The 57,671-nt window shown below is 41.2% G+C and carries 43 protein-coding genes (2 of these 43 only partly in view); 19 read left to right on the top strand and 24 right to left on the bottom strand.

Features of this window, described 5'->3' with window-relative positions:
* The 4 genes from RYH73_RS01835 to RYH73_RS01850 all read left to right on the top strand — a co-directional run.
* Positions 1-458 carry the 3' portion of a DUF4256 domain-containing protein gene (locus tag RYH73_RS01835; protein WP_335311549.1) on the top strand. It extends 109 nt beyond the left edge of the window, so only the last 458 of its 567 coding nucleotides appear in the window; its start codon lies beyond the left edge, outside the window; its stop codon occupies positions 456-458.
* Between the two features lie 10 nt (positions 459-468).
* Positions 469-1,125 (top strand): hypothetical protein, encoded by a 657-nt coding sequence (locus tag RYH73_RS01840; protein WP_335311550.1) that lies wholly within the window; start codon positions 469-471, stop codon positions 1,123-1,125.
* Positions 1,126-1,265: 140 nt separating this feature from the next.
* Positions 1,266-2,528, top strand: coding sequence for a DNA cytosine methyltransferase (locus RYH73_RS01845; protein WP_335311551.1), 1,263 nt, complete (start codon positions 1,266-1,268; stop codon positions 2,526-2,528).
* The gene (locus tag RYH73_RS01850) at positions 2,509-3,591 is read left to right on the top strand and encodes an HpaII family restriction endonuclease (RefSeq protein WP_335311552.1); all 1,083 of its coding nucleotides are present in this window, start codon (positions 2,509-2,511) and stop codon (positions 3,589-3,591) included. Before RYH73_RS01845 ends, RYH73_RS01850 begins: the two co-directional genes overlap by 20 nt.
* Positions 3,592-3,603: 12 nt before the next feature.
* Here the strand turns inward: RYH73_RS01850 and RYH73_RS01855 are convergent, their stop codons facing one another.
* The gene (locus RYH73_RS01855) at positions 3,604-4,092 is read right to left on the bottom strand and encodes a very short patch repair endonuclease (protein ID WP_335311553.1); all 489 of its coding nucleotides are present in this window, start codon (positions 4,090-4,092) and stop codon (positions 3,604-3,606) included.
* Positions 4,093-4,184: 92 nt separating this feature from the next.
* Positions 4,185-5,294, bottom strand: a complete 1,110-nt coding sequence (locus RYH73_RS01860) for a sialidase family protein (protein WP_335311554.1) — start codon at positions 5,292-5,294, stop codon at positions 4,185-4,187.
* Between the two features lie 524 nt (positions 5,295-5,818).
* On the opposite strand from RYH73_RS01860, the gene RYH73_RS01865 reads away from it, so the two are divergent.
* The 7 genes from RYH73_RS01865 (at position 5,819) to RYH73_RS01895 (ending at position 12,448) form a co-directional block, all read left to right on the top strand.
* Positions 5,819-7,099 carry a protoporphyrinogen/coproporphyrinogen oxidase gene (locus tag RYH73_RS01865; protein WP_335311555.1) on the top strand — a complete coding sequence of 427 codons (1,281 nt, stop codon included), beginning with the start codon at positions 5,819-5,821 and terminating at the stop codon, positions 7,097-7,099.
* A gap of 21 nt (positions 7,100-7,120) precedes the next feature.
* Positions 7,121-8,071, top strand: a complete 951-nt coding sequence (locus RYH73_RS01870) for an NAD-dependent epimerase/dehydratase family protein (RefSeq protein WP_335311556.1) — start codon at positions 7,121-7,123, stop codon at positions 8,069-8,071.
* On the top strand, positions 8,062-8,712 hold the full coding sequence (locus RYH73_RS01875) for a PIG-L deacetylase family protein (RefSeq protein ID WP_335311557.1): 651 nt from the start codon (positions 8,062-8,064) through the stop codon (positions 8,710-8,712). Before RYH73_RS01870 ends, RYH73_RS01875 begins: the two co-directional genes overlap by 10 nt.
* Before the next feature lie 2 nt (positions 8,713-8,714).
* On the top strand, positions 8,715-9,302 hold the full coding sequence (locus RYH73_RS01880; RefSeq protein ID WP_335311558.1) for a sugar transferase: 588 nt from the start codon (positions 8,715-8,717) through the stop codon (positions 9,300-9,302).
* Positions 9,303-9,311: 9 nt separating this feature from the next.
* Positions 9,312-10,481, top strand: a complete 1,170-nt coding sequence (locus RYH73_RS01885; protein WP_335311559.1) for a glycosyltransferase — start codon at positions 9,312-9,314, stop codon at positions 10,479-10,481.
* Between the two features lie 183 nt (positions 10,482-10,664).
* Complete coding sequence (locus RYH73_RS01890; protein WP_335311560.1) at positions 10,665-11,723, top strand: sensor histidine kinase; 1,059 nt, start codon at positions 10,665-10,667, stop codon at positions 11,721-11,723.
* Positions 11,720-12,448, top strand: coding sequence for a LytR/AlgR family response regulator transcription factor (locus RYH73_RS01895; RefSeq protein WP_335311561.1), 729 nt, complete (start codon positions 11,720-11,722; stop codon positions 12,446-12,448). Before RYH73_RS01890 ends, RYH73_RS01895 begins: the two co-directional genes overlap by 4 nt.
* 53 nt (positions 12,449-12,501) lie before the next feature.
* Here the strand turns inward: RYH73_RS01895 and RYH73_RS01900 are convergent, their stop codons facing one another.
* The 9 genes from RYH73_RS01900 to RYH73_RS01940 form a co-directional block, all read right to left on the bottom strand.
* A complete protein-coding gene (locus tag RYH73_RS01900; RefSeq protein WP_335311562.1) occupies positions 12,502-14,334 on the bottom strand; it encodes an alkaline phosphatase in 1,833 nt (610 codons plus the stop codon).
* A gap of 13 nt (positions 14,335-14,347) precedes the next feature.
* On the bottom strand, positions 14,348-15,886 hold the full coding sequence (locus RYH73_RS01905; RefSeq protein WP_335311563.1) for a SusD/RagB family nutrient-binding outer membrane lipoprotein: 1,539 nt from the start codon (positions 15,884-15,886) through the stop codon (positions 14,348-14,350).
* Between the two features lie 10 nt (positions 15,887-15,896).
* Positions 15,897-19,385, bottom strand: coding sequence for a SusC/RagA family TonB-linked outer membrane protein (locus RYH73_RS01910; RefSeq protein WP_335311564.1), 3,489 nt, complete (start codon positions 19,383-19,385; stop codon positions 15,897-15,899).
* Between the two features lie 71 nt (positions 19,386-19,456).
* Entirely contained in the window at positions 19,457-20,425 is a 969-nt protein-coding gene (locus RYH73_RS01915) for a FecR family protein (RefSeq protein ID WP_335311565.1), read from the bottom strand.
* 71 nt (positions 20,426-20,496) lie between these two features.
* A complete protein-coding gene (locus RYH73_RS01920; protein WP_335311566.1) occupies positions 20,497-21,096 on the bottom strand; it encodes an RNA polymerase sigma factor in 600 nt (199 codons plus the stop codon).
* Positions 21,097-21,197: 101 nt separating this feature from the next.
* Positions 21,198-22,898, bottom strand: a complete 1,701-nt coding sequence (locus RYH73_RS01925; RefSeq protein WP_335311567.1) for an arylsulfatase — start codon at positions 22,896-22,898, stop codon at positions 21,198-21,200.
* A 24-nt stretch (positions 22,899-22,922) separates the two neighbouring features.
* Positions 22,923-24,386, bottom strand: a complete 1,464-nt coding sequence (locus tag RYH73_RS01930) for a RagB/SusD family nutrient uptake outer membrane protein (RefSeq protein WP_335311568.1) — start codon at positions 24,384-24,386, stop codon at positions 22,923-22,925.
* Positions 24,387-24,415: 29 nt separating this feature from the next.
* Positions 24,416-27,721, bottom strand: coding sequence for a TonB-dependent receptor (locus RYH73_RS01935; RefSeq protein ID WP_335311569.1), 3,306 nt, complete (start codon positions 27,719-27,721; stop codon positions 24,416-24,418).
* A 180-nt stretch (positions 27,722-27,901) separates the two neighbouring features.
* Positions 27,902-29,032 carry a FecR family protein gene (locus RYH73_RS01940; protein WP_335311570.1) on the bottom strand — a complete coding sequence of 377 codons (1,131 nt, stop codon included), beginning with the start codon at positions 29,030-29,032 and terminating at the stop codon, positions 27,902-27,904.
* 132 nt (positions 29,033-29,164) lie between these two features.
* On the opposite strand from RYH73_RS01940, the gene RYH73_RS01945 reads away from it, so the two are divergent.
* On the top strand, positions 29,165-29,755 hold the full coding sequence (locus tag RYH73_RS01945) for an RNA polymerase sigma factor (RefSeq protein ID WP_335311571.1): 591 nt from the start codon (positions 29,165-29,167) through the stop codon (positions 29,753-29,755).
* 140 nt (positions 29,756-29,895) lie between these two features.
* Positions 29,896-31,482: an ABC-F family ATP-binding cassette domain-containing protein gene (locus RYH73_RS01950; protein ID WP_335311572.1), complete on the top strand. Its 1,587-nt coding sequence runs from the start codon at positions 29,896-29,898 to the stop codon at positions 31,480-31,482.
* A gap of 427 nt (positions 31,483-31,909) precedes the next feature.
* Here RYH73_RS01950 and RYH73_RS01955 read toward each other — a convergent pair whose 3' ends face one another.
* The 5 genes from RYH73_RS01955 to RYH73_RS01975 are packed head-to-tail and all read right to left on the bottom strand — an operon-like array spanning position 31,910 to position 37,886.
* Positions 31,910-33,544 carry a sodium:solute symporter gene (locus tag RYH73_RS01955; protein ID WP_335311573.1) on the bottom strand — a complete coding sequence of 545 codons (1,635 nt, stop codon included), beginning with the start codon at positions 33,542-33,544 and terminating at the stop codon, positions 31,910-31,912.
* Between the two features lie 29 nt (positions 33,545-33,573).
* Positions 33,574-34,728, bottom strand: a complete 1,155-nt coding sequence (locus RYH73_RS01960) for a four-carbon acid sugar kinase family protein (RefSeq protein WP_335311574.1) — start codon at positions 34,726-34,728, stop codon at positions 33,574-33,576.
* Complete coding sequence (gene pdxA, locus RYH73_RS01965) at positions 34,725-35,765, bottom strand: 4-hydroxythreonine-4-phosphate dehydrogenase PdxA (protein WP_335311575.1); 1,041 nt, start codon at positions 35,763-35,765, stop codon at positions 34,725-34,727. The genes RYH73_RS01960 and pdxA overlap by 4 nt, the downstream gene beginning before the upstream one ends.
* On the bottom strand, positions 35,758-36,696 hold the full coding sequence (locus tag RYH73_RS01970; protein WP_335311576.1) for a dihydrodipicolinate synthase family protein: 939 nt from the start codon (positions 36,694-36,696) through the stop codon (positions 35,758-35,760). Before RYH73_RS01970 ends, pdxA begins: the two co-directional genes overlap by 8 nt.
* A 32-nt stretch (positions 36,697-36,728) precedes the next feature.
* Positions 36,729-37,886 carry an iron-containing alcohol dehydrogenase gene (locus tag RYH73_RS01975; RefSeq protein WP_335311577.1) on the bottom strand — a complete coding sequence of 386 codons (1,158 nt, stop codon included), beginning with the start codon at positions 37,884-37,886 and terminating at the stop codon, positions 36,729-36,731.
* A 343-nt stretch (positions 37,887-38,229) separates the two neighbouring features.
* Here RYH73_RS01975 and RYH73_RS01980 point away from each other — a divergent pair, with 343 nt between their 5' ends.
* The 3 genes from RYH73_RS01980 (at position 38,230) to RYH73_RS01990 (ending at position 40,173) form a co-directional block, all read left to right on the top strand.
* A complete protein-coding gene (locus RYH73_RS01980; protein WP_335311578.1) occupies positions 38,230-39,105 on the top strand; it encodes an AraC family transcriptional regulator in 876 nt (291 codons plus the stop codon).
* Between the two features lie 124 nt (positions 39,106-39,229).
* Entirely contained in the window at positions 39,230-39,904 is a 675-nt protein-coding gene (locus RYH73_RS01985; protein ID WP_335311579.1) for a lipid-binding SYLF domain-containing protein, read from the top strand.
* Between the two features lie 92 nt (positions 39,905-39,996).
* Positions 39,997-40,173: a histone H1 gene (locus RYH73_RS01990; RefSeq protein ID WP_335311580.1), complete on the top strand. Its 177-nt coding sequence runs from the start codon at positions 39,997-39,999 to the stop codon at positions 40,171-40,173.
* A gap of 114 nt (positions 40,174-40,287) precedes the next feature.
* On the opposite strand, the gene RYH73_RS01995 is transcribed toward RYH73_RS01990, so the two are convergent.
* The 5 genes from RYH73_RS01995 to RYH73_RS02015 form a co-directional block, all read right to left on the bottom strand.
* Complete coding sequence (locus RYH73_RS01995; protein ID WP_335311581.1) at positions 40,288-41,550, bottom strand: NAD(P)/FAD-dependent oxidoreductase; 1,263 nt, start codon at positions 41,548-41,550, stop codon at positions 40,288-40,290.
* Between the two features lie 135 nt (positions 41,551-41,685).
* Positions 41,686-42,684: a 4-hydroxyproline epimerase gene (locus tag RYH73_RS02000; RefSeq protein WP_335311582.1), complete on the bottom strand. Its 999-nt coding sequence runs from the start codon at positions 42,682-42,684 to the stop codon at positions 41,686-41,688.
* Positions 42,681-44,162, bottom strand: coding sequence for an aldehyde dehydrogenase (NADP(+)) (locus RYH73_RS02005; RefSeq protein WP_335311583.1), 1,482 nt, complete (start codon positions 44,160-44,162; stop codon positions 42,681-42,683). Before RYH73_RS02005 ends, RYH73_RS02000 begins: the two co-directional genes overlap by 4 nt.
* An 18-nt stretch (positions 44,163-44,180) precedes the next feature.
* Positions 44,181-45,110 carry a dihydrodipicolinate synthase family protein gene (locus RYH73_RS02010; RefSeq protein ID WP_335311584.1) on the bottom strand — a complete coding sequence of 310 codons (930 nt, stop codon included), beginning with the start codon at positions 45,108-45,110 and terminating at the stop codon, positions 44,181-44,183.
* A gap of 219 nt (positions 45,111-45,329) precedes the next feature.
* Positions 45,330-46,208 (bottom strand): AraC family transcriptional regulator, encoded by an 879-nt coding sequence (locus RYH73_RS02015; protein WP_335311585.1) that lies wholly within the window; start codon positions 46,206-46,208, stop codon positions 45,330-45,332.
* 243 nt (positions 46,209-46,451) lie between these two features.
* On the opposite strand from RYH73_RS02015, the gene RYH73_RS02020 reads away from it, so the two are divergent.
* The 3 genes from RYH73_RS02020 to RYH73_RS02030 all read left to right on the top strand — a co-directional run bounded on the left by RYH73_RS02020 (position 46,452) and on the right by RYH73_RS02030 (position 51,817).
* The gene (locus RYH73_RS02020) at positions 46,452-47,849 is read left to right on the top strand and encodes an aminopeptidase P family protein (RefSeq protein ID WP_335311586.1); all 1,398 of its coding nucleotides are present in this window, start codon (positions 46,452-46,454) and stop codon (positions 47,847-47,849) included.
* A 49-nt stretch (positions 47,850-47,898) separates the two neighbouring features.
* Positions 47,899-50,085, top strand: coding sequence for a S9 family peptidase (locus tag RYH73_RS02025; RefSeq protein WP_335311587.1), 2,187 nt, complete (start codon positions 47,899-47,901; stop codon positions 50,083-50,085).
* A gap of 61 nt (positions 50,086-50,146) precedes the next feature.
* The gene (locus RYH73_RS02030) at positions 50,147-51,817 is read left to right on the top strand and encodes a M1 family metallopeptidase (protein ID WP_335311588.1); all 1,671 of its coding nucleotides are present in this window, start codon (positions 50,147-50,149) and stop codon (positions 51,815-51,817) included.
* Positions 51,818-51,880: 63 nt separating this feature from the next.
* Here RYH73_RS02030 and RYH73_RS02035 read toward each other — a convergent pair whose 3' ends face one another.
* The 3 genes in view from RYH73_RS02035 to RYH73_RS02045 are tightly spaced (at most 53 nt apart) and all read right to left on the bottom strand, a layout consistent with a single transcriptional unit that may run on beyond the window.
* On the bottom strand, positions 51,881-53,632 hold the full coding sequence (locus RYH73_RS02035) for a DUF885 family protein (RefSeq protein WP_335311589.1): 1,752 nt from the start codon (positions 53,630-53,632) through the stop codon (positions 51,881-51,883).
* 53 nt (positions 53,633-53,685) lie between these two features.
* Positions 53,686-55,080 carry a SusD/RagB family nutrient-binding outer membrane lipoprotein gene (locus RYH73_RS02040; protein ID WP_335311590.1) on the bottom strand — a complete coding sequence of 465 codons (1,395 nt, stop codon included), beginning with the start codon at positions 55,078-55,080 and terminating at the stop codon, positions 53,686-53,688.
* Positions 55,081-55,092: 12 nt separating this feature from the next.
* Positions 55,093-57,671, bottom strand: partial view of a SusC/RagA family TonB-linked outer membrane protein gene (locus tag RYH73_RS02045; protein ID WP_335311591.1) — the 3' portion only. It continues 421 nt past the right edge of the window; the window shows 2,579 of its 3,000 coding nt (coding positions 422-3,000); its start codon lies beyond the right edge, outside the window — the gene reads right to left on this strand; its stop codon occupies positions 55,093-55,095.

The following is a 57,671-nucleotide window of genomic DNA, read 5'->3' on the forward strand; positions in this document are numbered from 1 at the left end:
ATAAAATAAAAACACGATTGGACGCTAATGCTGAGAAACTCTGGTCTCTTAATGAAATGGAACTAACAGGCGGTGAACCCGATGTCGTGGATATCGATAAAAAGACAGGTGAATATATTTTTTATGATTGCTCTATAGAAAGCCCTAAAGGCCGTCGAAGTATTTGTTATGACCGCACCGCGCTGGATTCCAGAAAAGAACATAAACCAAAAAACAGTGCAATGGATATGGCTACTGAAATGGGTATTGAAATGCTAACAGAAGAGCAATATCGTTTCTTACAAGAGTTGGGGAATTTCGATATGAAAACATCAAGTTGGATCATAACTCCTCCAAATATTAGAAAACTAGGAGGAGCTCTCTTTGGCGATCGCCGCTATAACCATGTCTTTTTTTATCATAATGGAGCCGATTCGTATTACGCCTCCAGAGGTTTCCGCGGTTCCTTAAGAATCTAAATAAGCAGTAATGAAGCTTTTCAGCGAAACCGATTATAAGAGTATTACAGATTATGTATCGCTTACTTCAACGGATATCGAGCAAACAATCAAAAATTTTAAATTGATTTTTTCACCAGTCAGGCATGAAGCGGTAGAGTGGAAATTGAATTTACCTCCTTTTATCAGACCCTTTTATCTGGAAATCTACAGGGATGGGAAAATTCCAAATCAACAAGAATATATAGCTAAATATAAAGCTTATAATCGCTCGCAAATGAACCAAATCTGTCTATCTAATGAGATCGCTATGGGTATAGAAGCCCGATTAATGCGCACATACCCCTCATTAGTTAGGGATTTGCATTTCACCTATTATGTTTATGAGCGCTTAGCCCATGCAAAAGTGATATACAATACCGCCCTCGATTTAAGTGAAGGTATCGATTTAATGATTAAATACAGAAATGTATATACCGCTTTTGCATTATATACACATACGGAGAACGCTGTCAATGCTCGATTCAAAAAAACTTTCGGACATAAAAGCTTTGGCAACGTGTTCTATGAAGAACTTCCGATCGATATGAATAATTGCGCAGTCGTAGGTGATTTTTTTCTATATGGGAGTGAGCCTTTACGTCAAATTGAAGAACGGATCGCGCACAATGCTGATGCAAAAATATAATTTACAGTTTGCCGGAAATAAAACATATCCTCGAACCAAATAATATTTCTATTTTTATTCAGTTATTTTTTATTTACTAAATAATTTAGCATATTTGCGCTTTAAGATAAATCCCTTATCTATATTGTTTGCTTCGTTATATGAAATTAAAGTATTCGGATTTTAGAAAACACCTAGGTATAGAAAAAATGAATGGCTCTGCAGAAGATGTGGCCGTATTAACCCATTATTTGCAAAATCACCTCGGTCAGGAGGGGATTTATAAATATGAAAAGAGGGCGCATACATTTTATGAGGTAATGCAGCAGAACATTCCTGAGATTGAGCATTTATCGTTTCAGAAACTAATGGCCCTTAAATGGGATATCCCCTTTCCTTCTCCTACAAATCCGACTTTTACTTTTATTGACCTTTTTGCCGGAATTGGTGGTTTTAGATTGGCCTTTCAAAACCTGGGTGGCAAATGTCTATTCACAAGTGAATGGGATGAGCAGGCAAAAAGGACCTACGAATGCAATTTTGGGAAAGTCCCTTTCGGCGATATCACCAAAAAATCAACAAAAGATTTTATTCCAACCGGTTTCGATATATTATGTGCTGGTTTCCCTTGTCAGGCTTTTTCAATCGCTGGAAGAAGGGGTGGTTTTGAAGACACACGAGGTACCTTGTTTTTTGATGTCGCAGAAATTATAAAAGTCCATCAACCAAAGGCCTTTTTTCTTGAAAATGTAAAGGGACTGCGAAATCACGATAAGGGAAAAACCTTAGCTACCATATTAAATGTGTTACGAAATGATCTTAATTATTATGTTCCGGAACCACAGATAGTTAATGCAAAAGATTTTGGTGTACCGCAGAATAGAGAACGCATCTTTATTGTCGGTTACCGCAAAGATCTCGGCATCGATGATTTTGAATATCCGGAATCCCTTGATGAGCAGGTGGCCGTGGAGGATATTCTTGAAGAAAAAGAAGTATCGGTAAAGTATTACCTATCGACCCAATATCTAAAAACGTTAAAGGAACATAAAGCACGCCATGAAAGTAAAGGAAATGGCTTTGGTTATGAAATCATTCCAAGGGATGGGATCGCTAATGCGGTTGTATGTGGCGGTATGGGCAGGGAACGAAATTTGATAATTGATGACCGATTGACAGATTTTACGCCGGTTACAAAAATAAAAGGCGAAGTAAATCGTGAAGGAATCCGTAAAATGACACCACGCGAATGGGCACGTCTCCAAGGTTTTCCGGATGCCTTTAAGATTTGCGTATCTGATGTGCAAGCTTATAAACAATTCGGTAATTCGGTCGCAGTGCCCGCCATACAGGCGACCGCCGCAAAATTGCTCGAAAAATTGAATACCTTAACGGAAGGGCCGCATGCAGCTATCCGGGAATAAGGGAGAATGGAGCGAACTGTACGCTTTATTCAAACTCCTAGGGGAAGGACGTTTATATGCGGGCGATAGAGAGCTGAATCAACTAGCAGATACCGGTTATCCCGTTATAAGGATACATCGATCAGAACGAGGACGTAATTTTATCTACGCGTTGAATGATGGTACTGTTCTTATTTCAGATGGTTCCGAAAAGCAACCCTTGGTCATTAGTACTGCAGCGTTTGATAAACAAGCGCAGCTCTTATTAAAAAAAATCAAATCAGAAAAAGGTGCATTCTATTACCCCGAACTTGACAATTTCCTGGCGCTCATTGGATGCCAATCGATAAAAGCAAAATCGTCTTCAAAGACGGACATCCGTATAGTTATATACGACACCAAGGTATCTAGAGAATCGGATTTGGGGTTTAGTATTAAATCCCAGCTGGGAGGCGATTCTACTCTATTGAATGCAAGCCGTACTACAAACTTTATATACCGTGTTAATGGTATTGCATTTACCGACGAAGAGATAACAGCGATTAATGCCATTAAAACTAAACGCAAAATCAAAGACCGAATAACCGAGATACAAAACAAGGGCGGTCAGTTTGAATATATCGGAATGGAAAGCGAGATTTTTGAAGGAAACCTTAAAATGCTCGAAAGTTTTCTTCCAAACATATTGGCAAATTTTCTATTAAATTTCACGTGCGGAATGGGAAGTTCAGTTCAATCGCTTACTGAGATAGCAAGCCTTTCCAATCCGCTAGGATTCAATATGCATTATGCGCATGCGTTTTATGCATATAAAATAAAGCGTTTTTTGACAGACATCGCGTTGGGAATGATGCCAGCAACCGTATGGAGTGGAAGATACGATGCCACAGGAGGTTATCTAGTGATAAAAGGAGATGGAGAGATGCTTTGTTATCCTATTTACAACAAAAACGAATTCGAAGATTACCTCTATCATAACACCAAACTCGAAACGGCAAGTAGTACCCGACATAACTTCGGAAAGCTATATCGGGAAGAAGGGGATTATCGTTTCAAATTGAATTTACAGATCCGGTTTAAATGAGGGAGTAATAGCTCAAGGTATTTTTACTTCCCTGGCAGTTTCCACATAAAGCAGAATCTGATTAACAACACGTGGAAGATTTCTTTTAACTTCGTCTGACCAAAAGCGGAAAACCGTATAGCCCATTTCGCTAAGTCGGTGGTGATCAATACGATCTTTTTGCATATTACGTTCGATTTTAGGTATCCAAAACGCTTGGTTGCTTTTTATTTGATGTTTATTCTTTTCCCAGTTATAGCCATGCCAAAATTCACCGTCAACAAAAATTGCCAGTCGGTATTTTTTTATAACAATATCCGGTTTTCCGGGCAATGTTTTATCGTGCAATCGGAAACGAAGATTTTTTGACCAAAGTGCACGACGCAGAATCAATTCCGGTTTAGAGTTTTTACCTTTTACTCTCGACATGTTGTAGCTGCGCTGCTGCGTCGTATAAAAACCCGCAGCCTCTTCGAATCGAGGTACCTTAATAGCTTTTTCGCCCGCTGGATCAACTACCATAACACAAATATAACGTTCTTTGTGGATGCTTGTTTTAAATGGATTTGATTGAAGCTAATCCGTACGGGTTTCTTCCTTTAACAGATATGCCTTCATTTTCCTTCTATTTTGCCTGGATCGATAAGCGCATATTTAATGGATCTACGATTATAAGTATAGGTAATATGAACTAAACCATCCGAAGACTGAATGACTGCAGGATAAGCGTATCCATCATCTATAGGACGCTTCTCTAAGGTAAGAACCGGCTTCCAATCTTTCCCGTTATTGGAGATCGCCACATTAAGCATATTTCTTCCTTTTGGTTCTTCTCCTTTCTTTGTTGTGTGGTTATAAACAAGTAACTGTCTACCATCTTTTAATGTGACCGCATCCGTACCTGAATTGGGATTAGGCAGTTGCATCGCCGTCAACTTGCTCCAAGTCTTTCCTTGATCGTTCGACCAACTTTGTACAAGTACATCTTGGGCTGTTCGGCATACAACTTGTAGTTTTCCGTCTGGATAGGTTAAAATACTCGGTTGAATGGCATCAAAGTCCTCACCGTCATTGATAGGGCCGATCACTTGCCAAGTTTCCCCCAAATCCTTACTGATTTCAAAATATACTTGCCATTTAATTCCATTGCTTGTACCGGGGCTTTCTATGCTCGTTGGATTAATGATGGTTCCATCGCTTAGTTGAACGGGTTTATTCTTAATCGGGCCTAGTAAATGCCCCACCTTCTGGTCTTCTCCCAATTTTCTAGGTATGGACCATGAACGGCCGTTATCGGTGGATGTCATAACCATACCCCACCATTTTTGCGGGCTTGGACCAATTTTATAGAATAACATTAAAGGTCCTTCTTTTGGCTGAAATAGCACTGGATTCCAACAAGGATAGCGTAAGGAATCGTTGATATAGCCATTCACGACTTCCACCGGCCAACTCCACTGTCCATCGATCAGATGAGCAACTCGAATACCTACATCATTATTACCTTCTTCAGTACCTGAAAAAAAGGCACTTAGCAAACCAGATGATGTTTCAACGATCGTTGAGGCATGACATTGAGGAGTGGGTTTGTGATCTAACGGATAAATTAACCCCCCTTTAAGATAAGCCCCTTGTCCTGGCGATGACAAAGATGGGGTATCTGCAGATTGACCATAAGTTGTGACGGACACAAAGCAAAGAAGGCAAAGACGAAGGAATTTCATAAAAATATTAATTTGAAATAGTTGATAAACTTAACACACTATCATTACAAAAGCGAATCGCTTTTGTACAATATTAATGATTTTCATATTTATTCAACCTATCATCTCTTTGATCGTCAATTGCTCAACGAGAAACCTCCGTTCGCTCTCCAGTGCTTCCCGTTTCTTTATTTATTGTTTATACGTCCTCCGTCTTTCGACTTCGAACGAATAAATCGAACGGAGTAATCGACGATGTATAACGAATACGGAGATAGATCTGATTTCGATTTCACAATTATACAAATTAATAAAGGACATTTATTTAATCTATTAACTCATTGAAATTCTTTCACTTGCCCTACCGATATTCACTGGTTAATTTGGGGATCGCTATCAGCTAATTCATTTAAATTTCACATAATTTCCTCAACAATAACACATAACAACCTAAATATGAGCTCTTTTTGTGCATCCATCTTTTAATCATATTATCACGTAACTTATATCTTTACATTAACTAGTTAGACGCTAAATCCTATTTAATGATCAAAGAACGTAACATAAAAAAAATTGCTGTGATTGGCGCTGGCCCTTCAGGCTTATCCACTGCCTATTTTTTACGGAATAAGTCATTGCAAGTCGAGTTAATTGAATCGTCAAAAACGATAGGGGGATTGGCACAATCACTTAATCTTTGGGGAGAACAGGTGGAACTCGGAGCTCATTTCTTAGCTTATGATGAATGTGAAGCATCAAAACGTATGATTGATGAGCTGTTTCTAAATGGAGAACCTATTTTATATAAAAGAAATACCTATATCCAAACGGAATCTTTTCAACTGTTCAGTTATCCGCCCAAATTCATCGATATTTTCAAAAATCTGAACCTTCAAGCTTTGCTAAAAGCAGGTTTGTTTTATTTCAAAGCAAAATTTAACATCAAATTGGCACAAAATGCCAAAGAGGCACTTATTGGGCATTTTGGGATATACCTATATAAACTTTTTTTCCATAACTACACGATCAAACTCTGGGGTAAACCCTGCGAAGACCTGGATCTATGTTTTTACCAAACGATGCTCCCTTTTCGCAGCAAGAATCTTCGCGCTCATATTAAGACGAAAAGGAAACGCGTTGTTTATTTTCAAGACGGAATACAGGATTTATGGAAACGAGTTTACAATAATTGTTTAAACAACGATGTAAAATTCCGTTTCGAAAGCCATATTAAATTATTTAAAAAGAGAGATTACTCGATCGATATTATCTTCGAAGATGGTAGTTACCTTAATTATGACTACGTGATTTCAACATTACCCAACCACCAAAATAGAAAGTTTTTCAGTCTACCCCACAAACACAACTATCTATATAGAGATCTACTATTGGTTTATCTCAAAGTTAATCAGTCGCACCTCTTAAACGGTCATTGCCTTTACATTCATAATACAAAAGCGCAAGCTGTTAGGCTTGTAGACTTCTCGCATTTCCCAGGAAAAAAAAATGTATCAAATATCGTCTTACTCGAATATTGGATCGATCGTAATACATTAATAACATGTGCCGACGAATATATAGTCAACATGGCCCATAAAGACATTGAACAGATGAAATTGAATATTAGCTACGAAGATTTTTTTATAAAACGCATTCCTAACGCTTACAGAATCCCTGAACTGGGTATTACTAAAACGCTAAATCAAGAAAAACAGGATTTCGATGATAAACTCTTTTTATCGATAGGCAGGAGTAACAGTCCGTTTTTCAACTATGGGATGGATAATGCCATTCATGAGGCATATGAAGTCAGCAAAAAATTTTAACCGTCTAAAAACTTAACGATTATGAAAAGTGTAGTTTTAGGAGCATCTGGCTTTTTAGGACAAGCCTGTGTCATTGAATTATTGAACCGAGGAGATGATGTAATCGCCTTTGATTTGACTTCAAAAAAAGTGAAGTTTAATGATGATGAACATGAGGGAACAATTACTTATGTAACAGGGGATATACAAGACAGAAGTAAATTATTGGAAGTTTTTGAGGGAGTAGATGAGGTTTACCTGCTCGCAGGTAAACTAGGGACATCAGAGCTCAATGCATCACTTAGAAACGCAATTGCTGTTAATATCATTGGTGCGATTGATGTTTTCGATGCTGCACTTACACGTCGCGTGCCACGTGTACTCTTAGCTTGTAAGCCGAATGCCTGGCTCAACGTATATACCATTACAAAACATACCGCTGAAAAAATCGCTCATCTTTATTCACGCTATAATCCTATACAAATTAGCACGCTATGTTATTTCAATTTATTTGGTCCCAGCCAAAAACTATACCCGATACGTAAAATTATACCTGTTTTTGCAGCACAGGCGATTAGAGGACTTCCTATACAAGTATATGGGGATGGATTACAAACAGTAGATATGCTTTACTCTAAAGATGCTGCAAAAATTACCGTAGATATTATGCGCCATAAGTTTAATCCGAATACGTTAGATTGCGGAACTGGAAGAGCTATGACCGTGATAGAAGTCGCACAATCTGTTAATGACTATTTCAATAATGCAGCCGGTTTATCCTTTGTACCCATGCGAAACGGAGAATCCCCCAACACACACCTCGTTGCTAATATTTCTGCACTTGAAAATACGATAGGCTCTATTCAGTTTACACCTTATCAAGAGGCATTAGCAGCGACACTCGCCTATTATGAAAATATACGAGAACATGAAATCGATACGGCTTTGAACTACTTTGGAATAAAACAAACCTTCGATGTTTTATGGACTTAGCCAACAAAAAAATAGCGATTATCATCGCGCATCCTGATGATGAGGCTATTGGTTGCGGCGGATTCATAAATAAAGCTTCGACCATTGGGGCCACTTCTCGAGTGATTTTGCCGACAAGGCGCATTGACCCGCGAGGCATCAAACATTGGGATGAATTAGTTAAGCAATTCCATGATTCTTGCAAACTGCTGGGTGCTGAAGCAATAGTAACACCGCATGCGACCGATGACTTATTTGCGGAACAGTTCATACCCCAAATTGTACAAGAAATTGATCCTCATATTCAATGGGCAGATATTATCTTAACACATTGGCATGGAGATATGCATCAAGCGCATCAAGCCCTCTCTCGGGCCGTTGAATTATGCACTCGTCCATTTCGAAGACACAAAACGGTACTATGTTTCGAAATTGCAACGGCAACCGACCAACCTTATTTCCAGACATTTTCGCCTAATTGTTTCGTTGTTTTAGATGAAATCGATGTACAAAAAAAAATAGATGCTATGCGATATTATGACACGGAACAGATCGCGGGTCGTTTTGCCGAAAATTTAAAGCATCAGCTAAGTTATCGTGGAAATCAAATAGGTACGTCCTACGCGGAAAGTTTCATGCTGATGCGTCATTTTATTTACTGATTATGTTATCTAGATTCATCGCATTTTTGATGCTCATTATTACCATTCCTATTCTCTTAGTTATTGGATTTGCTATTAAGATAGGTTACCCCGGTCCGCTTTTTTATAGCCAAATACGCGAAGGCAAAAATGGGAAAGCTTTTCGCATATGGAAACTACGCACAATGGTTAAAAATTCGAAGGAGCTTTTGGACAACCTATTATTAAAGGACAAGGATAGGGTTGCCGAGTGGATGGATTTCGGTCATCTTAAAAATGATCCACGTATCGCTGGTCCAATCGGACGCTTTGCACGGAAGTCAAACCTAGACGAGCTGCCTCAACTTTGGAATATCTGTAGAGGAGAGATGGCTTTTATAGGTCCTCGTCCATTGGAGCTCTTCTTAGCGGAACAACTTGCCCCGCGAGTAAGAGCAATACGCAACACGGCGCTACCTGGCTTAACAGGATTGTGGCAGATTGGATTTCGCGACGAGGTTAACATACAACAAATGCAACGTTATGATTTACTATACATTAGATGTCAGGGTTTGCCTATCGATTTCTATATTCTATGGAGAACGGTAATCATGGGGTGGAAGAAAAACTAGTTCTTGAAGATGGAAAGCATGGGATTAAAGAAAAACCCGAAAATAGCAATTGTGCACGATTGGTTAGTAATGCTGGGAGGTGCTGATCGTGTATTATTGCAGATCATTGCCTGTTATCCGCAAGCCGATCTTTTTTGTTTGGTTGAAGGGTTACCCCCGGATATTCGTACCAAGTTCCCATCGAACATCAAAACAACGTTTATTCAGAAGCTACCTCGCTCGAAAAAATGGTATTGGTATTATGCCCCCTTCATGCCCATGGCCATCGAACAGCTTGACTTAACTGAATATGATTTAGTTCTATCCTGCAGTCACGCATTTGCTAAAGGCGTAATTATTCATCCAAATCAACTGCATATTGCTTATATACATTCGCCCATGCGATTCGTCTATGATTTGCAATTCGATTACTATCAAAATTTTTCCTTCGAAAAGGGACTAAAACGTTGCCTTGCGTCTTTTATATTTCATCAACTTAGGATATGGGATGCACATACGATCCATGGTGTTGATCATTTGATTGCCAACTCAAATTTCGTTCGCAGGCGTATTGTAAAATGTTATAGAAGAGACTCAGAACTTATTTATCCTGGTATAGAAACGGGTCGTTTTAAACTTAGCGTTCATAAACAATCCTATTACTTAGCAGGATCATTCATGACCCCTTTTAAACGATTGGATCTTATTATTGAATCGTTTAACAAAATGCCTGATAAAAAGCTGCTCTTATTTGGTGCTGGTCCGCAGCAAAAAAAGTTAAAAAAAATGGCTGCGAGTCATATTATCTTTTTAGATATCGTATCAGATAATGAATTGGTGACCTTGTTACAAAACGCCCGTGCATTCATTTTTGCGGCTACGGAGGACTTTGGCATGTTAATGGCAGAAGCCCAAGCCTGCGGCACGCCCGTTATTGCGTACGGAAAGGGCGGGTCGACGGAAATTATACAGGACATAGCCGTTTCACCTGAGCCAACTGGTGTCCTTTTCCATGAACTAAGCGCTGAAAGTATTCAACAGGCTGTCCTTCTTTTCGAAAACAGCACGGGTTGTATTTCTCCACTCAACTGTAGAAAAAATGCGCTTCGCTTTGACGTTGCCAACTTTAAACAACAATATATAGAAACGGTCCAGAAGCACTGGGATCAGTGGTTAATAAGTAAAGATGCCATCGGCTAGACTTGGTGCGCTTTGCCATCCACCATTTCCCATTATTTAACGAAAGCATAATCCCCTCAACAAAGATCGGACTCACCGCAAAATGAGTAAAAAGCTAATTACCTTTTTATTTTTTTATTTAAATTGGCAAATAAGTGGCTTATATAATTTTCAACAAGTCAATACATACCTTAGATAAAGAAAATGATCACTGCAACAGATTTATGGAAAAAAAAAGCAGTGCTTTGGCATATCCTGGGCTGGCTTATTCTCATTACATATGAAGTAAGTTTTATAATCGCATTGAATGTGGGGTTAACCCTGGATCGAGCCATTTGCTCATATAGTCTTGCTATTGGTTTATTTTATTTCCACGCTCACTGGGTGTTGACTCGGGAGAACCGATATTGGTTATTTTTATTTATACCGCTTGAAATTGTAGGTTACTATGCAATCCAGACACTTTTTCTATACTTAGGGGTCGATACCGAAAACGAGGGACGCTATAATTTCAATATATTATTGATTAAACATAGCTATCGTGCCCTTTTCTTTATCATGCTTAGCACAGTATATTGGATTTTTATCAATGCACTGCGGAAACATCAACAGATAGCCAAGCTAGAACAGGAGCGCATTGAGAACGAACAAAAGCAAGGAGATTTAAGAATAAAATTAATGAAATCACAAAACGCTAAATTGCGTACGCAAATCGAGCCCCATTTTATCTTTAACACGATGAATTTTATCTACGATGCGGTAGAAGGTGTATCAGAAAAAGCAGGTGAAACAATTTTACTTTTATCCGATATGATGCGTTATGCATTACAACGAACAGATGACGATTACGAGGTTCCCTTGCAAATGGAACTGGAACATATACAAAAGCTCATCAGGATAAACAATATAAGAACTAATGGTAAGCTTAACATCGATTTACAAATCGATCTTGGGAACCATCGTATAGAGGAGTTAAGAACACTCCCGCTCTTATTCATTACTTTTGTAGAGAACATGTACAAACATGGCGATTTAACAGACCAGCAGGCACCAGGGGTTGTCTATGTGATTGCTAAGCACAACGAGTTTGTATTTAAAACCTGGAATAAAAAACGAGCCCATATGCCTCTTAGGGGAACTTCTGTCGGAATTTCAAATGCCAGGGATAGGCTACAGAATTTTTACAACGAACAATTTAGCCTATCTATTAAAAACGGAGCTCATGACTATTTAGTCGATCTCACCATTAAAAATCACATATGATACGTTGCTATATAATTGACGATGAAGAAGCTTCATTAAGCTTGTTAAGTAAATTTATAAACAAAACCCCTGCACTGCAACTTGAAGGATCTTCCCTTAACCCACTAAATGCCCTGCAAAAGTTTCAACAAAATGAAATCAATCCTGACATTACCTTTTTGGATATTAACATGCCTGAAATATCTGGTTTGGAACTGGCCAATTTAATTGGTCAATATACCCATATAGTCTTCACAACAGCCCATACACAATATGGGATGGAAGCTTTTGATCGCGACGCAATTGATTATATTGCTAAACCTTTTGGTTATGAACGCTTTTTAAAAGCAATATCGCGTTATCAAAAGCTACACCAAAGCAATCAAGTTTCCCATAAAAAGGAAAATTATTTTTTTATTAGAAATGATACGAAGGGAAAGCTGACACGCGTGTTAATTGATGAAATTCTATATATTGAATCAACAGCCAATTTCATCACTATCCACACAAGCACAGAAAAACATACCACCTACCTGACATTAACCGAAGCAGAAGCCCACTTAGCCGCTCATGATTTTGTGAGGGTCCATAAATCCATTATAGTTAATCCGAAAAATATCAAATCGGTCGAAGGCAGTAAAATTCTGCTCCATAATGATGCGACAATTACAGCCGGCACAAGTTATAGAAAGGCATTAACAGGAACAATCAATCAAAGTCTCTTGATTTCCAAACGACGCAGTTGATCCCTTTGTTTTAGTTCAATGCCCCACCCTACAAAGAGAGTGGGGTAAAACCATTATTTTGCGGAAAGTAAGTCAAAAATACGCTTTCCGATATCGCTGTTTTGCATAAAGCCTGTAAAATTCGAAGCTCCCGGCCCATAACTATAAACAGGAATTGGAGCTCCCGTATGATCGTTGGTAATAAACTCACCTAACACAAAACCCTGCTCATAATCGCCGTCTACCAATACCAATCCACCGGTTTCGTGATCGGAAGTTACGACCACTAAGGTGCCCTCGTACTTATCGGCGTACTGTAAAGCTTTCCCTAATATCCGATCAAAGCTCAAATACTCATCGATGCATTGCGCGATTTTATTGTTGTGACCTCCACCATCTATTTTGGCGCCCTCTACCATCATGAAAAACTGATCACTCTGCTTCTCCATCCGACCAAGTGCTTGGTCGAAGGCCTCCTCCAACATATGATAATTACTTGCGGGATCATCCTGTGCCAAACAGATAAGCTGTTGATTGCTTGGTACACTTTCAATGCCTTGTAAACCATTTTGAATAATAGTACCTTTTGTAATCAATTGTCGTTTCAAGTCGGCACTATCTGCAACTAAGCTCGGGTGGCTTCCACCGATAAAGAGTTTTACCGGGCTTTTCAAAATATCGTAAGCAATAGCCGTCGAATGATCACGTTCGCTTTGATGAGCAAAGAAAGAGGCAGGGGTAGCTCCCGTAAGTTTGTCATTTGTTAAAATAGCGCTTGGTATTTGCAAATTATTCAACTTTTCCGGTAAATTAGGTAAAGCCTTACCGATACTATCATTCCCTATGTAGCGATTGCGTGTCTTTTCCCCTGTAGCAAAAGCAGTGGCTCCCGCTGCAGAATCCGTATTATAATCATCCGCAGGGGCGGTATTCTGAAAACCGATATGCCTAAATTGTGTCATATGCAATTGCCCTCCATTAATCGTCGCTGCTGCCCATTGCTGATTGAAACCCGCTCCATCGCTAATGAGCAAGATCACTCTCTTTACTTTCTCTTGCCTACCATCATGCTTATAACTGGGCAGGTATACTGCGTGCTTGCTCTTTCGTCGGTAGCTGTTCACGCTATACTTATTTAAAAAAACAGCTAAAGCATTAGGTGAATCGGTATTTAAATAATCGACTCCTAGCTTTATAAAGGCTTGCCAAGTCGTTTTGGTGTCCGGACAACCCCAAAATCGTACGGGTTTACCAAGAGCATGTACCGAATCAACGAAATGCTTGACCCTTCCCCGTTCGGGTTCAGTTATCCTACCTAGTCCGTTCCAAGTGCTGAATGCCTGAAAAGGGGCACTGTAGAAAGCGACTCTTTTAAGCTGCTCATCGTTGTAATGAGTCTGAGCGCGCCCATCAAAATAAAATATCGAATCAAAATCTTGGAAGCGCCCGGGATCAGGCATATTACCACTGATCACTAAACGCACGGCATCTGGATTCCTGTTTACATCGAAATAGGTTCGTATGGGAGCAAGTTGCTGCTCTAATATTTTCAATGCAGGTTCTCCTTGTGTTTTTAAATCGATCAAAAACTGTAGCTTCCCTCCTTCTGGATAGACTTTACCATGATGTAACGCGATCTCATGCAGTAAAGGTTTGATGTATAACGCTTGAAGCGTATGCCCTGGTTTTATCTGTCCTTCTTCATGTGCTACATAAAGTGAATCATTTTTCAGAAACACATCAATTTCGATCGATGCAAACCGATTCGCGTAGGCCGTATAAAAAGGTTGGGCCTGTAAATAATCATTGTGTGAATGCGCATTTTTGTTAACCGAGTATGATTGCGCTTGCGCAAACAGCCCGACACTTATCAGGCTGCATAAACATATCCATTTCTTACTGTTCATTTAATACTTATAATTACGGTTGAAACCAAACTTTTGTATTATGAGTCGGCATGGTACCTCCCATCGTTTCATTTACCCATTTGATCAGGTTTGGATTGTTTTGTTCATTGTCCGAATAAACATACCGAACCGGGATCGGGGCCAAAACCGAGGGACCGGGCTTTAACTGTGGATAACCCGTACGTCGCCAAGAAGCCCAGGCCTCGTAACCATTTAAAAAAGCATCGATCCATTGCTGTTGAGCAATTTGCTTCAAAGCGGTTTCTTCTTGAAGTGCCATATCGGTACGCGCCAAGAAGATAGTTGCCTCGGTTGAACTAATATAAGGCGTTTCCTCATTGGATACTTGGCCCACTTGTGGCCATTTAGCCAACGAAGCGGCAACCCCCGCTAAATAAACGGTCGCAGCATCTCCTTCAACCCCCATATTTCTTACAATCGCTTCTGCTTTAAGGAGTAAAAGTTCACTATAAGAAAAAAGGAATGCTCTGTTTTCCTTTCTGATTCGTTTACCTAAAACAGAGAAATCGTCTTTATTTAAGCCTCTTTGCTCATATAGTGCACTCTGTTCCAATGAACTCAATCCAACCTGCTGACCACGATAAATATAAGAAGCCGCCGGGTTATTACGATGCGCATTGAACGAATTTTTAGTTGGAGCTACATAAATTTTCAACCTTGGGTCCGCCACATTTTGCAACATGTTTACCATTGCTTCACTAACTCTGTCGTTTCCGTCGAAGTTTACACCGCTACCATCGCTTGGCGGATTAAGGATAAACCATTGGTAAAGATTCGCATTATTATTATATACCAGTGTAGCCTGATCTTCCACTTTCTCAAATATCGGATATTCTGATGGGTTATTAAAAATGGCGCTTATTGCAGCTGAAACATCCCCCTTTTGAGATTGACGCATTAATATTCTCACTTTTAACGAATTCGCGAATTTGCGCCAAGCATGGATATTACCATTATAGAGAATATCGCGATTGACCGTTAAAGAGGGATCGGCATTTTTTAACAATTGATTAGCCTGCTCCAAATCAGCCAGCATCAACCCATATACCTCTCGTTGCGCCTGATAATGCGGAAATTCGAGCCCTGCAACATCACCTTTTCCAGCCTCATTATAAGGAATATCGCCATAAGCATCGCTCATTATTGATAAAATATAAACTTTACAAATCAGGGAAACAGCCTCGTAATGGGGCATTTGATTTTGCTGCGCAAGTAACCCTAATTGATTCACATCTTTTATAAGTCGCATCGCACCGTTCCATTCCTCGCGAAAAGAAGCGCCGGTTAGGTTATATCGTCCATCTTCTTCACTGGTTCCACCCAAATAAGCAATATGTTGAACGAATTGCCCTGCCCTACTTCCTCCGCTGGCAGTCATTGTACTAACGGCCCCACTGATGATAGGAGGTAATAACATCTCGGGAGGTACGATAGCTGGATTATTGGGATTAATATTAATTTCTTCAAAATCTTTACACGATCCGAAAGTAAGTGAAAGGATCGATAGGGAAAAATAGATCAACTTCTTCATAGTGCTTTCTCTAAAAGTTAATGTTTAACGCAGCACCGAAGCTACGTAGTGATGGGAGCGAAAAGGCCTCTAATCCTTGGAATTGCCCGTCATAACCGGATACTTCAGGATCAATATTTGGTACATCCGACCATAGGATAAGATTACGGCCAACCAGCGAAAAGCTTGCTTGTCTTATCGGGCTACGCTTTAATAATTTTTCCGGTAATCGATACGTAATCTTTACTTCTCTCAATTTTATGTAAGAAGCATCAAAGGTGGCAATACGGTCGTTGTCGTAATAAGCACGCCAATAATTCCGTACCGTTACTTCTGTTGTATTTGGTTCCCCAGTGTCAATGTTGGTTCCTTCACCAATCATCGTTCCTCCTCCATTTTCATCTCTATTCACTAATGATTCTTTGAGGGCACCACTTCTAATTCCCTCTATATAAGTTCGTGAATGCACTACGCCTCCTTGCTGAAATCCGAAAAGAAAGCTTAAGTCGAAGTTACGGTAAGAGAATTGATTCGTAACACCACCGGTATAATCCGGATTCACATTCCCTAAATAACCCCAATCACCATTCTCTTCCTGTGGCAAGCCATTACGATGGGTAAGTGAACCGTTTTGATAAATTAGGTAATCGCCATACAACGAGCCAAAAGAGCCATCTCCTTTTGTATTCTCGGTACGCATTTCCAAGGATGCCCAGCGCTCCAGCTGACGAATACGCGATATACCTAAATCTTCTGCCAAATAGATTACCCGATTTCTATTTAATCCAAGGTTTACGTTTACATTCCAGCTAAATTGATTCGTCCTTATCGGTGTTACATCAACCATCAACTCAATTCCACTATTTTTCATTTTACCGACGTTCATGAGCTTGGTATCATACCCTGCCGAAGGATTGAGGGTAACCGGAATAATCAAGTCAGTTGTTGTGCTTCGATAATAGGTAAAATCGATTCCAACTCGATTATTGAAAAACCGAGAATCAAAACCAAATTCATAGGAGCTGACTTTTTCCGGTTTAATATCCGGGTTGGGATAATTATTGTTATGTACAGCAACGGTTTCACCATTCCACCCTTGTGTCACCTGAAAATTTGCACTTGTCTGATAAGGCTCTAAATCTCGACGCACCGAGGAAAAACTGCTGCGCAGCTTCAAGTAGCCCAAAGCGTCGCTACGCCATCCGAACAGCTCTGTAGCTACTAAACTAAGGGATGCGGACGGATAAAAATAAGATCTATTTTGTTTTGGTAGCGCGCTAGACCAATCATTTCGGCCGGTTAGGTCTAAAAAAAGTGCCTCCTTATAACCGATCTGAGCCGTTCCATAAATAGAATTTATTTTTTTTTGCTGACGAATATTACCCGCAACAATCGGCGAAGCATTATTAGTCAAGTTATATACATTAGGAATCGATAGGCGATCTACAATGGCTCCAAGTCGCTTCGACTCCTGGCTCATTAAATTCCCTCCCAAGGATGCATTTACACTAAAATCGTCATTGATTTTGGTATGATAAGAAAGGAGTGCATCGTGGTTTGTTTCCAGAAAATAAACATCATCTTCCTGATAATAACCATTGACATATTGTGCAGAGGACACCGCATGACGCATTGTTCGCTTATCATTATAAAAGTCGCGTCCCGTACGCAACATGAGGCTCAAATTCGGTAAAAAATTATAGGTGAATTTAACATTACCATAAACGCGATCACGGTTATTGCCATTTAAATTTTCATAAGCTACAAAATAAGGATTGTTTAATCGGCTGCTATTCAATCCCCAAATAGGCGAAAGTTGCTTGGTACCGAGGGATCCATCTGCCCAGTAATCGCGCAAACTATTTACATTCACATTTCGCGGCATATATAGGAAGATTTTCATGATCGCATCATCATTCTTGGCACCGTAACTTGCGCGATTATCACTTCCTGAGTTAACATAATTCATATTCACATCCACCTTTAACTTAGGGGTAATGGCATAACCGGTATTCAAACCGACCGCATTACGTGATAAATCTGTATTGGGCACAATTCCTCGTTGTGAGGTATTTGTATAAGAGAATCGGAAATTTAACTTTTCATTACTTCCAGCGATGGCTAAATTATTGGTAAAGGTTTGCCCCGTTTGAAAAAAATCCTTCAATTGATTCGGATAAGCAATAAACGGCGTAGGAGTCCGCGCACCGGTATTAGGATCAATCGGCGAATCGAACTGAGGTATTAATTGCCCGTTAAGCCGTGGTCCCCAATTTTCCATCACATTGTCATTTAATCCTCCCCCCATCCCGTCTACATAGCTATATTCACCGTCCCGTCCCTGCCCGTATACATATTGGTAATCGGGGAGTTTAAGGGGCGTTTCTGCACTGGCTTGCGAATTGAAACTAACGCCTACTCCCTTCGTTCCTTTCCCCGACTTCGTGGTAATCAGTACAACTCCATTGGCCGCGCGTGAACCATAAAGCGCCGCCGCATTGGGTCCCTTTAGTACGGTCATACTTTCAATATCGTTCGGATCAAGTTCTCCTGCGGCATTTCCGTAATCTACCTCTCCTTCTCCAGCTGTGAAATTAGGATTGTTAAAGTCCTGTCGGCCGGTATAAGCCCTTGTTGACTGTTCGTTATTATTACTTATCGGAACTCCATCTACTACAAATAAAGGCGAGTTATTGTAGTTATAGCCGCTCACGAAGTTCTGTCCACGAATTTGTATATTAGCTGAGGCTCCGATTCCGCCGCTTGAATTCGTGATACGCACACCCGCCACTCTTCCGTTTAACGTATTTAACAAATTCGTTTCGTGCGACTCTTGAATGGTTTGTCCTTCTACTTTCTGTTGAGAAAAACCAATCGATTTCGCTTCCCTTGATATCCCCAATGCAGTTACAACCACCTCATTCAAGGGATTATTGTCTTCTTGCAACATTACATCAACCTGCCTCTGTCCTTCAATTGTTACTTCATAGGGTCGATAACCAATATAGCTAAAAACGACTAGTTGTTGCGAACCCGACAACTGTAGTTGATAGTGGCCATTAAGATCGGTCGTCGTCTTCTGATTCGTTCCCTTTACCAGTACGTTTGCTCCTATAATGGAGGCACCTGTATTAGCATCACGTACCTGTCCCTTTACGATTATTCCCTGCGAAGCACGGCGTAAGGAGATAGTCCCCCCTTCTTCTTCAAAAATAATCTGTTCAGGTTTGAAGATATCATTTAATATTTCCGAGAGTTTCGCATTCTGATAATATACATGATTGAATACCAACTTATCTAATCGAACATCTTCTGTAAATGCAAAATCGACCGAAGCCTTCTGTTCTATTTCTTTCAGTAAGGTATAAGCATTTACCTTATCAAAAGCAAGGTGAACTCGCTTTTCCAGTCCTTGTTCGGGTTTATGCGCAAAGGCTGTCGGGAATACCACGCACATATTTATTGCCAATATGAACACGTGTATTATTTGCTGTTTAAAGCGCCAGCGTATTAATTTCATTTGAGTGAATGGTTGAGTTTTAAAGATTGATTGCTATTACCTTCTCTGTAGAAGCTATGCCTAATATATTGCTAGAAGATGTTCAGGTATCCATTTGCCTCCTTTCGATATTGCTTATTCAACATATGACAGATTATTTTTAGCGTCTCTGACGCGCTCCGCTGGTATTTTAGTTTAAGTGTGTAATGACGGTTTAGGACCGTGGAGTCTGTTGTCGTTAACGACAAGTTATAGATGTCTCGAAAAGACAAGGCAAGCTCTGAGAAAGTGACCTGCTTTAGGTCTAGTGCGCTATCGTCCCAACTATTGGCGAAACCGGCGGATTGTTTCTTAAATCGTTTGTTTATTTGATCGTAATCGAAGCCCTCCCCCTTTCGCAACAACCATGTTTGTGTCTTAGCGATATCGTTGACTTGTATGCGTCCTGTGTAAACAAATACCTGAGTGGTAGGCCTATACGTATACGCTTTTACATGAAAAGAAGTACCCAAAACCTGTACGAGCAGTTCGTCTGTTTCTACAAAAAAGGGGGATCCTGCAAGCGACTTAACGTCAAAAAAGGCCTCTCCACTCAGTTGAACCAGCCGTTGCTTTTTGTTAGCATCCCTTTTCATCTCCAGTCGTGAATTGGCACGCAGTATTACCGTCGATCCATCAGGCAGCGCCACACGTTTCTGCTCTCCAGGACCGGTAAAAAAATGCGCTGTTTGTTGGTCGCTGACGTTAAGCTTATCGCGAACATAAGAATGCATCAACCAACTGATACCACACACTAATAGGATAACAGCTGCCGCTCCTTTTAACCAAGGAATTAACCGTTTGCTACGCTTTGCACTTACAGATAAAGATGAGCTTACCCGCATATGTGTTCTTAACCGTTCTCTAACGCGCTGCTTTTCTTCTATATTAGGACGAGCATCAAATACAGTTTCCCCTCGTTCAAATGAGTCGTACCAAATCTCTACAAGTTGGCGTTCGGCATCTGAACCCTCACCTGCATGATACTTTTTTAATAATTTTTTATAGACGCTAAATTTCACACTTTCTGCTTTTACACCCTTATAGTGCAGAAAGTGCGCGATCTATACTTCAAGAAAAGATGGTTAAATTGTTAAGTTTTTGTAAACAGGAGCGTTAATAAAACATAAATAGGTAGATGCGGATACGCTTCAACAAGCTTCGATTTCAATCGTCTCAGTGCTTCCGTATGATTATTTCGGATGGTTTGATCTGCTAACTGTAAAGCTATGGCAATTTCCGCCACCGTATAATCTTGGGTACGCAACAAGAAAATTTTGCGCATGTTTTCAGGAAAAGCCTGTACCACCTCGGCGATTGTCTGTTGCAACGATGCCTCCTCCATGAGATCAATTATGGTATTTTCAATCTCCTCCATCCGATGAAATAAGTATGTATGTAGTTTTTCTTCGCGCTCGTGCTGACTTGCCCAATAGATAATTTTATATTTGAGTATTCCACCAAGGTAACTGGCAAGGTTATCGCGAATCTGTAACCCATGCCGCTGTGTCCATAGATCAGCAAATACATCTTGTACAAGATCTTCGGCTACTTCACGGTTTCTCACCCGATAATAAGCTCGCCGATAAAGGTCGTCCCAATGTAAATCAAAAAGTTGTTCAAAGGCCTCTGTATCGCCGCCGCGTAAGCCTTCGATTAAGTTTGTTTCGCCTATTTTCCGAACAGGTTGCATACGTTTAACTCTTAGCACAAAGATAACCCGTCCATATTATGGAAACATTAAATCTTCTTTATAAGCGATGGGTACCTAATACCCATCGCTTTTTGACCTGCTTATTCTCCTCCAGGTTTAGGATACACATGATGTGCATGCGCCCATGCCTTCCATTTAGCTTCCAACTCTTTCACTCTTTCGGGATTTGCGCTTGCCAGATCTTTATTCTCTGAACCATCTTCCGCTAAGTTGTATAAATGCCATTTGCCCTTAGGTTTTGCAACCAGCTTCCAGTCACCTGCTCGTACATATTTGGCATTGTAGTGTTCATTAAATAACAGTTGATGCCCGGGAGATTTCTCACCCAATAAAGCAGGAACCAGGCTTAACCCTTGTGCAGGCACAATACGGTTACCTTTATACGTATCGGGGTAGTTTGATTTGGCCAACTCAATAAAAGTACGCATAAAATCAGTGATGTGTCCCACCTGATCAGAAATACTACCTTTTGGTGCTTTTAACCCAGCAGGCCAATACGCTATCAAGGGTGTTCTAACACCCCCCTCATAAGACTGTGCCTTGGCTTCTCTATAGGGTGTATTGGCAACATTGGCCCATTTTGCACCAATAGAAGCATAACTCGTTTGCGGTCCGGCCATTACTTCCTTCTCAACGGGATAACGAATTAACTTGCCATCTCTTGTTTCACTTGGCCGGTCAAAACCGGGGCCATAAGCAGCGCAATTTTCCGGGCTTGCACCATTGTCGCTTAGAAAAAGTATTAATGTATTGTCCAATGCACCCGTTTCCGTCAAGGCCTGAATTAGGCGACCAATGCCTTGATCCATACGATCTACCATGGCGGCATGTACAGCCATCGCATGGGCATCCCAATCCTTATTTGGATTACTTTCCCAATCTTCATCACCTTTGAGTGCTTCAGAAAGAGGTGTTTGCTTTGGATCAATAAGCCCTAAGGATACCATACGTTCATAACGCTGCTTTCGAATAGCATACCAACCAACCTTATAGGTATTTTCGTATTTAGCAATGTCTTCAGGTAAAGCTTGTAAAGGCCAGTGTGGTGCATTATGTGCTAAATATAGAAAGAATGGTTGATCGTTTTGGGCCAACGTTTTAACATAATGAACAGCTGTATCATTCAAAGCATCAGTATGGTAATAACCTGAAGGCACTTCTTTCACCGCTTCTTCTCCATTTACCAAGCTAAAGGGATCGAAAAAATCCACAACACCCCATATAGTCCCATAGTATTTTTCAAATCCCCTACGCGTCGGATATTGTTCTAAAGGTGAGAAAAGCGGATAATTTGCCTGGTGATTGAGCCATTTTAGTTGTTCCTGCGGATCTTTTTGCTCAATTGTATTGGATACGTGCCATTTACCAACCATGGCGGTTCGGTAACCTGCTTGCTTTAACACTTCTGCCAAGGTAACCGTATTCGCCGTAATATGCCCCTGATAACCGGGCTCGTCCCTTCGAGCAGTCATTTCGCCAATACCTGCATCATGGTTGTAAACGCCCGTCAATAAGGCGGCACGTGATGGGCAACAACGTGAGGTATTGTAAAACTGACTGAAACGAACGCCGTTTTTTGCCAACCGGTCAAGATTCGGTGTTTTAATTTCACCTCCATAGCAGCCGAGGTCGGAGTAACCTAAATCGTCTGCTAAAATGAGGACAATATTGGGCCGCTTATCTGGGTGTTGTGCCGATACAGGTGCAACAAGGAGGTGGAAAAGGATTATTAAAGCCAGTAGCCTTAGGTTCTTCAGATCATACTTGTTGTTTTTCTTCATTGTTGTATTGTTTTTATGGTATGTTTAATATCCTTCATTTTGAACTAAATCGGGATCTGCATCCAGCGCCGCTTGAGGAATAGGAAAAAACCGATGGTAATTCTGTGCATTCGCTTTTCCCCGCTCACGGGCCGATGCAATGAAGCGGTCCATTCGAATCAGATCCTCCCGTCTAATTCCCGCCTCGGAATAAAATTCCCACCCGCGTTCCTTCAGGAGATGGGTTCTAAAATCGTCTTTGGACGGAAATTGCCCAACTTGCAACAATTTAGCGCCAAGCCCTGCTCTTTCTCTAACTTGATTCACCAAATCTACCGATTCTTGATTAGGTCCGTTCAGTTCATTTAATGCTTCAGCTCGACCCAAGAGTATATCTGCATAGCGTATTTCTGACATGTCATTTCCATGTTCATTGCCAATGGCATTCGCATCAGGCCAATATTTAAAGGAACGCGTATTGTTACTATTTAACAAAGACACGGTACGGCCCTCCGTATTAATATAACTGGTGAGGATAAGGCTCTTCCGCTTATCTGCTTCATCGAAAGTATCGTAAAAGGCATCATATAAACGGTATTGCGCGGCCCAATTAGCCCAATTACTACGCATGGTAAGACCTGTGCGTGGATCGCTTGCAAAGCCAGGAGGAAAAGCCCCATTCATATAGTTCATACCCGCTCCTTGTGGGCTTTGGGGGTTTACCAAGATAAATTCACTATTTCGTTCGTTTTCTACTTTAAAGAGGTTTTCGTAAGTGGGATAAAGGTTATATTTTCCAAGGTCAATAACAGCTTGCGCCTCATCAGCCGCTTTCTGCCACTGTTTTGTGTTAAGGTAAAACTTACAAAGCAAAGCCATAGCAGCTCCTTTATTGGGACGCCCATAATTCCGTTCACTTCCAGGAGGCGGCAACACAGTAGCAACCGCTAAAAGCTCCTCTTCGATAAATTGACGCAGGGAGCTGTCTTCAGCTTTGGGTAAGCTTAAAGGATCATTTGATGAAGTACGCAGGGGCACCGGTCCAAACCATGAATACAAATGAACATAACTTAATGCACGAATAAATTTTGCTTCTGCTATATATACCGCCTTATCTTCATCCACAAGTGAGGCATTATCGATGTTATCCAAGAGTAAGTTAGCGTTCCGGATGGCCCGATAGGGCCTAAGCCAAAGGGTACCAAACAACCAGTCGAGCGACGCGTCTAGCGTAAAATTGATTACCTGAGAGGCAATTCTATTTTCGCCGCCATCCGTTTCCCATTCGATATCGGTCGACCAGCTTTCGAGCATCACGCGATTTTTCCCTTCGTAGCCGTTTAGATAGCCCTCGGCAAAAGCTGCATTGAGGAGGGAGTTAACACCTTCTTCAGTTGCCAAAAAGCCCGCTGGTTCGAGCTGAGAATATACTGGTTCTTCCAATTGTTTTTCGCATCCACACAATCCGATGAGGATGAGGAGTATGAAATATAGTTGATAAATTTTCATGGATATGCTATTCTTGATTCTACCATTCGTTAAAAATCCACCGATAAACCTAAAATGAATGTTTTGGCTACCGGATATGCGTTAAAGTCAATCCGATTAAATGCTCCTCCATTCGGATTAACCGCAGGGTCAAAACCACTGTAGTCCGTAATGGTCAATAGGTTTTCAGCCGTTAAACTAAGACCTAGGTTTCGTAAATATTTTTTGTTTAATGGCAAGTTATAGGCCAAGGTAAGGGTACGAACCCGAAGATAAGATGCATCTTCTACGGTATAACTGTTAACTAATTTACTACCCTGTCCTGTTGGGTTGACAAAAGAAGGGTACTTATTTGAGGGATTCTCGGGTGTCCAACGATTTAAGTAAGGTTCAGCGAAACGGTTGCGACGGAATTGTACCGGAAAGTAGGCATCTACTAAATTGTTATTCAACATACTGACACCCTGTACTCCCTCCAGAAACACAGAAAGTTGCCAATTTTTATAAGAAAAATTATTCCCGAATGACCAGGTCAGCTTGGGAAACGAATTCCCTAAGATCGTCCGATCTTCTGCATTGACAACACCATCGCCATTCATATCACGGTATTTGATATCGCCCGGTGCTACCGGATCCCTTGTAACCGAAAAATCATCGTCTGTCTGCCATACACCGTCAATTTGATAGCCATAGAAAGAATACACGGGTAATCCTTCTTTAATCATGAACACCTGATTCGTTTGACCCGCATCACCTGTAATTATCTGATCGATACCCCCCAAGTTTACTACTTTATTACGCAAGGTGGATAAATTAATACTGGTAGTCCAAGTAAAATCTCCTATTAAATTCTGCGTCGTTATGCCAAAATCCCAACCTGTGTTTCGTATGCTACCAACATTCGATAAGATAGAAGTAAAACCTGTAGTTGTTGGTATAGGTAGGTTCAATAACATGTTGAACGTTTTCTTCTGAAAGTAATCAATGGTCCCCGCTATACGCTCATTAAAAAGACCAAAATCAAGGCCCAGGTTAAATTGCTCGGTCGTTTCCCATTTCAGATCGGGATTAGCAATACGTGCAGGTTGCGTGGTGCTTATCAATTGATCATCGAGAATAGCCCCCGGACCAGTACTAAAAGTAGTAATAGCCGCGTAATCCCCGATTTCTTGATTACCTGTTTGCCCCCAACTTAAACGTGGTTTTAAGTTAGAGATCGCTTTGGCGTTCTGCATAAATGCTTCTTGATGTAATTTCCAGCCAAGGGCAAAGGAGGGAAAATAGCCGAACTTATTATTCACACCAAACCGAGAGGAACCGTCCATACGAAAAGATCCCGTAAGTAAATACTTATCTTTGAACGTATAATTAATACGACCTAGATAAGATTGTAGTCGATTGGTTCTGCGCTCACTTCCAAGTCGATAGGTACTTTGGTCCCCCAAACCCGTATTGTAAGTCCCCGTTAAATCAGAGGGAAAATTACGTGCATTCTGATTGGTATTATCAATAATAAACCGTTGGGTGGTAGCACCTAAAACGGCGCTAATGGCATGATTATCCCACTGTTTGTCATAATTGAGCGTACCTTCTATCAAATAATTGCTCAATGTACCCTGTAAAATTGACGCAGAACCTCCCAGCGGACCACCAACTCGTGTAATTCGACTTACATATACGTCCCGCTTTTGGCTAGAGAAATCTCCTCCTAAATTGACCTTTGCCGACAAACCCGGTAATAATTGATATTTCGCATAGGCTGTACCAAAAGTACGATAGGTGTTAGCAAGCGCATTCGCGCCTTCTAGCAATGCAAGTGGATTATCCATATCTAAAAAGGGCGACAACGTATATATACCGTTAGCATCCCGAATAGGCAATGTTGGATCGAAATTTAGCGTAGCATATATTGCACCCGATTCAGCATTGATCCCAAATCCACCCGGAGCATAGTCATCTCGTGTATAACTTACATTTAGCGAAACGCCGGTTTCCAATTTATCTGTAACCGCTGTACTTAGATTGAGCTTGGCGCTATAACGTTTGAAACCGGAGCTCCTGACCACCCCTTGCTGATCAAAATAATTGAAGGATGTATAGAATTTTGTCTTATTATTACCCCCCGATAAAGATAAACTATGGTTTTGAATAAGTGCTTTTCTAAATACCTCATCTTGCCAGTCGGTCATCGTTATATCATCGCCGATCCGGTAAGTTTCAGCCCCTCCTCCGGCATCTACAAGACCATTAAGCACTGTCTTATACTCATCAGCGCTTAATAGGTCGATCTTATGTGCTACCTGTTGTATACCACCCGAAGCATTATAAGAAACTTGTGTGGAACCATCTTTTCCTTTTTTTGTTGTAACGATAACAACACCGTTAGCTCCTCTAGCGCCATATATGGCGGTAGCCGAAGCATCCTTTAAAATTTCGATGGATTCAATATCGGCAGGATTTAAAGCAGCCAATGGATTTCTAGGTACACGTGGTGCATCAAAATTCGCACCTCCGCCAGTTACAACCGGTGCATTATCAATGGGCAAACCATCGATGACATAGAGTGGGCTGGAACCGGCATTTATAGAACTCGCTCCACGAATCCGGACCGAAACACCTCCTCCGGGCTCCGCACTATTTTGTATAACCTGGACACCGCTGGCCTTACCGCTGATAAGTTGATCAAATGTCGTATTCGTTCCCTTATTGAAATCAGCTGATCTAATTGAGCTCACCGAACCCGTGATATCACTTTTTTTCTGTGTCCCGTAACCAATGACGACAACCTGATCGAGACTGGTTTGCTCTTCTTTCAGCGCTATTTTTAATTTTTCGGTATTAGAAACGCGCAGTTCTTGCGTCAGATAGCCTAGTGAGCGAACAATTAATGTAATGGCATCTTGACCAGCCACCTGTAATCGAAATATTCCCGTCGCATCCGTTTGCGTAACTATATTGCTATTTTTAAGGATAACAGTAACACCTGCTAAAGGAGCCCCTTGCTCATCAACAACTTGCCCTTCAATAAGCTGTTGTACAGAACCTTCGCTCTCTGTAAATGGTAACTTATCTTTAATTACAATGGTTTTGCCATTGATGGTGTAAAGAAAAGGCTGCCCTTCAAATACTTCGTCGAGCACATCTTGCAGCGGAGCATTTTGCCTATCGATATCAAAACGATGACCCTTATTGACAATCTGAGGACTATACAGAATGTTATAACCAATCTGCTTACGAATAACTTTTAACGTTTCTTCAACGGAGATATTCTTTTGCTTAATGGTGATTTGCTGCCCGTAGCTTACCGCAGCAGCTTTCACAATAGTCAGCATGGTTAATATAAGTGATAGCTTCATAATCCTACAGGATTTTTTAAGCATGTAATGTCCCTTACCATATAGGGATACAGTACAAAATTTCATACTTTTGAATAGTTTGGGTTATTTATTAATGGTTGCTTTCTTATCTATTAATAGGGCCCCAATTTGCTGGAAGTGTTGCTGCACTTCCGGCTCTTTTGCCCTTTTCGATTTTGATTATTTCATCACAACAATCCTCCTTCCCTCTTTTTTGAAATGTACAATACCAGTTAATTCGAGCATTTGCAGCACGTCCTTTATATCGCCGTACCGCGATATGCTACCGCTTAGTTGATAGTTTGTAATGTTTTTTTCATACACCACTTCAACATCGTACCAACGCTGTATTTTTTTCATAACGCTTCGTATATCCTCATTGGTGAACATAAACAGGCCATGGTGCCAGGCCACTGCCTCTTCCGTGTCAACTCGTAAGATGCTGATATCGGTCTCCTCTCCTTGCACCAAGGCCTGCTCGCCGGGTTTAAGTAACCGATTTGTACCATGACGAATAACCTTCACCGCCCCCGCTAACAGTGTAGTCTTCGTAAGCTGATCGTCTTGATAGGCACTGATATTAAAATGTGTACCCAGCACTACCACTTCCGTACCTCCCGCCACGACTCGAAAGGGTTTACTCGATTTGCTCACCTCAAAATAGGCTTCGCCCTGTAATTCAACTATCCGCTCATTACGATTGAATTCATTGGAAAACCGCAGGGAGGACGAGGCATTTAACCATACCTTCGAACCGTCCGGCAATTGTAATTGATATTGCCCTCCTTTCGGCGTTTCCAAGGTGCTCCAATTTTCTTCTTCCATATCAACAGCGTCATTAAACCGATAAATCAATTGTCCATCAGCCGCGCTTAAGACTTCCAAATAACTATCTTTTAATAGCGATCCTCTTTCCTTTCCATTCAGCTCCATCGTAGCACCGTTTCCTAAGGTCAATCGAGCTTTATCATATCCAGAGGCAACATCATTATGACGCTCCTTTTGCTCCCTGTTGATAGCAGGCTCCTTTGTATACCAGATGAAACCAATTGCCAGCAAAATAATCGCTGCCGCTGCACTGCTCCATACCGACCACTGGGTCCGCTTCCCGACGGAGGATCGTAACGATTGTTCGATCCCCTGCAAAAGTTGCTGCTTTACCGTCTCTTTCTCGCCCATCGATTCGTCCCAGTCCCAGTTCTCATGCGTCAATTGAAACTTCTCAAAGGCTTCCAATCGCGATAGCTCGCTGCCAGAACAAGTACCTTTTGCTCTTTTCTCATATAAAATAATATACTCTTCTTCGGTCATATATGATTGGTTATATATAAAGAGCCCTAAAATGCCAAGCACACACATAAAATTTTAAATTTTATTTTTTCTTATTGGTCTTCCGGGGATTTATAAGCAAATTGTTTTGATTATCCATGCTAAATCGTATTTTTGAAAAACTCTACCATTTTAATAGACTTAACCTTGGTAAAAACGGATCACGAATTATGGAAGAACGTACAGGCTGGTGATCAATACGCCTATCACCAACTATTTAACCGCCACTGGGAAATGGCCTATGCGGGTGCTTTCCATTTTTTAAGAGATGCCGAAGCGAGCCGAGATATTGTGCATAACGTCTTCCTAAATATTTGGTTGAAACGTGAAAAGCTGGAAATACGTGAATTCCATGCCTATGTTAAAAACGCCTGTCGATATCATACTTACAAATATTTAAGAGCACGACATAAAGAATCACTCACCTTTGTGGATGAACAGACGCTCAAATCCTTAAGCACAGAAATAACGATCAATAGCGCCGAATACAACGAACGCTTTGAAGAACTGAGTTTATTCAAAACCTATCTTTTGAAGGAGCTTCCTAAAAGATGTCAAGAGATTTTTAGTCTAAGCAGAGAAGACCAATTGAGTAATCAGGAAATTTCACACCGATTAAACATATCCAAGCGTACCGTCGAAAATCAGTTAACCTATGCATTGAAACACATTCGCTTAGGATTGAAAAAACTTCTCCTTTTATAGTCTTTCTCAAAAAAAATGTATATTTGCCGTCGCAAACCACACACGTCTATTTACATGTAGGATTTAATTTCTTTCGAAAACAATAACATAAGTTCCAAGAATACTTGGTTCTATGGTTGCACCCTTTAAGAAAGAAATCCATGCTTATCTTACGAAATATATCATATAAACATCCAGATAAAGAACAGTTATTTGACGGTATTAATCTTATCGTAAATAATCACGACAAAATTGCCTTGATTGGTCATAATGGCTCCGGGAAGTCTACACTCCTTAAAATCATCTGCGGCGAACAGAAAATCACGCAAGGTGAGTTGCTAACAAACGAGACACCTTATTATATCCCACAGGTTTTTGGGCAGTTCAACCATTTAACCATTGCGCAGGCATTGCATGTTGAACAAAAGCTCTATGCGCTAGGGGAGATTTTAGCGGGGCGAGCTACGGAAGAGTTAATGGATACATTAGCAGATGATTGGACCATCGATGAACGTTGTCTTGAAGCACTGGATCAGTGGCACTTAGCAGGATTGAAATTAACGCAAGGGATGCACACATTAAGCGGCGGACAAAAAACAAAGGTTTTTCTGGCAGGAATTACAATTCATCGCCCCAAGTTAGTGTTACTTGATGAGCCCAGTAATCATCTTGATACGGCTGGTAGAAAACTGCTATACGAATTTATTGAATCTACCTCGAGTACATTGCTCGTGGTCAGTCACGATAGAACCCTTTTAAAATTGTTAAATACGGTTTGCGAGTTGAATAAAAACGGTATTAAACGCTACGGAGGTAATTATGACTTTTATACCCAACAAAAAGGAATAGAGGTCAAAGCCTTAAACCAGGATGTTAAAAGCAAAGAGAAGGCGTTACGTAAGGCGAAGGAACAGGAAAGGGAAACCACAGAAAGACAACAAAAATTAGATGCACGCGGTAAGAAAAAACAAGAAAAGGCAGGTGTTGCTCGCATTATGATGAACACATTACGAAACAATGCAGAAAAAAGCAGTACCAAAATAAAAAGCGTACATAGTGAAAAAATTGACGGAATTTCGCACGATCTCCAAACACTACGTTCAGCCTTACCGGAAATTGATAAAATAAAATTCGGTTTTGAAGATTCTACATTGCATAAAGGAAAAATCTTATTTTCGGCCATTGATATTAACTTTTCTTACGCATACAAAAACTTATGGAAAGAAAACCTAAATTTTCAAATTACCAGCGGTGAGCGTATTCACCTGCAAGGATTAAATGGTTCCGGTAAGACAAGCCTGATGAAGATTATGCTGGGAAAATTAAGTCCAACAATCGGTAAAGTGTTTCGTGTTTTGACTAACGCGGTTTACATTGACCAGGATTATTCATTAATTCAGGATCAGCTTACGGTATATGAACAGGCACAAACATATAATGACGCAGCTTTGGAGGAGCACGAAGTAAAAGTTCGTTTAAATCGCTTCTTGTTTACTAACGGTGATTGGAATAAGGTTTGTAGCAAGTTAAGTGGTGGTGAAAGAATGCGATTGATGCTTTGTTGTCTTAATATGTACAAAGAATCACCGGATTTGATTATACTGGATGAACCAACGAACAATTTAGATGTTCAAAATATTGATATATTAACCGCAGCGATCAACGCATACAAAGGTACACTGATCGTTGTATCGCATGATTTCCATTTTTTAGAACAGATTTATATGGAGCGTACCATTGCCCTTTAATACATAGATTGACCATGATATTTCATGAAATAGCGGTTAAAAAATTATTATTTATTAACTCAGATTATCAATTGATGGGTGTTAATCCAGTATTTCTTATCTAATTTATCCCTATTAACAATGATGGTGGACGAAAACGGTTTATCACATTTTCTTCGTATATTTGTAAATCCTTCCTTAATCAAAACACGACACGTTTATTATGATGAAAAATATTATTAACATCGACGTTAAGTCCACATAAAGTCCACCTTTAGTCCACGTTAAGTCCACCTATCATTTGGTATACCTCCGCCACCCATCCGTATTTCATTGTGTTTCTATAGCACGTACCCAGTACGGATGTTGCAGGAATAGCATAGGAATAGAGGTGGGATGGGTGCTATCTATTTCTTAGGTAGCGGCGTGTGTTTAAAGTTTGATGCTATTACAATCTTTCCTGATACATTTTATAGACATCGCTCCCAGACTCCTCGATTTTCAATTTGTTCAATTGTTCAGCCTTTTGTTTACGTGCTCTTTTTAATTTCAACCACCCACTGTAAAGTAAGTTTTCATTGATGGCTGGTTTAGGAAAAAACAAGCTGCCAATATACCCTACCACTACCACCAAAATATGGCTGTAAACGCCCAACATCAATTTATGGTGGGTAAAATTTAGGGAGCCTAAATCCAGCAATTTGTACTTGTCCTCCCCAATACCGATCTCGGTGGATGTTAAGAGCGCATAGGCTGTAAAAAAGATACATGTTATGATCGCAATATTAACCCCCCTTTCATTCGCCCTGCTTGAAAATAGACCTAACAAAAAGATTCCGACAATTCCGCCGGAGAATATGGCATACAACGTAAAAATCACCCCCAAAATCCCTTCACTTCCCAAATATGCATATACAAACCCGATGGCGATGGTAATTATACCCGACAAAACCACAATCCATTTACTACTCGTTAGATATACGCGATCTTCCTTTCCAGGCCTCATTTTTTTATAATAATCCTCAACACCGACAGCTGCTAGTGCGTTGAGATCTGCGCTTAAGCTACAAATAGCAGCCGATATCATTGCAGCCAACACAAAGCCCACAACTCCTGTTGGGAGTTCCGTCATAATAAAATAAGGAAACACGCTATTAGCGTTGACATTATCGGGTAACGGCTGTTGCGTGTAATAAGCGAAAAGAGCCGTACCTATAAACATAAAAAGCGCCCAGACCGGTACTGTAAGCAGAATACCCAATAAAGAAGCACCGATTGCGCCTTTATCTGTTTTAGCGGTTAAATAGCGTTGTACAACGGTTTGATCGGTTCCATATTTTTGTATTCCATAAAACAAGCCATTAATGGCAACCACAATGAATGTAAGGTTTTTAAAGTCCAGGTCATAGGGCCCGAAGCCTGTACGATGATTTATTTGTGCAATTTGCCATACCTTTTCGACGCCACCATCAACCGCAAAAAATATTAATAACAAGCAGATAATTCCACTTAAAAACAACATGAATCCCTGAAAGACATCCAACCAAATTACCGCCTCAAGTCCTCCCAGTAAGTTAATTGTAATGATAATTGCACCGGTACCTGCAATTACCCAAAACGTATTTACCCCTGTCATGCTGCTCAACGCAACCGCCAACAGATATAATACTGTTCCCATTCCTGAAAATTGTCGTAGAACAAAAGCAATGGAGCTATAATAACGCGCAAAAGATCCGAAGCGCTTTTCAAAATATTCATAGGTGCTTAATCCGATTACTTTTCGGTACATGGGAACGATAAACCAGATACTTACTAATAATACGATCGGCACCATGAGTCCTTGAACCAGTAAAATCCAATTGGAGGTGAATCCTTCACTTGGATACCCCAAAAAGGTTACACTACTAATTAGCGTTGCCAGAAGAGAAATCCCAATAGCCCAAGATGGCACCCTGCCTCTTGCTGAGAAAAATGACTGAGTAGAGGTTTGGTTTTTTGCATAACGCATCCCCATATATAAGGTTATCAGAATAACAATGATAATGATACCGTAATCAACCGCCCCTAATGCAGTTTTTGTCATAATATTGGTTGTTTAAGTGTTAGTTTTAGCTATAGCATATACCATGGGTAACTACCCGGCTTTAAAGTTATCCATATTTCGGGATCTTTAGGTATGCTACAGCGGATTACCCCTGGAGCTAGTTCTTCCAATGGTTTTAATTGTCCTATCTGCCGATGAGCCAATATCGCTCCAGCAGTCGCACCTCCTTCTATTACAAGCTCTTGAATGGAAAGTTCATTCAATAAGTCGTTCATTATTTTTGCCATACTGTCCCTTAAAAATCCGGGGGCTAAATCCATCTTTGATACGAGCTCGTTATCGAAAGCAATAATCGCTTTTTGGTGGTAGGTAAGGGCGGCATTCACACGCTCCTTCCAACGAAGAAGCTCGCCCTCATCAATCATTTTACCCGACTGAATAACAGGAAGATAGCAAACAGGTTCATTCGCCATACGCCAGGCCTGAATTCGTTGGATGCTTTTTTCATAGTTACTACCGCAGACGTACAAAGAAGGTCTTTTGAATCCGGTAAAAACCTGGTTCTCATCCGCTTTTTCATTTTTTACGCTTTTTGTACGGTGTTCAAGAAAAGCAATAAATGCCGAAGATCCGCCCACAAAAAGAACATCTTCCGGTGCTATTTGTAGCCATTTATGCATATCCTCTTCACTTGACAATTCACCGATCACCAAACCTTTTTTAGGAAAGACTTCGTGGTGCGATTTTATTTGTACCTCTCCTTGCGCACCCAACATTGTCAACACATCCGCACTCTTTACAGGAAATTCAGGGTCGCTTGAGAAGGCTGTCTCATTGATCGGTTTATCCTGTATATAATATTTGCCCTTTCGGATAGTTCGCCCCAAACGCGGATTTGCGGGGAGCAGCAAAGCCCGTTGCACGCCCGTGACTGACATTTGCGCGACAGTCTCGGCGACTACATAACCCCTTAAAACCGAATCTACCTTTTTAAATAAAAAAGTATAAGAGAGTCCCTTAATCCAATCAAGCACCTTTTCTAGCTGCACGATAGCCTCTGCTAACGCCATGGACCGCGTGTCGGTATTAATAATCAACAGATCGGTTCCCATTGCTATAGAAACGCCAATTTGATTCGTGATCTCAACCCGCAGGTTATAGCGCAGACCAATCCCTCCTAACTCTGTAGCTCCCGTCAAATCATCTGCGATTACAATAATCATACACTGTATATTTTGTTTAATGCCAATTGGGTTGCTGCCTCAATTGCTAACAACATAGCATCTTCACTTGCAATGCCTTTACCGGCAATTTCAAAGGCCGTACCATGATCCACTGACGTACGAATAATCGGTAATCCCATCGTAATATTAACCCCTTTAACACTGTCCATTTGCTTCTTTTCAGGATTCCATTTGAAACCGGTTAACTTAAAAGGAATATGCCCCTGATCATGATACATGGCTACAATTCCGCCATAATAACCGGTGGCCGCCTTGGAAAAAAGTGTATCTGCAGGAACAGGCCCTTCCACATCATATCCAAGTTGACATGCTGATGCCACCGCAGGCGCGATCTCCTCGTCATCCTCTGTTCCGAACAAACCCGAGTCACCGGCATGTGGGTTGAGACCTGCCACACCGATTTTTAAATTTTTTACACCTAAACTGCGTAAGCCCCCTTGCAGCAACTCAATGACTTCTAAAATACGATCCTTTTTCACCAAATCACAGGCTTGTCGGAGCGAAACATGGGTTGAAACGTGAATAACGCGCATTTGCTCCTCCACTAGTAGCATGGCATATTTTTTAGTATGGGTATAGTGCGCGTAGATTTCGGTATGTCCTGGATACGGGTGGCCTGCTTCGCTGATTGATTTTTTATTGATCGGCCCGGTCACGGTAGCATCAACTTCTCCATCCATAGCCAACTCAATTACTTTTTTTACGGCATGAAAAGCAGCATCTCCCGCCGCAATTGACACCTGCCCAAAATGAATGGCACTTAAATCAACCGGTCCCAAATCATAGACATCCAATCGACCGGGGATAAACTCCGCCTCCCTTATATTCCCTATGGGATGAATCGATGCGTTTATACGCAGGGTTTCTAAAATATGTTGAAATATGTTTGCATTGCCCACCAATACGGGTCGACATATATCGTGTACACTTGTTTTTAATAGCGCTTTAACGGCAATTTCAGGTCCAATACTGGCTGGATCGCCCATAGTAATTCCGATGATTGGCTTCTCAGACATGGTTATAAATATTCAATTTTATTCCTTCTTCTTTAATAAGTTGTTGAAAAGACTCCCTCAAGAGATTGACTTCTTCCGTAGACGATCCTTGCAACGGGGGCATCACATTGGGTTCGCATAAACCGACGGATTGCATCAGTACTTTCAACGCCCACAGCGATTCACCTAAGGTTCTTCCTTTTTGATAAAGATCGCCCAATAAATCCGATTGCCTTTGATAATAATATGCTTTTTCTTCCGAACCATCAGCAATTGCCTTATACATACCGTCATAAATAGAAGGTGCCAAATTACCGGTACTGGGCACCAAACCATCACTTCCTTGCAGCAATGCATCGGCAGACTTTGCGGCCCAGCCAAGCAAATGGCTAAAATCAGGTCTGTCTGCCCAGCGAGCCAAGGATTCTTGCAGGCGTTCTTCCGAACGCTCAGAATCCTTGGTGGCTACAATATTCTCATGTAAGCTGAGTTCATCTAATAAACCGAGCGGTATCGACATATGGGTAGTAGCGGGTATATTATAAATAATCATCGGACCCGCGACATGATCTGCCAGTTGAAGAAAATACTTCTTGATCTGACGTTCGGATAATTTGTAATAAAATGGAAGAGTGGCAACTACCGCATCGGCCCCAAATTCAAAACATCTCTTCGAAAAATCGATGGTTTCTTTCATCGAATTGGAGGAAATCCCAACATATAATTTATGCTCGGTAGACCGAATGCTTGCAACGGTTTCGAGATACTCTTGTTTCAATTGATTGGTCAACAAGGCGGACTCTCCTGTGGTCCCTAAAATGAAAGGAGACGCATTAAATTGCCTTAAATTCTCTAAAATTCTTGTTACTGCTTCTTTATCGAGCTGATACTTTATATTGATGGGAGTTACTAAGGGAACGATGGTACCATGGTATTTCTTTTTTGTCTTCATCTGTCAATCTTTTGTTTTTTTACAGCTATCTATTAATAGGCGTCCTGATAAATAGATATTGCATCTTGTATGGTAATTTCCCTTGGATTGTTTACTAATAATCTGGTTATTTTCATGGCATCTTCAGCCAATTGAGGAAGCGAGCTTTTTGGAATGTTTAGGTCTCTTAGTCTTGCCGGGAGACTGCATGCTTGGATGATTTGTTTAATTTTTTCAACTCCTGCGTGGGCCATTTCCATCTCATCACTCAATTTTTCACAGCCAAGAGCTGCAGCAACATTCACATAACGACCAGGTGCAACAGCCATGTTAAAAGCCATCACATGCGGCAAGAGTAAAGCGTTGGACAAGCCATGCGCCATATGGAAGCTTGTTCCCAAAGGATAAGCTAATGCGTGTACAGCTGCCGTATTAACCGGTCCCAAACAGAATCCGCCAAACAAGCTCCCCATTGCAACCTGCGCTCGAGCATACGCATCATTCCCATTCTCAACCGCTTGTACGATATGGGAAGCGATCAGCTTTATTCCTTCCAAGGCGTATACATCAATAAAAGGGTGTGCAAATTTATTTGTGTAGGCTTCCAGGCAATGGGTAAGGGCATCAAGCCCGGTTGCGGCCGTTATCTCCGGGGGTACGCTATGCATCAATAAGGGATCCACGCAAACCAAGTCCGGCACCAGAAAGGGGCTAATGATTCCCTTTTTTTGATGATCAATTGGGTCGATAAGAATCGCGTTGGGGGAGACTTCACTTCCTGTACCAGCAGTTGTAGGAACGCATATCAGCTTAATGGTTCTACCCGGAATCAGATCTTTACCAACGAGTTCTTCCAAATTAAGATCGCTTTTTAATTGCACAGCTGCAAGCTTGGCAATATCCAGCACGCTGCCTCCTCCGACACCAATAACACCATCAATCTCCATAGGCTGGTAGTGGTTTATCAGTCGATTAAGGTCATGAAATGAAGGCTCTTGTTCGATCTTCGCATCTATATAAATTTTTACACCGTTGCTTTCCAACTGATCAATTAACCCTTGTAAATTAGGTAATAAAGGTGCTATGCTGATGATTAGCACTTTTTTTAGACCTAATGGTTCGATATTAGGCACTATCTGATTCAAACACCCATCTCCAAAAAGTATTCTGTTTGGGAAATTAACACTGATATCTCGTAAAACTGTCATCATAAAACGCAATTGCCGGCCATTTAATAAAATTTAATGACCCTATTCATGAGCCTCGGAAGTTTATAATGGCCGCTATCGTTCCTTTTATTAGCGGCTTACACCGGCTATAAATGAAATTCAAATATAGGGCTCGGTAAAACCACTTTGTTGTACAATTTTCCCCTCATCTTATACAATATTTGCATAGAAAATATAAACATATTACTTTTGAGGAAATCATGCTATAACAAGCATAAGCTAACCAAACTCGTTCACAGGCCTAAAGGGAACGAGTTATCAAATGGCATAAAGCGATTATAGATTTGGTCAGATATTATAAGATACTCGTTTAAATTAGTGCGCAATGAAACCTCGTTTAAAAAAAGTTCCCGTAAAGTCAGAGAGCTCTTTTACCATCAACCACGATGTCATGCCTAACTTTGGCAATGTTTGGCATTACCATCCTGAATTGGAATTACATTACAATATCAGGGGCGAAGGCTTACGCTTTATTGGTGATCACATTGATAATTTTTCATCCGGTGAAATTATTTTACTAGGCGAAAATTTACCACATGCCTGGCGTTGCCGCGAAGAATATTTTCAACAAGATCCAGCTTTCAATATTGAAGCAATTGTTATGCAATTTTTGCCCGACTGTTTGGGAAAAGATTGGATGAATATTCCAGAAGCTTACCTGATTCCAAAATTATATGAGAAAGCGAAGAGCGGAATGATTTTTTATGGAGAAACACAAAAAAAAGTTGCGCAATTGATGCATACGTGTTCAACCGCAGAGAACTTGGAACGCATCATTATCCTATTATCTATCCTGAAAACCTTAGCAGAAAGCGAAGAATATAAACTGATAACCAATAAATACCATGCCTTTACTTCACCCAATGAAGCTGATACGATTCGCTTAAACAAAGTTTACACTTACACCTTCAGCAATTATAAGTCAGAGATCACGCTGAAAGAAATAGCCGCGATAAGCAATCTGAGTGTCACGTCTTTTTGCCGTTATTTCAAAATGATGACCAGAAAAAGCTACTATGATTTTCTGATTGAAATTCGGATAAGTCATGCTTGTCGACTATTAATAGAAAATATCTTACCGACAGAGGTCATTTGTTTCGAGTGTGGTTTTAATAACGTATCTAATTTTTACCGACACTTTAAGAAACAAAAAGGCGTCACCCCCTTGGAATACAAACGGATTCACCTTTCGCGCGCCTAAAACCTATTTCATCCTTTTTTATACGCTCATTATTGCAATTACGAGACACTCTTAACCGATGAAAATTACGCTTTGGCGCAAAGTTTGAACACTATTTTAAAATGTCAATCGTTATTAATAGCGTATGAAAATAATCAGAAAATGGATGATAGCTCCAATGTTATTGGGCTTAATATGCGTGCTTAGCTCGTCATATATGGTGGATAAAGAGGCTGAACGGATTCAAAAGGCAGCAAATGTGTTTGAAGACTTCACAAATATGAAGGAGAGTATTCCTGTGTCGATGCTAGAGGATTCAAAAGGAATTGTCATTATTCCTAAAATGATCAATGCGGGATTTGGTATTGGAGGAAAAAGAGGAAAGGGTATTGCCATGGTAAAACTCGCATCGGGCGAATGGAGTGATCCCGTTTTTGTAACGATCACAGGGGGCAGTATTGGGTTCCAAGCCGGTGTTCAGGCAGTTGATTTAGTACTTTTATTTAAACATAAAGAAGCCTTAACCAACGCTAAGAATGGAGACTTTACTATTGGTGGCGACCTCTCTGCGGCAGCGGGTCCCGTAGGCCGAAGTACCAGTGCCAACACAGATTATAAACTGGATGCTGAAGTTTATTCCTATTCAAGAAGCAAAGGACTTTTTGCAGGAATAAGTATTAATGGTTCTAATATTGCCTTTGATAAAACGGCAAACAATACCTATTATGGACCAACTGCCGACACACAGAAGCTGTTTTCAGCAGCAAATCACACAAGTGAGGAGGTAAAGGCGCTTAGAAATGCCTTGGCAGGCAAATAAAATTTAAAAAGCCTATTGCATTTTAATAAAAAAACGTAGTTTAGCAAAATCATTAACTTAATTTTATAAACCCATAAAAATTTATAAGTATTATGGAAAAATTCTCTGAACTGAAAGAACTTATCGCTACAGCTGAAAAAGATGCTGTTGCATTCTACGAAAAAGGAAATAAGGCGGCTGGAACTAGATTAAGAGGCGCATTACAGAAAACCAAAGCTTTAGCTCAAGATATCCGTAATGATGTGACGGAAAAGAAAAATGCTAAATAATTGCTACCAATGATCAAAAAAGCCTGTCTCAACGAAAATACAGGCTTTTTTTGATTCGACTTATCCGATTTCAACCAATTATTTATTCTTAAGGGTAAGTAAGCCTATTATTAATCAAGTAAATCGTTCCGGTGAAAATTGAGCGATATCGGCTGAACTTAATTGTTCGTTTGCTAACTCACTTACAACTTTGCCGTAGGCCGGCCCCAAACTGAGCCCCATCATACCACCTCCTCCGGCTATAATCAAATTTTTTAATCTTTTGCTATATCCTAGATACGGCAGTCCATCCGGCGAGCAAGGGCGGAAGCCAAACCAAACATCTTTTTTCTCGGGCAAAGCGACTTTTAAATCGGGATAATATTGAGGGATGGCCTCAACAATACCTTGTACACGATTCATGTTAATAGAATTATTCAGTGCCCCTAACTCCATGGTTCCACCAAAACGAATATGATTATTCATAGGCGTCACGGCTACTCGTGCCTCTAGCAACAAGGACGGATGCACAAGTTGGTGTTCCGTCGGCTTATACATAAAAGAATAGCCCTTCCCTGGCATCAGCGGGATCCGGAGTCCTGCCCTTTTGGCAATTTCAGGCAACCAAGCGCCTCCGGTCATCACAAATTTATCCGCGTTGAATTTTTGACCGCCTGCAATAACCGCCTGCAATTTCTCCTGATCGTATTCAAATCCTGTGACCGCCGTATGTTCATGTATAATAGCACCCTTTTTTCTTATATAAGCAATTAGCTGTGCCATGAGGGCTTGTGGATACAAATGACCGTCGCAACGATAGTGTACGGCTCCCAGCACATCAAGTTTAACATTTGGCTCCAATTGCTGTACTCCTTCCTTCGACAAGGTTTCTACATCCAAACCCAATGACCTTGCTGTTTCTGCCAAATGAATTTCTTCCTCCACCATCTTCTCGGTCTTGTACAACATGAGAATTCCTTTGTGTTGCAACTCGAAGGCAAAATCTTCCCCTTCTGCCATTTCATCATATAGATGACTACTCAGGAGATTTAGATCACGAATACTTGGTGCTGTTCGTTTTACATGTGCAGCATTGGCATGTTTAATAAACTTAAAACCCCAAGAGATAAGATGAGTACTTAAGCTTGGTCTTACGTAAAAAGGGCTTTTACTGTTAAACATCCACTTAATTCCTTGCGCTACAATACCAGGTGCCGCAAGTGGCGTAAAATGGCTGGGAACCAACATCCCGGCATTACCATAAGAACAATTGTCCCTTAAATCACCGCTGTCCAAAAGCGTCACCTTCCAGCCATCCTTCAATAGATAATAGGCCGAACACAGTCCGGCAATACCACCACCTATAATCAGTGCGCTCCCTTTATTAGTTTGATTCATGTGCTATTTAAGTAGTTGTCAGTTGCCGGTTCTCAGTTCTCAGCTTTTGAAGCTACAAAGCTTCAGCTATTTGCTGAAGACCAAACTGGGACGCATAACAGGCTTTTTGACTTTTGAATTTTAAATTTTGAATTTCTAAATCACTTGAAAACCGAAAGCGTAAGGATCTTCGTCATCAATTATAATATGATTATAACCTGTAATTAAAGCCCAGCCCTCAATCCCCGGTATAATTGCCGGTTTTCCATTAATGCTGGTTTCTTCCTCGATAGTACCGAGGAATTTAGAGCCAATGTAACTTTCATGGATAAATTGGTCCCCCTTTTTTAGTTTACCTTTGGCATACCATTGGGCCATCCTCGCAGAGGTTCCTGTACCGCATGGCGACCTATCTAAAGCATTTTCTCCGACAAGAACTGCATTTCGCCCACTTGATGACGGATCTAAAACACTACCTGTCCACTGGATGTGGCTTAAGCCGGAAATATGATTGTTTTCAGGGTGAATAAATTGATATTTCTCATTGAGTAATTGTCGGATTATTTTACCATAATGAATGAGTTGACTGGCAGAAAATTGATTTATATCTTCAAAATTAGTCTGTGGGTCAATAATACCATAAAAATTCCCTCCAAAAGAGACGTCTACACGTATAAGTCCTAAATCCGGGCACTCCACTTCCAGTCCTTCGGCGAACAAAAACGATTTTACATTGGTTAACTTAACAGATTTAACGCGTTTACCTTCTTGCTTATAATCGATTAAGACAAGACCTGCCGGTGTTTCAAGACGTAATTTACCAGGCACCTTTGGTTCAACAAGCCCCTCCTCGATAGCGATGGTCACCGTCCCGATGGTACCATGTCCACACATGGGCAAACAGCCACTGGTTTCTATATATAATACGCCGATATCATTCGCCGGATCGCAAGCTGGATACAATATACTTCCACTCATCATATCATGCCCCCGCGGCTCAAACATCAGCCCCTTCCGAATCCAATCGTACTCTTTCATGAAGTGCAAACGTCGCTCCATCATGGAGTTTCCCTCCAATAGTGGGCCACCTCCTGCAACCAATCGAACAGGACAACCGCAAGTATGGGCGTCTATACAGAAAAACGTTCTTCTCATATGCGCTCTTTCGTCAATATATTGTCCACCGTACGATAAATACCCAAAGGGTTCGCATTCTTTAGTTGATCCGGCAATAGCCTATCTGGCCAGTTTTGGAACGATAAGGGGCGTAGGAAGCGCTGTACAGCATCCGATCCGACCGAAGTGAACCTCACATCACTTGTAGCTGGAAAAGGACCTCCATGCTGCATGGCCAAACAAACTTCTACACCGGTAGGCATTCCGTTAAACAACAAGCGGCCACATTTGTCCTGCAAAAGGCTAATTAATCTACTATGTTCGCTTGCGTCTGCCTCCGTTGCGGCCACGGTAATGGTCAGCTGCCCACTTAAATGACGGGCAATCCGGTGCATTTCATCCACACTTTCGCAGCTAACAATTAACCCGAAAGGACCAAACACCTCTTCAAGTAAAGCCTCATTTTCTACAACGCTTTTTGCATCTGTTTCGACAAGCAGGGCGGCCCCTTGGCCTTCTGCAGCGATTTGTTCTGCTTTGCCTATTACGCGAATGGTGGATTCCGCTAACATGCGTTCGCTATTGGTACGGTAAGCTTTAGCAATGCCTGCATGAAGCATGTTCGCCGGAGGGCAATTTAAAACTTCTTGACGGAGAACCTCTTTAAATGCTTCAAGATCTTTCCCCTTGACAGCTACGAGTACACCTGGATTGGTACAAAATTGTCCCACACCGAGGGTTAGTGAACTTAAATATTGGTTCGCTAACCCTCGTGGATCGGTCGCCATTTTTTCCGGCAGCGCAAAAACCGGGTTTACACTCCCCATCTCGGCAAATACCGGAATCGGCTCTTCCCGTTTATTCGCTAAATCAAACAAGGCTTTCCCGCCTCCATAAGATCCTGTAAAAGCAACGGATTTGACAATCGGATGCTGAACAAGGTATGCGCCTGATTCATTCGAACTACCATATACATGCGAAAAAATCCCGTCGGGCCACCCTTCCTCTTTGATTGCATCGGCAATAGTCTCTGCCATAAGTGAGGATGTCTTGGGATGTCCCGGATGTGCTTTAAGAATTACCGGACAACCCGCTGCGATAGCGCTCGCCGTATCTCCACCGGCGGTTGAAAAAGCAAAGGGGAAATTACTTGCACCAAAAACAACGACAGGACCAACCCCAACCTTGATTTTACGCAAATCCGGCTTTGGTGGTGTTCTGTCTGGAATCGCTGTATCAATTCTTGCTTCAAAGCATATACCTTCTTTAATATGATCAGCATAACTTCTCCATTGAAAGACAGTCCGCGCTTTCTCTCCGATCAGGCGTGCCTCGGGAAGGTGGCTCTCCTCCGTTGCCGTTGCGATCAATTCAGTCCCCAATCCTTCTATTTTAGCTGCAATCGCATACATTAAGCCCGCTCTATCGATAACGCTTCTTCCTTTTAGGTATTGAAATGCTTCTTCTGCCTTGTGCAGTAATTCCTTGACTTGTTCCTGTGGTGTTTCTGTGTACATTCTATTTCCTTTCAATAATTAAACTAGGTTACCGGAACCCTTTGTTTCCAAGTTCGGCCTATTCACCTTACTATCGGCAATAACTTTCAATATACGTTCGCGTTCTTCACCTACTAACGGTAAGCGAGGCGCGCGCACGGTTTCATTACTAATACCCTCACTCGTGGCCGCCAATTTGATGTATTGAACTAGTTTGGCATGGATATCTAACTCTAATAAAGGCAAAAACCAACGGAATATGGCTAATGCTTTCTCTATTTTACCTGCTTTTACATAATCATAGATCGCAACCGTTTCTTTTGGATAAGCGTCCACTAAGCCGGCAACAATCCCATCTGCTCCCATTAATAAAGCTTCTGTAGTAATAGTGTCAACACCCCCTAAGATCTTAAAACGATCGCCAAATCGATTAATCATACGGGTGATGTTCGTTAAATCGCGCGTTGATTCTTTAACCGCTTGGATATTGGGTACCGTCGCCAATTGTTCAAACATAGCTAATGTTACGAGGTTCCCATAGTCAACGGGATTATTGTAAACCATGATCGGAAGACTTGTGCTATTTGCGATTGTTGTGAAGAAAATCACAGTTTCCCGATCGTCTGCCTTATAGCGCATGGGAGGTAAAACCATTAATCCATCCGCTCCCAGTTCTTCTGCTTTCTGTGCTATTTTAATCGCTTCTGAGGTAGCCTGTTCAGCAATACCCAAAATCACCGGGATATTTTTATCAGCTACAAAGTTAACTGTATATGTCAATAAATCGTATTTCTCTTGTGTGGTTAACGTACTCGCCTCACCAAGTGACCCTGCTAAAATCAAACCATGCACACCTCCTTCCAGCTGCGCAGTCAGATTCTTACCAAACATGTCAAAATCGATTTCTCCATCCTCTTTAAATGGGGTTAGTAATGCAGGATAAATTCCTTTCCAAAGTTCTTTAGTCATTATAGTTCTTTTTTTTTCAAAAGTAAAACGAACATTTAAAGGTATCAATCCATGTATTAATCAATCATGCGCATATTTTAACTTTTTTAACATCGCATTTTTGACTTGACACAAAGGGCAACATTCTTCTTTACATAACCGATCAAAAAAAGGAATAGGCCTACCGGGAGATCTGACTATATACCGTATCAATTAACCAAATAAATGGACTATAGATGCCTACTGTATGTTTCTTTGAAAATTCACCATGTATTCTTTGGGCGAATTGCCAATTACACTCTTAAAAACCCGATTAAAATTTGTAATACTATTAAATCCGCAATTGTAGGCGACACCTGATATACTTTCACATTTATGATGTGTTAGCTTTTTGCATGCCTCATGCACGCGCATTTCATTCAAAAATGCGACAAAAGTATTCCCTGTGTGTTTCTTAAAATATCGACAAAAAGCTTGGGGAGTTAAATTTGCCTGATCGGCCACCTCCTCTAAGGTGATTGCTTTTGTAAAATTTTGCGCTATATAATTATAGATAGATCCAATACGAATTCCTTCATTTTCAGAGATTAATGAATTTTTTCCCCCGGACAAGGCATTCCCCTGCTTAGAGATCTGGCATAACGTGCGCAATAAATAAAAGAAGTGCATCAGCTGATCCATCTGACTAGCATCCTTTAAGCGCAATACGCGTCTCGATACCTCCTTAAAATACGTATTCGGCACCTTAAAGCCACCTTCATAATCTTTTACAAAACTTTGTAACATATAAAGTTCCGGTAAATTAAACAAGGACGCCAACTTCCCGTTCGGGTCAAAGAAGACAGAGATTGAGCGGACCTGTTTAGGCCGGGTTTCGTCAAAGTATTCTGCATTACTTTTGAAAACGTGGGACTGATTGGCTCCTAATAAGAAAATATCATTCTCCTGAAAAGGATGCATGCTGTTATCGGCAATTAATGTGCCTTTTCCTTCTATAATCCACATGAGCTGGGCTTCATGATGTCGATGTAAATAAGGATAGAAGTGCGGCATACAATCTTCCTGAACGATAACAGTTCGATCGTGCGCTACCGGGATAGTGAATTGTAGTGTTTTCATCGCTGGTTTGGTGTATTAGGTAATGTGAATTTGCCAATTTTAACCCATAAATACAAGAGTTAATATAAAATAGGTTAAAATACGGTCAGCATTCGTTAAATGATTGCCAATATCCCTGAACTTTAGGTTAAAATACGAAAAGCATCAGGGAAAAAAGGGAAAGCTGTATTGATAATAATTTAAGAGTTTTGCGCGTAGGCTTTTTTCTCTGTAAATCGTAAATTAGCCAATTTACAACAACGAATGACTATGTTTGAAACATCCATTTACGTCACACGAAGAAATAGACTAAAAAGCCAAGTCTCCCACGGATTGCTATTATTTCTAGGAAATGATGAACAAGCTATGAATTATGCAGACAATACCTATCCATTTAGGCAGGACAGTTCTTTTCTATACTACTTTGGTATTCAAGAACCTAAGCTTGCGGCCGTGATAGATTTGGATGAGAACAAGGAAATATTATTTGGCGATGAATTAACAATCGATGAAATTGTATGGATGGGACGGCAGGAAACCTTACAGGAAAAAGGTGAGAAAAGCGGCCTTTCCATTGTTCGTCCTATCAAAGACCTCTACAATTATTTAAAGCTGGCAGCAGGAAAAAATCGGAACATTCATTATCTTCCTCCATACCAGCCAACCAACCAAATTAAGCTATTTAACTTGCTGGGCATTCATCCACTTGAACAACGAGCAAAGGCGTCCGTCTCTTTTATCAAAGCAGTAATTGCTCAACGTGCCATCAAAAGTGATGACGAAGTTAAACAGCTTGATTTAGCCGTGAATACATCAGTAGACATGCATCTTCATGCGATGAAGATGGCTCGTGAAGGATTGACAGAGCTACAGATAGCGAACGCAATACAGGAGATTGCTCAAAACGGAGGAGGTAAGCTCGCATATCCTACCATTCTATCGGTTCACGGCGAAATCCTTCATAACCATAAACAATTAAATACGCTGAAGAGCGGTCAATTGGTGTTGAATGATTCCGGAGCTGAGACCGCTATGGGCTATGCGGGTGATTTAACACGTACTTTTCCGGTAGACAAACATTTTAGCACCCAACAAAAAGAAATCTACCAAGTTGTATTACAAGCTTTTGAAAAAGCTTCGATGATGGTAGCCCCTCAAATACGATACCTCGACGTGCACCTTAGCGCCTGCGCTGTTCTATTTGATGGCTTAAAAGAACTGGGGCTTGTGCGTGGAAATACGACAGAAGCTATTGCCAATGGAGCGCATACTTTATTCTTTCAGTGCGGTACGGGCCATATGATGGGCTTAGATGTGCATGATATGGAAGATTTAGGTGAGCAATATGTTGGTTATACCGACACCTTAAGAAAGGACACCAAAACGTTTGGTTTAAAGTCGTTACGCCTAGGAAAAGAACTCGAGCCAGGCTATGTAATAACGGTTGAGCCCGGTATTTATTTTATACCAGCACTATTCGCTCTCTGGAAAGCTGAAAACAAACTGACTGAATTTATTAACTACCAAGCAGTAGAGAAATACCTGAACTTTGGCGGTGTCCGCATTGAAGACAATTACTTAGTAACAAGTTCAGGTAATCGACGCTTAGGAAAGTACTTAGCGAAAACAGTTGAAGAAGTGGAAGCGATAAGAAATAGCTAAGAAAACCCTTACCTTAGTACCCACAAACACCAAAATTGCTATATAACACATGAGAAATGTAAACCACCTACTATGGATCTGCTTAATTATAAGCCACTTATTCTCCATAAATTTTCTATTTGCACAACCTGGTATTAAAACACAGTGGACCGAAGATGGCAATGGCTATTATGAAATTTCTGATGGGCAGATTTTGGAAATAAAACTCTTGGACCCCAACCATCCGAACGTTTTTTTAGATGCCTCGACCCTTACGCCGAAGGACAGTAGCACTCCCCTAAAAATTAAGCAGTTCAGCATTTCTACCGATCGCCGAAAAGTATTATTATTTGCCAATACGAAACGGGTTTGGCGTTATCATACGCGCGGAGATTATTGGCTTTACGATATCGACAAAAAAGAACTTAAACAGTTAGGTAATGGGCTTCCGGCTTCTTCCTTGATGTTTGCGAAACTATCACCGGATGGGTCCAGCGTTGCTTATGTAAGCGAACACAACTTATATGTTGAAGATCTGAGCTCACATCGCATTAGCCAGCTAACAGAAGATGGCACCGATCGCATGATCAATGGGACCTTTGATTGGGTCTACGAAGAAGAATTTGGCTGTAGAGACGGATTTCGTTGGTCTGGCGACAGCAAGCATATCGCTTACTGGAAAATCGATGCGCGCAGTATTCGCAATTACCTGATGTTGAATACAACGGATTCCACCTATTCGTTTACTGTACCTGTAGAATATCCCAAGGCTGGTCAAAATCCAAGCGCCTGTTTTATCTATGTAGTGGATGTAAAAACAAACGAAAACAAGAAAATGGATATACCGGGCGATCCGATACAGCACTATATTCCGCGAATGGAATGGACATTGGATGGCCAATCGCTTATTATTCAGCAATTAAATCGTCAACAGCAGGAGAGTAATATTCTACTCTGCCAAGTTGAAAATGGAAAAACAAAAACGATTTACAGTGAACAAGATAAAGCATGGATTGATATTAAATCTCGTTGGAATGATGACGATCCTACCGGTTGGGAATGGGTGGATGATGGTAAGGCTTTTTTATGGGTAAGTGAAAAAGATGGTTGGCGTCATATTTATAAAATTGACCTGCGTGGTCGGGAAACATTACTTACCAAAGGTAATTACGATATTATTGGAATAGATTTAATTGATGAAAACAATCAAAAAATCTATTACAGTGCTTCGCCTTCCAATGCCACACAAAAATACTTGTATCAAATCAACTTAAAAGGAGGTGAAGCAACACAACTATCACCTAGCAGTCAAGCCGGTACACACAGCTATCGTATTTCGCCCAATGGAGAACTTGCGGAACACGAATTTAGCAGCAGCTCCACCTATTTTGCAGGGGAAGTCGTCAGCTTGCCTAAACATCAAGAGAAATTAGCAGCGAACGTTCATCGTGAATTACCTGCAGGAACTTCCAAACCTGAATTCTTTAAGATTACAACGGCCGATGGAATTGAGATGGATGGTTGGATGGTTAAACCAAGCCAGTTCGATTCAACAAAAAGGTATCCTGTTGTTTTTTACGTATATGGCGAACCAGCCGGGCAAACCGTTACTGACACCTACGGCGCGGGATTCAACCGTTTATATGAAGGCAGCATGGCAGATGATGGTTATATCTATATTTCCGTAGAAAATCGTGGGGCTCCCGCACCTAAAGGTAGAGAGTGGAGAAAAGCAATTTATCGCAACATCGGAACAATTAACATTCGGGATCAGGCGATGGCGGCAAAAGAAATCTTAAAATGGAATTTTATAGATTCATCACGCGTGGCCGTATGGGGATGGAGCGGCGGAGGTTCCTCTACGTTGAATTTGTTGTTTCAATATCCTGAAATTTATCAAACAGGCATCGCGGTAGCCGCTGTGGGGAATCAACTCATGTACGACAATATTTATCAGGAACGCTACATGGGTGTCCCGCCTGAAAGTCAGGCAGATTATGTAAAAGGCTCACCGATTACGCATGCTAAAAACTTGCGAGGTAACTTATTATATATTCACGGCACAGGCGATGATAACGTACATTATCAGAATGCTGAAATGCTCATCAATGAGTTGGTCAAACACAATAAACAGTTTCAATTGATGTCATATCCGAACCGCAGCCATTCGATATCGGAAGGTGAGGGCACGTCTGCGCACTTGTCACGTTTGTACACGAATTATTTAAAACAATACTGCCCTCCGGGAGGGAGGTAGAATGAGCTAATTATTGAATAAGCCAATTAGCCAATTGAAAAATACGTATAGCACAAACAATATGTTACGAATAAACTATAAAAAATTACTGTATATCCTATCAATTACCGTATTACCTTTAATAGGATCGGCCCAATTACTGGTAAAAGATCAACCGGTCTTTACAAAGGCAGATTCGCTAAGAGGGACATTAACTCCTTTACGTACTTGTTATGACATCAAGTATTATCACTTAGACGTAAAGGTTGATATCGATAACAAATTCATCAGCGGAAGCAACCTTTTTAAATTTGAAGCCACTATGGACTTCGACAGGCTACAGTTTGATCTGTTTGCCAATTTAAAAGTAGAAAAGGTCATTTATCATGGTCAGGAGATACCTTTTACGCGTAATTACAATGCCGTATTTGTAAACTTCCCGGCTAACATTAAACGCGGCTCGGTCGATTCAATGCAAGTGTTTTATTCAGGCAATCCGCAGGTTGCTAAACGAGCTCCATGGGACGGTGGCTTTGTTTTCTCTCAGGATAGCAATGGTAAACCTTGGGTGGCGACTGCCTGCCAGGGACTAGGGGCTAGTGTTTGGTGGCCTAATAAAGATCATCAAGCGGATGAAGTAGACAGCATGCTAATCAGTGTGAGCGTTCCAAAAGGGTTGACGGATGTTTCTAACGGCCGCCTCATCAAGAAAACAAACCGTAAAGACGGTTATACCCAATTCGATTGGTTTGTACGCAACCCGATCAATAATTACAGTGTGTCCGTTAATATTGGTGACTACGTTAATTTTAAGGACACTTATCCAGGAGAAAAGGGTTCCTTGGATTTAAGCTATTGGGTATTGAGAGAAAATGAAGCAAAGGCCAAAAAGTTTTTTCCCAAGAATGTAGTTCCGATGTTAAAGGCTTTTGAACACTGGTTCGGTCCCTATCCTTTTTATGAAGACAGTTATAAGCTCGTGGATGTGCCCTATACAGGCATGGAACATCAAAGCGCTGTTACTTACGGTAATGGCTATGCCAATGGTTATCGCGGCCGCGATGCATCAGACACCGGTTGGGGTATGAAATGGGATTTCATTATTGTTCATGAAAGTGGACATGAATGGTTTGGAAACAACATCACTTCGAAGGACCTCGCGGACATGTGGATACATGAAAGTTTTACCAATTATTCAGAGGCGCTATTTGTCGACTATAACTACGGAAAAGAGGCTGGACAAGCTTATGTTCATGGTATTCGGAGTGGTATCCGAAACGATAGTCCGGTGCAGGGCCCCTATGGAGTAAATCAAGAAGGATCCGGTGATATGTATCCAAAAGGGGGGGTGTTGTTGAATATGGTTCGCACCATTATAAATGACGACGAGAAATGGCGGCAGATATTAAGAGGATTGAACAAAACATTTTATCATCAAACCGTGAACTACGAAGATGTGGTCAATTATATCAGTCAACATGCTGGCCGCGACTTGAGCACTGTCTTTGAACAATACGTTAAACATACGAACATTCCTACCCTGGAGTTTCGCTTTAAAGATGGGAAGACCTACGCGCGTTGGATTGCCGATGTGGCAGATTTCACCATGCCGGTGAAGGTGCGTAAAAAGGGCAGCGATTATCAATTTATGGCACTGGATAGAAATTGGAAAGAGCTAAATTTACCCGGAGCCAACAAAGACAATATCGAAGTGGATACGTATAACTATTATATCGGTGTATTGATTGAATAAATTTAGCTATTCACAACCTAAAAAGGCCGTTTTACAAGATAAACCGGCCTTTTTACGTCTAATTTAGTGCTGGTAGAATTTCCACCTTGTTTGACTTTCCCTCGTTAAAGGCTCTTCAAGTAAAATAGCTCGAATCATCTCCACCGGCATCGCATTCAATTTGAGCACGGTATCGTGAAATTCCTTTAAGGTATACTTAGTTGATTTCAAGACTTCCCGCTGGAGCGCATAGAACTGTAATCCGCCGATATAATAAGACACCTGGTAAAGCGGAAAGGCCTGACTATCTCTTGATAAAGGCCAATTTAACTCGCTCTCCACGTTGGCCCGTTCATGTCCAACTTCGTCTACCAGAAAATCAGCACATTGTTCTGCCGACCATTTGCCCAAGTGAAAGTTAAGCTGGAAGATGATCCGCGCACATCGATACTTACGCCAAAATAACATACCGATTCGTTCTTCCGGTGTCCGCGCAAAACCTTTATCCCACAGCAGCATTTCCCAATATAAAGCCCATCCTTCCATCCAAAAGGGTGTATCAAAATTCCGATAGGTTCGGTAACGGGCATTCATAAAAAATTCCAAGTTATGTCCCGCTATTAATTCGTGATGTACAGTCGCCCGCGAAAAATAAGGGTTGTTGCCAAGCATGCGCATTCTTGCTAAGTCAAAATCCATTGTATTGGTTGGATAAGTTATACTAATTTCCCATCCTCCCGTAAAAAAAGCATTTGACTTTTGACGCTCGGGCGACATCATAATCATTCCCCAAGTTTCCTCGGCAAGTTCAGGAATCGTAATTAAGTCGTTCTTTTTCAGGAAATCTACCGATTCATCATACAACTTACGGATTACGGCAGGTTGTTGTCCAACAGGTACAGCACTTGCTTTTACTTTTTCCAAAGCAGCTTTCCAGTCATTGCCGAAGCCCAATGCTGTGGACGCCTTTAGCATTTCCTGCTGGCACCAGGCCATCTCTTGATGGGCAATTGCCAAAAGTTCGTCAGGACTATAGTTAATAAATTCGTGTTGAAGCAGTCGCATCAGTTCCTCTCTACCAATAGGGGTACGTGTATAAATACCCATCTTGTTTGGTTGTTGCTTCTTTTGAAAAACACCGACATAACGCACCAGCATGCTATCAGCACGATGATAGGCTTCGGGTACCCACCACGAAAATGCCGGATCATAACCATTATAGAATTCAAAGACACTTGCCGCTGTCTTCCGTAGCAAGTCCGCTTCCTCTCTTGCCGCCCTAATTTGTTCGGGTTCTAAATGCATACCATCCAAGTTCTTTATAAGCAGGGGTATCGCCTTCGTTAGGTGCGAAAAAGTGGAAGCAACCCGTGGTGCATCGAGTGGATTTCCACGTCTACGTAAACGCTCTAACGCAAAAATGCTATCAGCAAAGGGAAATAGACCTTTCAGCTGTTCCATCTGCTGTGTAAGCCTTTCCAATTGATATTGCTTCTCTTTTAAGTCTCTTGTAAATAATAAATAATCGACTTTACACTCCTGCGGTAATTGATCGAAATCCACATTCTTCAGTTGATCAAGGTATTGTTCATTCAACACCCTTAATCGTGCTTGCCGATCAGGCGATCCCATGCCCTTTGCCATTCGATAACGGGGGGCATTTTCTGAGGGAGAATAAAAGCGATAAATAGCTGCTTCATCGGCTTCAAACTGTTTCATCAAATAAGGAATCTCCTGACAGGGCACATACCCTTCTGTGGAAATTTGCGCGTTAACGGATGGCGCATTAGTAAACAGTAATATAAGCGCAATTGATAAAAATGATTTTCTTTCCATTTCGTTCAAATAAAAAGCGCCAAATCAAAGATCTGACGCTAAAAAATGACAACTTATTGTGCATCCCACCAAACACGCTTCGTGAGCACATCGCCACTATGTTGAGGTTGGGGATTATTCGTCAACTCATTTAATGGGTATAGCATTTTCCGTGGAATATCCGAAACTGCGTTTTGCACTTTATTAATTGCCGGATAACCCGTTCTACGCCAATCGTTAAAAATTTCCGGCGAGAGAAAATTGACAATGGCTTTCTCTTCCATGATGTAGGACAAAGCATTGTCGGCATTAATATTTCCTCTGCTTGCTAAATAGGCTGCGATTGCGGTGCTAGACGAAACACCAGTATGGGCCATATCTGCTTCAATAGCCTGCTGATATATGGGTGCCGCTGCCTCTGCTCCTGATAAGATTAAAGTGGCTTCGGCTTTCAACAGTAATGCTTCCCGATAATTAATGAGATTTAACGGCGAATTAGCACTTGCGTAAAATGAGCCGCCTAAAGAATAAGATTCCAGCGAGCCAATACCAGAGGAGCCAATAACACGGCCTAAATAGGCATTATTCTGCTTTGAACGGGTAATCAGTTGGGTTATTCTCGGATCATTTCGGCTTACTAATGAATCAACAGTTTTTGACGATAAAATAATCGTTTCGACGGGTAGAAAATTTCTGTACCACCTATTCTCTTTGCCCGCTGTACCATCGTACACTAAACGCAAATCATCCGTATTACTTTGCATGCCATTTTCCAAGGCGCTCAACGCCAATTGAGCCTGTGCCGCCGTGGTGTGGTTCGGCGCTTTTGTGAGGTGCATATAATAACGGGCCTTTAAGGTATAAGCGGCCTTAATCCATTGCGTGGTATTTCCCTGGTAAAAGAAATCCCTGTTGCCCGGTAGTGTTCCACCAGCCGCCTGTAAACTGGTAATACCCTCATCCAACAAGCTCTGAATCGTATTGTAGATCGTTTCCTGACTATCATATGCGGGCGTAAAAGTTCCCGTAGCATTTAATGCCTGCGAATAGGGAACATCTCCCCACATATCGGTCGCATACGCAAGGGTATAAGCAGTTAAAACACCGGCTATCCCGCTATAAATGGTGTTACCCTTCTCGTCCGCCTGTTCTTTCATCAATTTAAGATTCTCCAAACAATCCGTATAGGTATAACGCCAGGTATCATTCAAATCCGCAGGATTTAACAAATAAGTGCCAACATTGGGCGGTGCCTGATTCAGGGCAATCAGTTGCATAAAATGGGCTGCATTAATAGATGCCCAGCCGGCAACCACATTGTGCACCAAATTATATTCGATAGCAGGCAATAACAATGATTCCTGTACCGATGAAGGTTCATTCGGATTTTCATTGACATCCAAAAATTTCTCACAGCTGGAAAACAACCATGTTGCAGCGAGTATGATATAAGGAATTGACTTTTTCATCTTTCTAATCAATTAAAAGGTAAGGGATAGCGTGAAATTATACGATCTGGAAGTTGGGGCAGAATTTCCGTACAAACCCAAAGCATCATTCCCGGATCCATAACTATTTACCTCGGGATCAGAACCCGTAAAATGGGGGGCATATATCCACAAATTCCGTCCGGTTGCTGTTAGTGAAGCGCGTTGGAAAGGTGTTTTCTTGATCCATTTCTCAGGAAAATTGTAGGTTAAGTTTACATTACGCAGTTTTACATAGGTACCATCCTGCACAGCCGCTTCATAGATCGCATTCAGTCGCTGATAGTAATCCTGGGCCGACACGGTAACTGTATTTGGTTGCCCTGTATTTACGTTCACTCCTTCCACGATGCGATCTTCACGATTCTCGGTTGCTTTCGGTGTGCCATAAAAGAACCCATAACGATCATCCGAGTTCATAATATCCCCTCCCTTTCGCATATCGAAGAAAAAACTCAAATTCAAATTTTTATAGGTAAAGCTGTTGTTTAAGCCTGCCAACCAATCGGGTTGAATATTCCCTATTTTTTGGGATGGCCCAATAACAGGTAAGCCGGCATCATCTATTAACTTTTGCCCGGCCTCGTTGTAACTATAGCCCGGAGCGTAGAACGTGCCATAAGGGTCACCGGTAAAAGCGAAAGTCTGTCCAATCTGCACTTGATCAGCACCACCATAAAGTTCCGTTACCCTGTTTTTTATTTTGGTGAAATTGAAGGTGAAGTCCCAGGAGAAATCTTCACTTTTAACCGGTGTTACATTTAACAAAGCCTCAATTCCTCTGTTATACATACTCCCGGCATTGATATAGGAATTGCGATAACCGGTAGAATTCGCTAAGGTAATATACGATAGGAGGTCTGTATGATCTCGATCAAAATAATTAAACTCCAAACCGATGCGATTTTTTAGAAACTGGGTTTCCAGACCGATTTCAAGCTCGGTAGTTGTTTCATTCTTCAGGTTCGTGTTACCTAAGTCGCCACTGATTAAAAATCCCGGCACGCCGTTAAAAGGGAAATTGGTAGCCGTGTTGTATACCGTCGAAGTGGCATAGGCACGTACATTATCATTACCCACCTTGGAGTAAGAAGCACGCAACTTACCAAAGCTTAACCAAGGAGTTTGTTCTTTTAAAAGTTCGGAAAACACAAAACCTCCCGACACCGATCCATAAAAATAAGTTCGGTTTGCCTTATCAAACACGGAACTCTGTTCCATCCGTCCCGTAAGCGAAAGCGTCAACATTTTTTTGTAATCAACCGTGGGCTGTGCGTAAAAAGATACACGACGAAAGCGTCTATAATTTTCCGTACTTACCTGATTTTCTGTATTACTGATGTTATCAAAATCATCAACAGTAAATCCTCCTGTTCCCTCCAATTGATAGAGCTGATCATATGTGGCGAACACATTATTGCCCAGCAACATACTCACCTCTAGATCTTCTCCTATCTGTTTACGCGCCTCGGCGATCAAATCGTGGTTGAATTGCCGATAGTTATTATTGCGATCGCGTAGGATGCCGGTGGTTCCCACCGGTATACTAGGAGCTTCATGGTATTTGGATTGCTCGGAGTATATATCTGCCCCTAAGCGTTCTGTAATGGTTAACCAGTCTGTAGGCGTATAATTAAAAGTGGCGATTGGGATAAAGCGATTTCCACGCACATCATTATATACATTTTCTAAAGACCAGTAAGGATTATTGCGTGAGTAGCGGAAAACACGTTGTGTACCATCGTCATTCGTAGCAGGCAAAGGGTCCCAGGAAAAAGGAGCAGTATACACAGTCCATAAGGGTGCTTCTAAACCGTAACCCTCCGGGGTTCTATGCGCCGTTGTAGCGACATAATTGAACTGGAAAGTGGCTGTAAAATTATCATAGATCTTATTGCTGAATTTGGCAAAGGCCGCGTGTCTTTTATAGTTCGTTGTTGGTATTGTACCTTCCTGATCCAGGTAGGAATAAGACATAAAATAATTAGACTTATCTGTTCCCCCTTGTACGCTTAATGTATTTGTATAGGACTTGCCTGTTTGGAAAAACGCATCCATTGGATTCACATTACGTACCGGTTTACCGTCTACCATCAACGTATCCAAGCGGGGGCCCCAAACCAAGCTTGTTTTCTGATCGTTATCCACTCCATTCCAATACACGCCGCGATCGCCCTGGGCATAAACCGATTGTACTTGTGGATAAATTGCCTTATCAAGCGAAAATTGTGTGCTAAAATTAAAACTTGGCTTCTGCTCTTTATTACCATTTTTGGTAGTAACGATAACTACACCACGTGCGGCACTCGATCCATATAGGGCCGAAGCGGCCGATCCTTTCAGCACATTAATGCTTTCAATAATAGCCGGATCGATATCTGAGAAACGACTGATACCACTTCCATTACCATTTGTAGCCGTTTGATCATTATTTATAGGAACCCCATCTACCACGATCAAGGCTTCATTATTCCCGGTTAATGAGCTCGTACCACGAATGACAATACGCGATGAGCTTCCTGGTTGCCCGGAAGAAGAAGTAATCTGTACACCCGAAACTCTTCCAGTTAATG

Origin of the sequence: Olivibacter sp. CPCC 100613, from assembly GCF_036959255.1 — a bacterium.
In the GTDB taxonomy this organism is placed as follows: domain Bacteria; phylum Bacteroidota; class Bacteroidia; order Sphingobacteriales; family Sphingobacteriaceae; genus Olivibacter.

What these genes read in the sequence shown, in the direction of transcription:
- RYH73_RS01980 (WP_335311578.1), top strand. Translation starts at nt 38,230, where the DNA reads ATGAAACCTCGTTTAAAAAAAGTTCCCGTAAAGTCAGAGAGCTCTTTT.
- RYH73_RS02040 (WP_335311590.1), bottom strand. Translation starts at nt 55,080, where the DNA reads ATGAAAAAGTCAATTCCTTATATCATACTCGCTGCAACATGGTTGTTT.
- RYH73_RS01895 (WP_335311561.1), top strand. Translation starts at nt 11,720, where the DNA reads ATGATACGTTGCTATATAATTGACGATGAAGAAGCTTCATTAAGCTTG.
- RYH73_RS02015 (WP_335311585.1), bottom strand. Translation starts at nt 46,208, where the DNA reads ATGAAAACACTACAATTCACTATCCCGGTAGCGCACGATCGAACTGTT.
- pdxA (WP_335311575.1), bottom strand. Translation starts at nt 35,765, where the DNA reads ATGTCTGAGAAGCCAATCATCGGAATTACTATGGGCGATCCAGCCAGT.
- RYH73_RS01905 (WP_335311563.1), bottom strand. Translation starts at nt 15,886, where the DNA reads ATGAAGAAGTTGATCTATTTTTCCCTATCGATCCTTTCACTTACTTTC.
- RYH73_RS01885 (WP_335311559.1), top strand. Translation starts at nt 9,312, where the DNA reads ATGGAAAGCATGGGATTAAAGAAAAACCCGAAAATAGCAATTGTGCAC.
- RYH73_RS01990 (WP_335311580.1), top strand. Translation starts at nt 39,997, where the DNA reads ATGGAAAAATTCTCTGAACTGAAAGAACTTATCGCTACAGCTGAAAAA.
- RYH73_RS01930 (WP_335311568.1), bottom strand. Translation starts at nt 24,386, where the DNA reads ATGAAAATTTATCAACTATATTTCATACTCCTCATCCTCATCGGATTG.
- RYH73_RS01865 (WP_335311555.1), top strand. Translation starts at nt 5,819, where the DNA reads ATGATCAAAGAACGTAACATAAAAAAAATTGCTGTGATTGGCGCTGGC.
- RYH73_RS01870 (WP_335311556.1), top strand. Translation starts at nt 7,121, where the DNA reads ATGAAAAGTGTAGTTTTAGGAGCATCTGGCTTTTTAGGACAAGCCTGT.
- RYH73_RS01960 (WP_335311574.1), bottom strand. Translation starts at nt 34,728, where the DNA reads ATGATTATTGTAATCGCAGATGATTTGACGGGAGCTACAGAGTTAGGA.
- RYH73_RS01875 (WP_335311557.1), top strand. Translation starts at nt 8,062, where the DNA reads ATGGACTTAGCCAACAAAAAAATAGCGATTATCATCGCGCATCCTGAT.
- RYH73_RS01880 (WP_335311558.1), top strand. Translation starts at nt 8,715, where the DNA reads ATGTTATCTAGATTCATCGCATTTTTGATGCTCATTATTACCATTCCT.
- RYH73_RS01920 (WP_335311566.1), bottom strand. Translation starts at nt 21,096, where the DNA reads ATGCAACCTGTTCGGAAAATAGGCGAAACAAACTTAATCGAAGGCTTA.
- RYH73_RS02000 (WP_335311582.1), bottom strand. Translation starts at nt 42,684, where the DNA reads ATGAGAAGAACGTTTTTCTGTATAGACGCCCATACTTGCGGTTGTCCT.
- RYH73_RS02010 (WP_335311584.1), bottom strand. Translation starts at nt 45,110, where the DNA reads ATGACTAAAGAACTTTGGAAAGGAATTTATCCTGCATTACTAACCCCA.
- RYH73_RS01940 (WP_335311570.1), bottom strand. Translation starts at nt 29,032, where the DNA reads ATGACCGAAGAAGAGTATATTATTTTATATGAGAAAAGAGCAAAAGGT.
- RYH73_RS01935 (WP_335311569.1), bottom strand. Translation starts at nt 27,721, where the DNA reads ATGAAGCTATCACTTATATTAACCATGCTGACTATTGTGAAAGCTGCT.
- RYH73_RS02025 (WP_335311587.1), top strand. Translation starts at nt 47,899, where the DNA reads ATGAGAAATGTAAACCACCTACTATGGATCTGCTTAATTATAAGCCAC.
- RYH73_RS01860 (WP_335311554.1), bottom strand. Translation starts at nt 5,294, where the DNA reads ATGAAATTCCTTCGTCTTTGCCTTCTTTGCTTTGTGTCCGTCACAACT.
- RYH73_RS01995 (WP_335311581.1), bottom strand. Translation starts at nt 41,550, where the DNA reads ATGAATCAAACTAATAAAGGGAGCGCACTGATTATAGGTGGTGGTATT.
- RYH73_RS01975 (WP_335311577.1), bottom strand. Translation starts at nt 37,886, where the DNA reads ATGATGACAGTTTTACGAGATATCAGTGTTAATTTCCCAAACAGAATA.
- RYH73_RS01925 (WP_335311567.1), bottom strand. Translation starts at nt 22,898, where the DNA reads ATGAAGAAAAACAACAAGTATGATCTGAAGAACCTAAGGCTACTGGCT.
- RYH73_RS02035 (WP_335311589.1), bottom strand. Translation starts at nt 53,632, where the DNA reads ATGGAAAGAAAATCATTTTTATCAATTGCGCTTATATTACTGTTTACT.
- RYH73_RS02020 (WP_335311586.1), top strand. Translation starts at nt 46,452, where the DNA reads ATGACTATGTTTGAAACATCCATTTACGTCACACGAAGAAATAGACTA.
- RYH73_RS01900 (WP_335311562.1), bottom strand. Translation starts at nt 14,334, where the DNA reads ATGAACAGTAAGAAATGGATATGTTTATGCAGCCTGATAAGTGTCGGG.
- RYH73_RS02005 (WP_335311583.1), bottom strand. Translation starts at nt 44,162, where the DNA reads ATGTACACAGAAACACCACAGGAACAAGTCAAGGAATTACTGCACAAG.
- RYH73_RS01970 (WP_335311576.1), bottom strand. Translation starts at nt 36,696, where the DNA reads ATGAAGACAAAAAAGAAATACCATGGTACCATCGTTCCCTTAGTAACT.
- RYH73_RS01890 (WP_335311560.1), top strand. Translation starts at nt 10,665, where the DNA reads ATGATCACTGCAACAGATTTATGGAAAAAAAAAGCAGTGCTTTGGCAT.
- RYH73_RS01850 (WP_335311552.1), top strand. Translation starts at nt 2,509, where the DNA reads ATGCAGCTATCCGGGAATAAGGGAGAATGGAGCGAACTGTACGCTTTA.
- RYH73_RS01855 (WP_335311553.1), bottom strand. Translation starts at nt 4,092, where the DNA reads ATGGTAGTTGATCCAGCGGGCGAAAAAGCTATTAAGGTACCTCGATTC.
- RYH73_RS01985 (WP_335311579.1), top strand. Translation starts at nt 39,230, where the DNA reads ATGAAAATAATCAGAAAATGGATGATAGCTCCAATGTTATTGGGCTTA.
- RYH73_RS01845 (WP_335311551.1), top strand. Translation starts at nt 1,266, where the DNA reads ATGAAATTAAAGTATTCGGATTTTAGAAAACACCTAGGTATAGAAAAA.
- RYH73_RS01910 (WP_335311564.1), bottom strand. Translation starts at nt 19,385, where the DNA reads ATGAAATTAATACGCTGGCGCTTTAAACAGCAAATAATACACGTGTTC.
- RYH73_RS01955 (WP_335311573.1), bottom strand. Translation starts at nt 33,544, where the DNA reads ATGACAAAAACTGCATTAGGGGCGGTTGATTACGGTATCATTATCATT.
- RYH73_RS01840 (WP_335311550.1), top strand. Translation starts at nt 469, where the DNA reads ATGAAGCTTTTCAGCGAAACCGATTATAAGAGTATTACAGATTATGTA.
- RYH73_RS02030 (WP_335311588.1), top strand. Translation starts at nt 50,147, where the DNA reads ATGTTACGAATAAACTATAAAAAATTACTGTATATCCTATCAATTACC.
- RYH73_RS01950 (WP_335311572.1), top strand. Translation starts at nt 29,896, where the DNA reads ATGCTTATCTTACGAAATATATCATATAAACATCCAGATAAAGAACAG.